Source organism: Halalkaliarchaeum sp. AArc-GB (genome assembly GCF_031432225.1).
GTDB lineage: Archaea > Halobacteriota > Halobacteria > Halobacteriales > Haloferacaceae > Halalkaliarchaeum.
The window spans coordinates 112,351-155,788 of sequence record NZ_JAVKGM010000006.1 but is presented as its reverse complement, the minus strand read 5'-3'; the positions used below and the strand labels follow the sequence as shown (position 1 = coordinate 155,788).

The following is a 43,438-nucleotide window of genomic DNA, read 5'->3' as shown; positions in this document are numbered from 1 at the left end:
TATAAGCCATCACATCAAGTGAATTATCGCCAAATCACCCCAGATAGCGGATGAAGAAATGTTGTTGTCTTAGATTGCTATGTGGATGGCAACCCGGTGAGTCGATGAGTGCCCCCCTCCCACGATAGATTATTAGGTCCGTGGATCCGATAACTATGTACGATGGCCTCTTCCAGTAGTGAGTCCTCCGACGAACTTGCGACCGCGGTGGGTCGGTACGTCCTCGGCGATCTCTCGCTCGGACGTGCTGCCGAAGCGGCCGGACTGTCCCGGTGGGAGTTCGAAGAAGTGCTGGAAGACGCTGGCTTCACGTCGCTCTACGGGCCACGAACTGACGACCAGTTACAGCGGGAGATCGACGTTGCACTCGATCTCGACGAATAGATGCCGGACGGATACCCGCAACCGGTTTTCCTCGACGCAACGGCCATCAGTAATTTCGCCAGTACGAGCTCGGTCGAATTTCTCGTTCACCTACTCGAAGCTCCAATCGTAGTACCCGCAGTCCGTGACGAAATTGAACGGGGAGTCGAACACGGTCACGAGTATCTGACCAGCGCCGTCGAGGCGTTCGACAGCGGACTGGCAGTCAGTGACGTTCCACCCGAAATAGGAAGAGTGAGCCTCCATGAGCGACTTGATCCGGGAGAAAGGGAAGCATTGCGGGGAGCCGTTGAACGCGACGGGACGATTGCCACTGATGACCTCGCAGCACGCCGTCTTGCGACGGAACTGGATGTGCCGGTCACTGGATCGATAGGCCTCCTCGTCCTCGGCATCAAACGCGAGCATATCGACAGCGAAACTGCGGACGAATGGCTAGAGGTCTGGCGGGACGAACGCGGCTACTACGCCCCCGTCGAGAGCGTCACGGAACTATTAGATGAATAGAGCCGCGAACGGACGAGAACAGGACCAACGAGTCCTCCCCAGTTATGGACCTCAACAACGCAAAAATTCGGGAGACCTGTGCTGACGCGGTGTTCGAGCGCGGGCGGGACTACCGTGACGAAGGACACATCCAGCGAATTGAACGGTTTGGCGACGTGGTTACAGCCGCGGTTCGAGGGACGAGTCTGTACGACGTGACCGTCGATCTAGGCGAATCCACCATCGATGCTCGGTGTACGTGTCCTTACGAAGGAGCAGGCGAGTGCAAGCACGTCGTCGCGGTGCTGCTGGACGTCGTCGCCGATCCGCCCCAAGACGAGAGCGAACACGTCGAAAGGGTTATCGAAGATGTCTCGTCTGACGACCTACGTGCGTTCGTGCGCGATGCACTCGCCGAAAATCCGGACCTGCGCGAGCAGTTCCTCGCACGGTTTGGCGACGGCGGCAAGTCGGTCGAAGCGTACCGTGACGAGATCGAGGAGCTGTTCAACCAGCACACACAGCACTATCCAGTCGTCACGGAAGCTATCGACTTTTCTCACTTCTTCGAAGTGGCCGAGCAGTACCGCGAGCGCGAGTGCTACCGGGCGGCCGCGACCGTCTACCGTGCGCTGTTCGAGGGAATCGACGACAACCATACCCGCATCGACGCCGCATACGATCACTACGCCAAGGCCTTGCGGTCTGCGCTCGAAGGGTACGTCGACTGTGTGCTCGCGGCCGACCCAAGCGACAACGAATTTGAACGATTCGCCGGCGCACTCGAAGCACAGGCGATGTCCGAACCGCGAATCAACGAGGAGCAGTTCCGACGTGCGCTCGGCACCCTCGAAGATCGACGATGACGTTTCCCAGCCGAGGTGAAAACGGACCGTTTACTGAGAAGGATTATTTTTGATATCGGTCCAAATACTCGATAGGACGACGCAACGCGCAGATTCTGTCCCTACGGCGGTACTGCGAGACACCCGTGAACGTCGCTTGTGGACCTTCGACGGATGTGCGTCCGAAACTTCTGTCGTATTCCCGAGATACCGCTTTCAAAAGCAAAAATATGCCAAGAGAATGTCGTCTTGGGCTTTAGGGTATCGTGTAAGAGCCAAGGGCCGGATTTGAACCGGAGTCGTCTCGCTCGCGTACGCTCGCTCCACGACAGGGTTCAAATCGCGGCCGAACGGCTCTTCGATCTCGCGTCGCTCGATCAGAAGAGCCAAGGGCCGGATTTGAACCGGCGTTGGGCGGCTCTGCAGGCCGCTGCGTCTGACCGAACTCTGCCACCTTGGCGCACCTGAACCTACCCGATTCGAACTCTTAAGGCTAGCGGTCTACCGCATCGCGCCCATCCGCCAGGGCACCGATCACGGCACCGGCGTCACGCGATCCACGTGTTCCAGTGCCGCGAGATCGTCGGCGATCGCCTCCTGGTCCACCCCGGCCTCGTAATAAAAGACGAGGTCGAACGATCCCTCCCGGAGGAGCTGTTGACACTCCCAGACGAACTCCTCGTCCTCGAGGGTCACCCCCTGGAACTGGTTCGAGGAGAAATCAGGGTCGTCGTTGCCGGCGTAGATGTACGCTTCGCCCTTGTCGGCGTGCTCGGAGAGCACGTCGTGGACATCGACAGTGAGCTCCTGCATCTCGAGGTCCGCCTGCCCGTCGAGATCCGTGTGGACGATGCAGCCGACGAGTTCGATCTCCCCCGGCTCGAGGAGCGCCTTCGTCCGCTCGTACAGCTCCTGATCGATCACGTCGTTCATCGCCGGACCTTCTCCGCCTGCCTACAAACGGCTGACGGTTCGCCCCTCGGGAACGGCGAGGTTTTTGTCTCCCCGGCGTGCAGCCTCCGACGTGACGTTCAGCATCTGCGTTCGGGAACCGTACACTGACGAGGACGGAACCAGACACCACCGGTTCGGCGTCGCCGTTACCACCCGACTTCCCTGCGTCGGAACGCTGTGTCCGTTCGCGTCCGAACACGGCGCCGTCGCGACCCAGAGCCTGGTCAACGTCGAACTCGGCCGAAAAGGGATCGACTACCTCGCGGACGGCCTCGCAGTCGAGGACGCCCTGGAAGCCCTTTTGAACGCCGACGAGGGGCGGCCCCAGCGACAGCTTCACGGCGTCGACACCGACGGGACGTTCGTCTTCTCCGGCGACGAGTGCCGGGACTGGTACGGCCACGCGGCCGGCGAGAACTACACCGTCGCGGGGAACCTCCTGACCGGCCCGGAGGTGATCGACGCCACTGCGGCAGCCTACGAGTCGAACGCGTTCGGGGACGACCCCCTCGCGGCTCGGCTGATCGAGGCGCTCGAGGCGGGCCACGAGGAGGGCGGCGACAAGCGGACGGATCTCCCGATCCAGTCGGCGGCGCTGTTGGTCGAGACCACCGAAGACGTCGAGGACGAGCCGACCTCGCCCGACTCGATCGACCTCCGGGTGGACGCGAGCGAGACGCCGGTCGCCGACCTCCGGGAGACCTACGAGCTGACGCTCAGCGGGTGGGCCGACGCGGCGGCGAAGTACGAAGACGACGCCGAATCGGAGTGAGCTACACGGAGAGTTCGAACAGCTCGTCGCCGACGTGGTGGATCGACTCCACGACCTTTCCGGAGTCGCCGATCATCTCGGCGCCGTCGACGAGCGCGCGACCGACGGCGAGCACCTTCCCGTGGGTCTCCTCGGCGACGACGACGAGATCCCCCTCCTCGATCGCCTCGTCGGCCTCGACGATCCCGGGGCGCATCACGTCGGCCCCGTTCGAGACGAACGACACCGCACCGGCGTCGACGGTGACGATCCGACGTTCCGGCGGGAACGCGTTCGCACCCCGAACCGTCAGGAACGGCTCGTCGTCGACGTAGACGACTGCCGGATCACCGTCGACGAGGACGACCTCCCGCGGGTCGTCCGTAAAGGAGACGCGTTCGAAACTCTCGCCGTCGATCTCGACGCCGAGCGCCTCCCGGACGCTCGACTGGACGGCGTCGACCTCGTCGCTCCGGAGGTGGTGTCGCGATTTGACGTTCATAGGTAACTGGTCGGCTCCCCGGCCGATAAATCGACTGTTCTCGCTCGGATTCTGCGGGCGCGCCTCTCTCGCCGGCGGGAAACGCAACCCACGACAAGCGCTAAGTATCGGGGGAGCGTGCGTGTTCGTATGTGGCGTTCGCGGACGAACCGGGACCGCAAAACCGTCGTATGCATCGCGTGCGGGACGTCGCTGCTCCGGACGGACGCCCGCGAGTACGACAAGGAGGGGGACCGGTGGGACCGCCACGGAAAGGAGTTCGAGCACCTCTGTAAGGAGTGTCACGACGGGCTGTGTCACCAGCCCCGCACCGAACTCGAGTCCCTGCTTTTGTCGGTCGAATCCGACGGGCTCTCACAGGAGGCGTTCCTGCGTCGCTACTTCGACGCCGTCGAAGAGGAGTACGGATCCGCGGACGCCGAAGAGCGCTCCTGACCCGGGATCCCGTCCAGTAGACAGTCTGCCGTTCCCGACGACACGTCTTTTTACCCCGGTCACCGTTGTACCCAGTATGTCGGACGAACAGGCCGCCGCCGGAACCGCCGAAGGCCAGGGTCCAGTGAAGATCACCGAGGAGATGGCAGCGCGGCTCGAGGACAAACGCGAGGAACTCTTCGAGGAGTTCGAGATCCGGGACGGGTTCCCGGTCGAGGTAAAACGGGAGGCCGAAGCGCGAAGCGAGGGCATCGAAGACGAAATCGAAGCGGAACTGGACGATCGGCAGGATCTCCGGGACCTCACGACGTGGACGACCGACCCGATCGACGCACAGGACTTCGACGACGCGATCAGCATCGAGAAAGACGAGGAGACGTACCACCTCTGGGTACACATCGCGGACGTCACCCACTACGTCACTCCGGAGACGACGATGTGGGAGGAGGCCGTCCAGCGGAGCAACACCGTCTATCTGCCGGCGTACACGATCCACATGCTCCCCTCGGTGCTCGCCGAGACCGTCTGTTCGCTCGTTCCCGAGGAGGACCGCCTCGCCCACACCGTCGAGATGGTGCTGGATCGGGAGACGCTCTCCTTCGAGTCGATCGACATCTACAAGTCGGTGATCCGAAGCGACGAACGGCTGACGTACACCCAGTGTGAGAACCGCCTCGACGATCCCGACGCACCGCTCCACGAGGAGAACGCCCTGGCGTACGAACTCGCCGAGCGGATGCACGAGCAGCGCAAGGAGGACGGCTCGCTGGTGTTGAACCCCCGGCGGGACCGGGCACACACGATCATCGAGGAGTGCATGCTGAAGGCGAACAAGGCCGTCACGCACGAGCTGATGTGGAACCGCGGCGTGGAGGCGATGTACCGAGTTCACCCGCAGCCGACCCCCGAGCAGTGGAACGACGCACTCAAGGAGATCCAGGAACTCGAGGGCGTCTCGATCCCGGGGGGCTCCTGGGACGACCCCCGAAAGGCCGTCAACGCCGCGCTCGAGGAAGCGCCCGACCGCCAGCTCAACAAGATCCAGCGGGCAGTCCTGAAGGTGATGCCCCGCGCGAAGTACATGAACGACCCGTTCGGCGGCCACCACGCGCTCAACTTCGACATCTACGGTCACTTCACCTCGCCGATCCGTCGCCTCTCGGACCTGGTGAATCACTGGATCGTCTACACGAACGACGTCCCGGAGGACCTCCTCGAGCTGTGCGACCGTGCCAGCGACAAACAGAAGGACGGCGAGACGTGCGAACGCATCTACAAACAGTTCCTGGAAGAGAACCACATCGACCCGTACGCGGTCAACAACCGGGGACTCGAAGTAGTCGAGGATCCCGAGGAAGCGACCCACGGCGTCTAGCTCCGATCCCCACCGTATCCCGCTCGCCGAAGGCGTTGCGAACTGCTTTTTACCGGGTGGGACGGAGTCACAGTCATGCTCGATTACGTGGACCTGGAGGCGGACCTCGGGGAAGAAGAGCGGATGATCCGCGACACCGCGCGACGGTTCGTCGACGAACAGGTCCGGCCGGAGATCGGCGAGCACTACGAGGCGGGGACGTTCCCGACGGAGCTGATCCTCGAGATGGGGGAGTTGGGGTTTTACGCACCGAACCTCGACGGATACGGGCTGGCGAACGTCAGCGAGACCGCCTACGGGCTGTTGATGCAGGAGCTGGAGGCCGGCGACTCGGGGTTGCGATCGATGGCGAGCGTGCAGGGCGCCCTGGTGATGTATCCCATCTACGCGTTCGGCAGCGAGGCACAGAAAGAGAAATGGCTGCCGAAGCTGGGAACGGGGGAAGCGGTCGGCTGTTTCGGGTTGACTGAACCGGAGCACGGCTCGAACCCGTCGGGAATGGAGACGCGCGCCAGAAAGGAGGGGGACAGCTACGTGCTCGACGGGAGCAAAACGTGGATCACCAACTCGCCGATTTCGGACGTTGCGGTCGTGTGGGCCCGGGAGACCACCGCCGAGGGGTCGCCGGTTCGGGGATTCCTCGTCGAGACCGATCGCGACGGGGTGACGACCAACGAGATCCACGAGAAGCTCTCGCTGCGGGCCTCGATCACCGGCGAAATCGGCCTCCAGGGCGTCGAGATCCCCGCGGAGAACCGGCTCCCGGAAGCCGACGGCATGAAGGCACCTCTCTCGTGTCTCACCCAGGCGCGGTACGGGATCGCGTGGGGGGCGGTGGGCGCAGCGCGGGACTGTTTTGAAACCGCCCGAGAGTACGCGATTGACCGCGAACAGTTCGGCGGCCCGATCGCCCGATTCCAGCTCCAGCAGGAGAAACTCGCGGAGATGGCGACCGAGATCACCACGAGCCAGTTGCTCGCCTATCGGCTCGCCGAACTGAAAGAGCGGGGCGACCTCCGCCCACAGCAGGTGTCGATGGCGAAGCGGAACAACGTCCGGATGGCCCGTGACCAGGCCCGAATCGCACGGGAAGTGCTGGGTGGTAACGGGATCACCACCGACTATCCGCCGATGCGACATATGCAGAACATGGAGACGGTGTACACCTACGAGGGAACCCACGACATCCACACGCTCATCCTCGGACACGATCTCACAGGGATCCCCGCCTTCGAGTAAGTCGTAACTCATTCCAAATGACATCGTGGACGGTAGTCAACACTCGTTTCCCACTGGATAGACGCCGGTAGAGTGTAACAGTCACAAGTTCTATGATACTACGAAGTAGAAATTTTCGTATGGATAACAGAAACGGCTTCTTTCTCAACTCGGCGATTGGATCGATCGCGCTGATTATCCTTTTTTACGTCCCACTGGCGCCGGTTCTCGGAGGTATAGTCGCGGGATTCCTCGAGAGACGTTCACTCCAGGCGGGCGCCCGTGCCGGTCTGTTAACCGGATTAATCGCGATCGTTCCACTGTACTTCGCGCTGGTCTTTCTCGTCCCGCTTTTTAGTATCGCTCCGTTCGGACGCCCGACCGTCCCGATCGATACTGTTTCGTTTTCGGCAGGACTTTTCGGTATCGTCGTTCTTTACGTGATCCCGTTTTCGACGATCGGCGGCGTGATCGGGTCCTATCTCCACAAGCGAGCGTTTCTTCGGGAATCGGGTTGTTCGACAGAACCTTCATCCAGTGCGGAATGACTATTTGGTGTATGTACTGCTCTACATTCGTCTTTAGTTAAGCCTAGTAGTAATATTCAATTTCCAATTATGCTCAACAGTATTAGGAACGAGAGAATTCACGGTTCAGACTCTTGTGCTGCTGATATCGAACAATAAGCATCCCTCGCAAACGCGATTTTCTCCCCATAGCCGGCGTGAGAGTGTCGAATCTGGACAGAAAATGGAGTTACTGAGTATTACTGAGAGTATTAACTAAAGACGAATGGTACTGCTCTATTTGCCATTACGAAAGACGCCGATAAGTATCCGAACCCCATATTCATAAACCTATAAGTATATGCTTATTAACATAGGTATCTATGGGGCGGAACTATCTGAAGAGCCTCGTCGTTGATCTGTTTGACGCCGTCTTTCGCCCCGAAGAGTTCGTGGCTGTACGCGGCGTTCTCGGTGGCGGAACAACTCATCAGAAGGTTAAACATACCGTAGCGTTGCTGGTGGTGTTCGTCGTTAATCTGTTCCTATACGCGGGTCCACTGACGCTTGCAGGATACGGCGTCGTGGAACAGGACACGACCCCCGACGCGGCAATTCTCCTGTTCAGCCCGTTCATGGACGTGGAGATGGCTACGTACCTCGTCGGAGGATTTATCCAGAACTCAGCGTTTATTACAGTTCTCACGTTGGTCACGTTCGTCACCTATCATGGGATGTTGATTCTCACCCTGAATTCCCAAGGAATTCTGCTTACGCTTCATACGATCGTATACAGCGTGAGCGCGTATCTGGCTGGGATATTCACCGTGTTAGTCGTCCTCACCGAGCAGGAACAGTTGGCAACGGCGCGCGACCTCGTGTTGGAAATCCAGATCCGGTTTCTCAACTACGCCTACGACCTGTTCGGCGTGCCAGTCGAACAGCGTGTCTTTGTCTCCAGCGGTGAGATCCAACTCACGGCGCTGAGCCGGACCGAGGTTGCCGTCCTCACCGTACTGGTAGTGTTGGTGTTGTATTTCGTCTATTCACTCTACCTGGGGGCGCGGATCAACCACCGTGGAAGTCGGTTCAGCGCGCTCCTCGCACTCGTCGCCGTTCTCCTTTCTCCATTACTCTACGTGGCGGGACTGATCGCCTGGTCACTTGGAACGTTACCAGTATAAACAATGAGCGAAGAAACCACAGCAGCTAACGTTACGAAACGGCAAGCACAGTCATCGGACACGGGGGGACATGGTTCGGAAACGCCGGAGGAGTCGGCTCAAGCACATCCTGCACCGACGGACAATCGGGACGCAATCCTGGAACTCACGCCGAGTCTCAAACCATCCCTCGTGTACTTCGGAACGGTCTTCCTAGTCGGCCTGGCCGTGCTCTTGTACATGTACGATAACCCGGAGTTACTGGGGGACCCGGAGACGACGGAGATCGCAGCCAACGTCGTCACGCTCCTCTGGCTTTTGGGACTCGGCCGGATCGTATTCCGAATATATGTGTTAACGCGAACTACATATACGGTCACCCCGAAGGCGGTCCGACGCGATTACGAACTGCTATATCAGACTTGGTCGCGAGAGTTACCCCTGTCGATGATCCGCGGTCACGATCGGATCCAAGGTCGACTCCAGCGACTGTTCGGGATCGGTACCGTCGCGTTCCTCACTGCCGGAAACAGGGGAACGCCGGGCCACCTCGAGTTCGAGCACATCACGGAAGACGGCGACGTGCGCGAGACTATTCGTCGACTCATAGAGAAACGTCAAGCACGTGTCGACGGATAATAGGCCCTCGTTAGAGATTTCGAATTCTCCAGTTCAGGTAGGATTCGTGTTCCAGACGTACTTCGAGGATTCCCTCGTACTGCTCGGGACTTTCCGTGGGAGGTGAATCCAGAGATATCCGGTCTTCGCCGTCAGCCGACCAGAAGTATGGGTATCGCCATCCGTCAATTCACGGCCGATAACCACGTCTCCTTCGTTGGCGGTGTTGTCTACCAGCGTCTCGGGAGGCAGGTTCTGTCCCCCTTCGTGTACGATCCGAACGTACGTCTGATCCTCGGACAGTGCTGCGGACAGTTCCGGTGCCCGTTCCTCAGCAGTCTCTGCCCACTCCGGTTCCAACACGGTGACGTTGCCGATGTTCCCCATCTCGTATCGTACTTCACCCAGCGTTTCGCTCTCGTCCTCGGTATAGATGACTTCGACGGCCAGCGAACGTACTATTCCCTTCTGAGTCACGTATCCTTCCGCCGACGCGTCGGTGGGGCGGTTGATGTACAACCCGTCTTCAAGACGTTCGGGATCCTCCAGCGTGTCACCGGCAATACGAAATACTTGTTCTCCATCCCGCTCTTCGACACTCACGTTGTCGTATGAGACTGTATCGAGAAGTACGCGTAGCGTCTTGTGATCTACGAGAGAACCAATGCCAATTCCGGACCATGACGGATCCCTGTTGGGCATTCCATAGTATTGCTCCCCTCCGTGATACTGTCGCCACAGTTCCTCGGTTCTCCCGTCTCGATAGTAGATCTCCGCCTCACCAGTGACAGTCACGTGTGCCCGCTCGGGATCGACCCGTACGAGTTTCAGTTCAGCTGCGTGGTGTGCGTGGTTGAGAAGTTCGAGTACGAACGACTCGTCCCTGAGGCTGCTGGCGTGGTTGTCCGCGAGGATAGGCGACACTCCGTCCTCGGAAAGCCCAGTCGGATACTCGAGTTCCCCTTCCGTCTCTCCTTCTGACTCCTCCGTGGGTGTTTTTTCAGTCAGATTCTCCTCGGTCTGCCCGGGAGCTACAGATTCAGTCGGTTCGGGCGTCGGCGTTTCTGCCGGTTCAGTTGTGCTCTCGTCGGTCTCGGTGAGCCGAAGACAACCCACGAGCGAGAACGGGAGAACCGTCCCGAGTATGCGTCGCCTTCTCATTCTGCATCGTAGTGCACACACATGTAATAAAAATTTAGTATCTCCCAATATTTCTTGGGGATAATACGACTGCTGGACCTGGATCGACGTATTCAACCTATTTTCAAGAAAAAGTATTCCATCACGTTTCTGCGTGCCCAGATGGCGAATTCTCCCTCGAACGGAACCGGGGACGCGTTTTCCGGAATCGTCTCTCGCGAGATACGACCCCTACCGTTATCATCGACGAACAGGTAGAGTGTGTCCCCGGGAGTAACGTCCTCAGAAAAATCACCGAACCCCTGATTTTCCTCATCATGTACGACGAGAGACGTTCCCGCGAGAATTGGATTCCCGTCCTGCATCGTGAGTTCGATGAACTGTCGATCACGAACGAACTCCGCGGTCATCTCAGGAGCCTGTTCACGTGCCGTATCGACCCAGTCCGGGGTCGTTACTGTCACGTCCTCGATGTCGTCGACCGTTAAGACGATTTGCTCGAGATAGAGATCCTGGCCCCACCGGTACTCAAACTCTACCTCGAGTTCCCGGATGATGCCGTCCGGAGTGACCTCGCCCGTCGCCGAAAACGATTCGATGGCGTCGGCACCGCGGTCCTCTGCCAGTTTCGACGGATCTTCGACTCCCTCGGCTTCGATCGAAAACATCCCCGTCCCCTCGTCGTACCCCGGTGGGTTCCAGTCCCCGGCGCGAATAAGCCGTGACAGTCGGTGACTCCGGACGATCCGGGAGATATCGTACCACGCCGACTGTCGTGTCCTGCCGTACGTCACGCCCCCGCCGATCTCCTCGCGCCAGTATCCGCTGTTTGGCGCGAAGTGGATCGTCATCGGGCCGTCGTTCATCGTCTCGGCGACTGCCTCACCGTCCCCGAGTCGGACCGCCCATCGCTCCTCCGCATAATGTGGCCCCGTGACTCCGCCGAGTGTCCATTCCATGGTCGCCGTCGTGCGCCGCAACGCGAATGTGTGTGAGTCCGCCAGTATCGGGGATACCCCCTCCTCGTCCAGCCCGGTCGGGTACTCGATTTCCTCGTTGGCGCTGTCCGTGCCTTCGGTGTCGGCTTCGTCGCCGCTATCGTTCCGACTCTCCGGCGTTTCCTCCCCCTGCGCTGATTCCGTGTTCGGGCCAGACCCTGGCGTGGTCTGTTCGGGTTCCTCCTCGTCGGTTAGACGAAGGCAGCCGGCAACGGACAGCGGGACGAGCGATCCAAGCAGTCCACGACGTTTCATATATATTTAACAGATATCATAAAGTGATAAAAAATTTTGGCACAACTGTCGTCCGATGAGGGCGTCACTCCGTCGATGGTGGATGTTATGCAGTTCACACCTCTCGCTGGATGTAGGCGTCTCCATCCAAATCTGCCCACAAAAGCGACGGAGTATCCAATTCTCGAGGAGTCACTTCGTCCGGGGGATCGTCACGGGAGAGGCGAAGCTGCCCGTCTTCGATCCAGGTAAACACCGTTTCCCCTGACGTCAGGGGGCTTCGTATCGATCGCTGCATCGACCCCTTCAACGGAAGGTGGATTCCGACGTCCGTTCCCGCAGAGATCGTCTGTCCAGCCTCGTTTTCTAGCCTCACAATCCGTCTCTCATCTGCGACTGACGCCTCCAGTTGAGTGCTCGGTTCCGAGCGGTAACTACCCACCCCGGCTCTTGGACGTCCGTGGTTCCGATCCCGTCGACGGGTAAACTGTGTCGATAGCCGAGGAGACTGCCGTTCCGAACGATCTCAAAGGTGGCCTCCAGATTCGTGACAACGCCGTCAGGAGCAGCGGTACCCTCTGCCTCAAAGAATGTGAGAGATTCGGCACCCAGTTGTTCGAGCAGTGGCTGTTCGTCATCGACCCCACTTGCGGATATCACCCAGCGGTGCTCACCGTTGTCAGTCTCTACGTGTTCAGGTGCGTCGAAGGCTCCCGTTTCTAACAACTGTCACATGGTATCCGAGTGTGTCGTAGAGACGTCACTTATTTCGAGAGTTTCGCCCGTACACGGGTTCCGCGCCTCTCTCCTGCCGCCACAGAAGGTAATTCGTAGTGACGTATTTCGCCCCGGGATCGGGAGCAGAACGTTCGATCAATACAGGTCCTCCAGTAGACACGTGATAGGTGGAATCGTCCAGAACAGTGCTTTCAGAGAGCTCTTCCGCCACGCATTCGCTCGTATAACTTTCCCGACTGAGGGTACTCTTGTGGGTGGTAGCGAGAAGTGGTTGCACACCATCCGGTTCAAGCTCCGTTGGATAGTCCACGTCGGTAGACACGTCGGATTCAGTAGACTGTTCCGTAGAAGCGTCGTTCTCGATTTCCGAATCGGTTGGTTGTTGCTCGGTCGAATCGTTCCGTGGAGATTCGCCTGGTTGTTCTATAGCGTTTCCAGGTTCTTCGGGCAATCGGAGACAACCTGTTGTCAGTAATTAACCGATACACGTGACCGCCCGTCGCCGATGCATGGAAGGCTATTCAAATAGATATATAATAAAAGTCCCCGGATTATATCCTACCGGATTAACCGATGAGTATGTCTGAGCGTTTGGCAATAACTACCGAACACAGAGGTAGGGGATTCGGGATGAACGCATGCAGTGCTCGCCGATCTATGGCGAAGGAATCCTGGTTGGGACGTAACCTACCGCATTAGTCGTTATCTCCTTAAAACCTATTATAAAACGTTAAGAGACATATGAGAGAGTAATGAACGATACTCTTTGTAGGATGAAACGATCCAAGTTTGGAAAACCGTCACGAAATGAGACGGAACGACGAAGAATCGAGCGAACCCGAGACAACGCTCTGGTGTTTATATAGGGATACAGGACAGTATATTCGATGACGAGGTAACCACAGATGTCCGGCAGCACCCAACCCTCCACCGGCCGATTTCCCGCTCCCGAGACTCCGGGAGCGATGGCGGGAGCCGTCCTCCGTCACCTCCGCGGAGCGGTTCGTTTCGCCGCCTTCTGGGGAGCGATACTGCTCCCCCTGGCGTACGTCCCCGTCCTGCACGAAACCGTCGCTGGCCAACGAGTCGACCTGTTCTTGCTCCTGCTTGCACTACACGTCGCGTGTATCTTGGTCGGCCACGAACGGTCCCACGACGGCACCCCGCAGATCGGATCGAGTGGTGCCGATTGAGTACCGCAGCCCGCGAGGGGATCCCCCTCAACTCCCCGAACGCCAGGCGACTCGCGCGGTACCTTCACGAGAGGACCGCGGAGGCGGGCCGGATGCTGTACGTCAAAGGCAAGTTCATCTCCGAGGACGTCGACCTCTCCCCGAAACAGATCGGCGCGTTGATGCTGCAGCTGCAGGGGGCGGTTCCGAACCTCGAGATCGAAAAGTGGTCCTACACCGGCGCGACGACCTCGCGCGTCGAAACGCGGTGACGATCGTCCAGTAAAAGTAAACCACTACAACTGTCATTATGATTGGACACTCCGGCCGACGCAACGGCTAACTTGTTACGGCGACGAGTGCAGGCTGTTACAATGCGAATCGAGTTCGATCGGAACACCTGCATCGGAATGTTCCAGTGTGTCGACGAGTGGGACGGGTTCGAAGAGAACGTCGACGACGGAAAAGCCGACCTTCCCGGTGCCGAGGAAACCGAGGAGGGGGTGTTCGTCCTGGAGGTTCCGGACGGCGAAGAGTTCGAAGCGGAATTTGCCGCACGCGTGTGTCCCGTCGACGCGATCGCGGTGTTCGACGACGACGGAGAACAGATAGTCTGATCCCCGCGTCAGGTAAAATCGCCGAAACTCAGCTGCCCGTCGTCCTCGTCGTCCGTATTTTCGACGGCCGCGTTTTCGCCGTCCCCGTTTTCGTTTCCCTCGGTTGCGTCGTCCGGCTCGTTCGCAGTAGAGAGCTCATCGAGCGTCGCGTTCTCGCCGCCGGACCCGGCGCTTTCGTCGGCCCCTTCCGTGGATCCGCGACCGTCGCGTTCGCCGTCGGACTCGGCGTCGCCGGCGTTCGGACGGGTTTCGAACGCGCCCCCGGCGTGGTCCTCCATCCGCTCTTCTCGCAAGCTCTCGGCGTCCTCGACGATCGACTGGACCTTGTTCGTCGACTCGCCGGAACCGGTGACAACGGAGACGTGTTTCTCCTCGAACTCGTAGGCGGCCGCCATCGCGACGGTGAGCTCTCGCGGCTTGCAGTGGTGCGTGACCGCCGAGAGGTACGGCAGGATCTCGCGGCGGGCCGTCGCCATGCTCGAGCCGTTCGCAGCCGCGAGCTTCCGGACGACCTCCTCGGCGGTCGCGTCCGAGGACCGCCAGAACTGCGGGCGTCCCCACCGCGTCCAGCCGCCTTTGGTCCCGTCGCGCGAGGCGGCGACGCCGGCGGCGACGTTGTCGGTGACGTACCGCCAGTAGGAGTAGTCCTGGCTCGCGCGAACCCGGCCGAGCCAGACGTCGGCGTTCGAGAGGAACTCGTAGGCGCGGGCGGCCTCATCGAAGTCGTACGCCTTCAGGACGTTCCCCTCGACCCACTTCGAGAGATCGTCGGGCGTCTCGTCGACGTCGTACCCCGACCGGAGCGCCTCCTCGGGCGTCTCCTCTTTCAACACCGCATCGAGGAACGGGAAGATTCCGATCGTCCGGTCCCGATCGCCCGTGACGACCATATCGAGTGTGATCCGGTCCCGGCCTTCGGCGATCGCCTGGAGGTCGTTTACCGCCCCTCGGAGGTCGCCGGCGTTGCGTTCGGCGATCCGCTGGAGCGCGTCGGGCTCGAACTCGACGCTCTCCTGGCGGCAGATGTTCCGCAACACGGGCACGATCGATCGAGGGGAGACGTCCCTGAACTCGATCTCCCGGCATGCGTTGCGCAGCCCACGGGACATCTCGTAGTAGTCGTTCGCGATCAGCACGATCGGCTGGCTGGCCTCCTTCACCAGCCGAGTGATCGCCCGGGCGCCCCCGCGGTCGTAGTTTCCGTGGATGTTGTCCGCCTCGTCGAGGATCACCAGTTGTCTGGAGGCGGTGTCGCCGCCGCGGGCGCCCCCGCCGGCCGCGCTGCCCGCGAGGGTTGCGTTTTTCGCCGCCCGTCCCGCGAACCGCTCGATGACGTCGGCGGTGCGCTGATCGGAGGCGTTCAGTTCGACGGTCTTCCACCCCATGTCGCTCGCGAGCGCGTGTGCCGCCGAGGTCTTGCCGACGCCGGGGCTGCCGTACAGGACGACTGCCTCCCGGTGGTCGTCCCAGTTTTCCGCCCACTCGCGGAGCTTCTCTCGGGCCTTGTCGTTGCCCCGAACCTCCGAGAGCGTGCGGGGACGATACGATTCAGTCCAGTCTGTCATGCGGCTTGAAGGGAGTTCGAGCGCGGGGCTCAAAAGACGAGCGGAAACGCCTACAGCCGATCGAGGAACGAATCGAACGCGCCGCTTTCGGGGTGAACGTGGGCATACGTCCCCAGCGTCCGGTGTTCGGTGAGCCCGTCGAGCCCGTCCGCGATGCCGTCACCCCGTTCGACCTCGAACGCGAAGCTAGCGTCACCCGCGACGTCGGCGCTGGAGTAGTGAAACTCGTGGCCACGGAGTCGCTCGCCGGGCGCGGCGGTCAGAGTTCCCGTCCGGGCGCGCAACTGGACGTGGTCGAGCGCCCGATATCGGTCGTGCATCCGGACCGCCGCCGGCAGGATCCCTGCCATGTCGTGTTCGGTCCCCTCGGCTGTTGTGAGCGTCTCGGAAAGCGCCATCAGCCCGCCACACTCCCCGAAGATGGGGAGCCCGTCGGCCGCTCGGTCGGCGAGCTGGTCGACCGCCGGACTTCCCGACAGCGCCTCGGCGTGGAGTTCCGGATACCCGCCAGGGAGATACACGCCGTCACAGTCGGGCACGTCGTCGCCCGCGACTGGCTGAAACGTGACGAGCACTCCGGCCTCCCGGAGCCGTTCGATCGTGGCCGGATAGACGAACCGAAACGCCGCGTCGCGGGCGACGGCGACGCTGGGGCCGTCCCCGGACGGCCGAGACGAGACGGGGGAGGCTGTGTCGGGCCGGGGTGGCTCCCGCGCGGTCTCGAGGAGCCGATCCGCCTCGAGGTGGTCTGCCGCGGCATCGAGTGCCGACTGCGGGAGTGGGGACTCCTCGCCCATGTGCAACCCCAGATGGCGGTCCGGGATCTCCAGGTCCTCCTGTGGCGGAATTCGACCGAAGTACGCCATCTCCTCGGGAAGCGCCTCGCGGATCCCCCGTTCGTGACGGCCGCCGTGGGCACGCTGTGCGATGATGCCCGCGACGTCGATCTCGAGACCGATCCGGTCGGCGTACTCCCGGAAGCCGAGCGCGGTCGCGGCGACGCTCTCCATGCCGGCGCTCGCGTTGACGACGAGAACGACCGGGAGAGACAGCGCCTCCGCGACCGCGGCCGTACTGGAGACGTCGCCGTCGTACAGTCCCATCACGCCCTCGACGACGCAGACGTCCCCCTCACCCCGGTGGTAGTTGCGCCGGAGCCCGTCCTCGCCTTGCATCCACAGATCCAGCGTCCGGGAGGGACGGCCGGCCACGCGTTCGTGGTGGCTCGGATCGATGAAATCCGGACCGGCCTTCGCGGGCTGAACCGCACGACCGGCGTTTTCCAGCGCCCGAATCACAGAAAGCGTCGCGACCGTCTTTCCGACCCCGGAGCGTGCCCCGCCGATGACGATTCCGTTCATGGCATGTGCCAGCTCTCCATTACCCTGTGGTTTGTACAAATGTACTTGAATCAGTCGATAACGTGTCTCACACCGCGGCAATCCTTTTTATACTCGAACGAGACCGGGAGGTATGTTCCCCGAACGGATCGAAACCGAGCGCCTCGGGCTCGAGTCCCGGACGCCGGAGAACGTCGACTACCTCGAACTGTACGAGTACTGTTCAGACGGCGACGCGATCGAAGAGGTGACCGAGCACGTCACCTGGGAGCCACACGCTCATCCGAAAGAGTCCCTCGATTTCCTGGAGGGCGGGGTCGACGGCCGCGAGGAGGGAACCGTCGCCGACTACGCGATCCGCCCCCGGGACGGGGAGCCCGGCGCGGGCGAACTCGCCGGCTTTTCCGGGCTCAGGATCGAGTGGGAACTCCGCCGGGCGGAGATGGGGATCTGGCTCCGCAAACGCTTCTGGGGTCGCGGTTACTCCCGCGAACGTGCGGGCGCACTACTGGACCTGGCACTGGGACAGTTGGATCTGGACGTCGTTCGGGTGACACATCACCCCGACAACGAGAACTCCCAAAAGGCAGTCGAACGGTACGTCGACCGCTTCGGTGGTCGGCGGGAGGGGCGGATCCGAAACGCTATCAGCTACGCCGACGGGAGCGTCCACGATCAGATCGCGTACTCGATCAGTCAACCCGAGTGGCGCGAGGCAGTCGACGCGATGGCGGAGCCACCGGCAATACGCTACGAGTGGGATCGGTAGCTTCCGGAAACCCGAACCCGGCTCATACTGAGTATTCTCGGCCGTACCCGGACGATCGGCGGGCCGGATGGCCGATCGACCGGTAAATCGCTACAATAATCAGTATCAGACGCCGTCGCCGCGCCGGTGCTCCCAGATCCGATAGGCGACGACCGCGAATCCGACGACAGTAAGCAGGATGTGTTCTCCGGTCTCTGCGAGATACGCCACGCGTTCGGGGTCCTCATCGGGACTGGGCGCCGGTGACGGGTCGACGGCGGTCGTGTAGTGGACGTCGCCTGAGCCGCCGCGCTGGGTGGTGCCGTCGTCCCCGAGGTCGATCACGTCCTGCACGAACCCTCGCTGGTCGGAAACGAGCAGTTCCCCGGAGAAATCGTACAGCTGGTCGTGGAGCGGCCAGAACAGGTTGACGCCGTTGTAGAAGGCGTCCAGCAGGATGTGACCGAACGTGACCGCGACGATCGTCACCCAGCCGACCCGCCAGCCGTACTCCCCCCATCGAGAGAGCACGAACGACTCCGACCGGAACTTCACGTCCCACGCGAGCAACGCGAACGCCCCGAGCGGGAGCCAGATGTTGTGCAATGCGGCCCGATGTGTCCCCGACCAGTAGACGGCCAGCAACGCATCGAGGTCGAGGGCGGCGCTGGCGACCAGCACGAGCAGGATCGCCTTCGTGTCGAAGTGGTGTTGCAGCAGGGCACAGGCGATCAACCCCGCGATCGCCACGTGTACCGTGGTCGGCGGCATGTCCGGGAATACGGCCGCAGGGATATCCGGGTTTCGGCCGGTTCGGGGCGTCGACACCGGAAACGAACCCCTCGATCGTCCGTACCACCCCACAGTTATTTGTAAATTCCCGTTGAATCGTCGAACATACCAGCGGGTAGTTCATTCATTTTTACGTATCTTAATACAACTTATTTTTGATCAGATTTATTTAAATATTATTTTAATATTTCCCGGAAAATGGGTTCATGTATGTCGGAAGCAAGCATCAGCGAATACCTGGCACAGCACCCCAAGATGATCGGCGTCCTGTTCACGATTACCCTGCTGTTGACGCAGGCCGGGAGCGTGGTGGGGAACAGTGGCGCAGTTCCTCAGCCAGGACCCTAGATATCAGAGGGACCGAGTTCGTTAGACCAGTAAAGTTTGCCGTTCACTTCTACCGGTATTGATTTCCCCGACAAGAATTCTGACAATTCCTGGCCCGGAAGTGTATAAGGCACACCCGTACCGGATCCGATGTGCATTATCTCATTTTCCTCATACATGAAAGTCAGCAGAGTACCAACATTGTAATTCGATGTGGGATACGAGATTGGCGTGATCTCGAAGTCGTCTTCCCCCATCCGTTCGACCCGATACAGCGTCGGTACCCCATCTGTATTGTAACACAGAGACGCCCGTCCGTCGCCGATGATGCCGTACATTCCGCCGCCGATGACGCTATCCCGCCCCGCCGCGAGCGCCCCGTATAGATCGAAGCCGGCGTCCAGCAGACGGGCGAGTCGTCGACCGAATCGGGTTGCAAGCGAGTTGTACACCTCCGCGAGGGTGACCACGCCACCGCGGCTGCCGGCGTCCACCAGTCCCCGACCCTGAGAGAACGACGTGCAGGCGTTGAGGAAGAACAACTCCACGCCGGTGTACTCGAGGTCGTGGAGGTCGAGCCAACCGTCGTGACACCGCATCCCCTGCTCGTCGACGTGACCGACGTAGTGAAAGAAGTCGAACTCTTCGTGCAGCGCTTCGCGGAGTTCGACCGTCGAGAGATCGTACCGAACGTCGATGTCGAACTCGAAGAAGTCACGGAACCCGTACAGGTCCTCGCTTTCCTCTCGCATCTCCGAATCGTTACAGACGACCAGTATCCGTATCCATTCCGGTTCTTCCTTTTCGCGCTTCGACTCGAAACGTCGCTCCAGTGATTCCAGCGTCGGTTTGCCTGCCCGAACCGGATACTGGTCGGCGATCCACACGTGTGTATCGGTGTCGACTTCCGGCGGCGACACTACTTCGTTCGGATTCCGTCTACGGCGTTCGGAAGTGTCGGCCGAACGAGATCCCATGGCGAGCGCCGGTCGCGGCCCGTCCGCGTCCGATTCCGTGACGTTTCGGTCGGTCGTCCGGAAGAAGTCCCCGGTGTTCGCGCTCGAGGCAGTCAGTTCCTCGTCGGCGCTGGACGGATCGTAACTCCGGATTTGCGAGAGTTCCGCCACTGCGTACGGCAGGTACTTCGCGTACCGGTACGAGGGTACGATGTCAGTAGTCGAGTGCCATTCGAGGAGGTCGTCGACGACGTGTCCGGGAACCTCGAAGTACGCGCCGATCCGATCCGGAAGCGGAAGATCGTACAGATGCTGGAGATCGACGTCGACGCGTTCGATCAATCGCTGTGTTTCCCTGAGATCCACGTCGTAAAGCCCCGCCGTCCGGACCACGCAGTCGAGGGCGAACTGCCGCTCCAGGGCCCCCGCGGCGCCGTCCATCAGCGCCCGGGCGTTCCGGGGGGCGTTCTCGCCCGTCAACGGGAACCGATCCCCGTTCGCGAGGATCGCCGGCTCCGAACCGGGAACGATCTTCGCGCCGAGATAGTACGAAAGCGAAGCGACCGTGTACACCGACTTGACGTCGGGTGGGACTGCGATCTCGACGCCGGTCTCCGGCGGTTCGATGCCCTGCGGAGCGGAGAACTCCTCGCCGACTTCGAGCCGCGGCGGGTGACCGCGGAGCGTGGGAAACGATCGCTCCGGCGAGAACGTTTTAATTGCAGAGCCGAACGAGGAGACCGCAGTCATCAGGTCCTCGACTGATTCGGTCGTGGTGATCGTTCCGGCCGGACTGGAGTGAAGTGACCGCGCGCCGATCCGAACACGCCGATTTCGATCGAACTCGAGCACCGTCTCCGGCTCGTTTCTATCCGCACGGTGGACGACGTCGAATGCGCCCTCGAAAGAGAGGTACATCTTCAGTGGAGCGCCGCCGATGTCGACATCGTACGCACCCTCCGACACGAACGCATCGGTAGCCGGCTTGATCGTTCGAACGAACGACCCCTCGTCCCGATCGAACACGAACAGCCCGAAGTACTCCGGCACGACGATCCGGCTCGCCTCTACCTCGATCCCGGCAGTTACTGGAAAGGCGAACCGATCCGCCGAGACTGGCCCGACCGCGCTTCCGTCGGGGAGATGCAACTCGAAGGTGCGGTCCTCGATGTCGTCGACCGCTTCGACCCCCCGATCCGTGTCAGCAAATCGTACTTTTTTCATTCTCGTTCGGACTTTCCACCGGCGTGGCCGGGCGTAGACGCCCCACGGTGTGTGAACCGTCGTTGCGGATTCTTCTGGGCGGAGTGTAAAGAATCAACCGGCGTCGGAACGAATAGTCATCTATATACCACTTTCGACGAGCGACGAACCCGGGGTTCGATACGCTTTTCGGCCCCGCTCGCGACGTCTCGTGTATGGACAACGGAGACCGGGAGGCGGCTCGGGCGGATCTAGCCCGCCGGATCGCGGGCGAGATCACTCTGAGCGAGGACCCCGGCGCGACGCTCCGGAAGTGGCGGACCGACTTCGACGTCTCCCAGACCGCCCTCGCAAACCAGCTCGAGGTCTCCTCGTCGGTCATCTCCGACTACGAGAGCGGGCGGCGAAGTTCCCCCGGAATCGGCGTCGTCTCGCGGATGGTCGAGGCGCTGCTCGACATCGACGAGCGGCGGGGCGGCGGACGGATCCGCCAGTACGCCAGGGTCATCTCGGCCGGCTTCGAGAGCGACGTCGTCTACGATCTCCGGGAGTACTCCACGGCACTGCCGCTGTCGACGTTTTACGAGGCGATGGGTGCGACTGAAATCGTCCGTGGGGACCAGGACACTGTAAACGGCCACACCGTCATCAACAGCATCGCGGCGATCACGCGGCTCTCCAGCGAGGAGTTCTACCGGCTGTACGGCCAGTCGACGAACCGGGCGCTCGTGTTCACGGGGGTCACCCGCGGGGAGTCGCCACTCGTGGCGATGCGGGTGGTGAATCCGACGCCGAACGCGGTGGTACTTCACGGGATCGACGAGGAGGATCTCTGGGAGTACGCGCCCGATCTGGCGCGTGTCGACGGCTTCTCGCTTGCCGTCTCGACGCGCGATATCGAGGAAATCCTCGAGAACCTCGAGGAGCTTTGAAAATCGACGAACGGACTACCCGACGATCGATCCCTCGAGGGTTGCGTTCGCCGGCAGGTTGCTCTCGACGAACGAGAGGATCGCCTCGGCCCCCTGGAACCCCTCCGACAGGGTGGCCAGCTGCTCTCCCTCGTAAAACAGCACGAGGGTGGGAACGCTCGTGATCGAAAACCGATCCACGAGGTCCATGTCCGTCTGCGGGTTGCAAACGCCGACGGTGACGTTCGTCTCGCGGTGGACGTGTCCCAAAACCGGTTCGATCGACTGACAGATCCCGCAGTTGTTCGTGTAAAACTCGAGCAGGACGAGCGGCTCGCGCGCGAGGAGGTCGTCGATGTCGTCGCCGTTTCGCAGCTCGATCGGTCGAGAGGGCGTGTCTTCGGTCATGGACGACGTAGGCGAGTCATAGATAAAAAGGCGACGCGGGACTGCACCGGTGCGAGGCTGCACCGGGACGGGAGAGAACTATTCCGAGAGGATCACTCGACGTACTCGTACTTGCGCTCGTTCATCCGTCCCCAGCCGGTGAAGGCGAACTCGCCGTCGGGCTGGGTGAACGCGTCCACCTCGACGTCCTTGTCGAAGTCGTGGACGTTGTGGATCTGTTCGTACTCCTCGAACGTCAGGTCGTAGCGGTTCTCGAGCTGCTGGTCGATGTCGAGCGCCTCGACTTCCTCCTTCCAGCCGGACTGTACGGTCTCCGCGTGGATCTCCGCCTGGGCGCCCGAGCCGTACGAAGCGATCAGCAGGTGCTCGCCCTCGAAGTCCCTGTCCGCGTCGGCGGCAGCCATCAGCGCGCTTGCACGGGCGATGTGAACCGATCCGGTGTACCAGTTGCCCACCTGCGAGGAGATCGTGAGGGTGGGTTCGATGACGTCAGCGTACCAGCTCCGGTATCGCTCGGTGCCTTTCAGCGCGTCCATGTACTCGCGAATGGCCTCCTCGTACTCCTCGCGGGAGTCGTACTCGTCCTCACGGGGTTGGCGACCGATCTCCTCGGCGAGCTGGTCTTCGATCTCCGTATCGCGAGTGATGTGACGGTACGCCAGCAGGCCGGCCTTGCGAACCATCCCCGGGAACGGAGTGTGGAACGGCGCGTAGGCGAAGTCCTCCTCGTAGACGCGTCCGGCGACGGACTCGTAGTCCTCTAGCGCCTCCCGCATCCGGGAGAGGTACACCTGGATCGACCGCTTGCCGTCGACGCTCGGGAACTGCTGGTTCGGCTTCAGGAAGTCGGTCTCGTCCATGCTACCGAACCCCTGCTCGTCGGAGAGCGCGAGGACGTCGGGGTTCTCGTCGATCAGCATCGCGACCGCGCCCGCACCCTGGGTCGCTTCGCCGGGATCGCCCCGCTCGTACAGCGCAGTGTCAGTGGCGACGACGAGCGCGGCACGGTCCCGGTTGCGGCCGGCCCGGATCCAGTTGTACGCGTCGTCGATCGCCTGGGTGCCCGAGACACACGCGAACTTCCGCTCGCCCTTGTTGGCGTGCCGGAAGTCGCCCTCGAACACCTGCTCGAGGCAACCGGCGATGTACGTCGACACCGGTTTGGAGTGGTCGAACGCCGACTCGGTCGCGACGTCGATCCGACCGATGTCCCCGGGTTCCAGACCCCTACGTTCCATCAGTCTCTTCGAGGCGTTCGCCCCCATCGTGACGATGTCTTCGTACACGTCGGGGAACGAGGAGGCTTCCAGCCCCAGTCCCTTGCGGTATTTGTCGGGGTCTTCCCCCTTCACCGACGCGAACGTCTCGGGCAAGTCGAGTTTGAGGTTGCCGCTCCAGATCTCGATGGCGTCGATGCCGACGGCTGTCATGTCCGAAGGTTCACCGAGCGTCCATAAGGGTGTGTCGATGTGGGTTACGCCGATCGTCGAACCGGACGGGAGGCCGAGAGACGCCAGTAAAGAGGAAACGCGAAAACGGAGGGTTCAGACCGTAAGGGAAAGGACCTGCACGAAGACGCCGAACAGGAGGGCGAAGGCGATCAGCGTCTTCGGATCGATCGTGATGGCGTTCCGGTCTTCGGCATCGAAGTACCGAACGAGACCGGCACTCGACATCAGTCCGCCTTGATTGCCGCTCATAAGGGTCGCTACTGTCCGTGCCCGCCTAAACGTTTCGTTCCGTGTCCCCCGCGGTTCGACGATCGAAATAGTATTGTTCTATATCCACAATACTTTTCACAACAGATGCCGTAGACCGGGATGGACATGTCCGACTCCGTGGCCGAGATCCTCAGAAACGAGCTGGAGTGTGAGGGGTTGCTCGAGTGTTTCCACGGGTTGAACTCACTGGACGAACGGTGTTTCCGGACGATCGCCGAAAGCGACGGGCCGCTTACGGTCGACGAGATCGCCGAGCGCGTCGACCGGGAGCGATCGACCGTGTATCGCTCCATCCAGCGGCTGTACGACGCCGGGTTCCTCAGCAAAGAGCAGATCAACTACGACCAGGGCGGCTACTATCACGTCTACGGGCCGGCCGAGCCCGACCGCATCGCTTCGAACCTCCGACGGATGCTCAACGACTGGTACGCCCGGATGGGTCGGCTGATACACGAGTTCGAAACGAAGTACGGGGAACGAGCAGAGAGCGAAGACGGGGACCGAGACGCGACAGGGAGCCGAGACGGAAACGTCGATTCCGACCGGGACGTTCGAGAACCGTACCAGAGGGGCTAACCCCACAGCTCCGCGAGAGGGACGTGTGTCGTGGAGTACTCCCCGGTCGCTCGCGGTGGCCGGGATCGTTCTGGCGCTGCTTTTCGGACTCGGAGCACTCGGACTGTTCGTCGTCGACGCCGGCGCGGCGGAGACCGAACCGGTTCCGTTCGACGAGACAGTCACTGTCGGACTGACGAGCGAAGCCACCGCCACCCTCGATGAAAACGTTTCCCTCCCCGAAGTCCAGGTGTTTTACTCGCAGTACCGGTACGTCACCGGCTACTACGGTGTCGGAACGTACGCCGACGTGAGTAGCCAGCCGGGACACGACGCTCAGTTCGGCTACCCGATGGCCGTCCACGTCACCGATTATGCAGGGACGGGGATCCGCCTCGACGAGGACGGCTATCCTGCGCCCATGCGAACGCCGGGATGGGTCGCCGCAGACGAGGCGGTCTACGTCGTCGAAAGCGACGCTCGAAGCCCGGACGGGGGGACGATCCTCCCGTTCTCGAACCGGGGCGAGGCAGAGGCGTTCGTCCACGATCACGGCGGCGACGTGGTCGACTGGGAAACCGCGCTCGAACGGAGCGACGAACGGACGGGTGCCGATGGCGTCCGCGAGTCGGTGAACGACCGCACAGCACAGGCCGACGCCGACGTCGACTCCCGGACCAAACTGCTCGAGGAGGAGACCCGTCCCGTCTCCGTCGTCGTCGGCAAGGACGCCGACACGATCCAGGCCGCCGTGGACGTCGCCGAACCGAACACGACGGTGGTCGTCCCGGCCGGAACGTACGAGGAGCACGTCGAGATCGACCGGCCGATCACCCTCGTCGGGGTCGAGGAGACCGACACGGGGGCAGGTTCGACACACCTCACGGAGAAGACGACGGAGACCACACAGCCAGTTCACGTCCGAGGCGACGGCAACGGAACGGTGATTCAGATCACCGCCGACCGGGTCGCCGTCGCCGGCGTGGCAGTCTCGGGAGTGGGCAACGAAACCCGGGATCCCGACGCCGTACCGACGGACGCCTGGGACGCCAACGTGGAACTCGGCTACGGCCACGGGGACGCCGGCATCGCTGCCGTGGACGCCGCGGGCGTGCTGATCGCAGGCGTCGACGTCGACACGCCCGCAAACGGGATTCTCCTGCGGGACAGCCCCGGTGCAGTCGTCCGGAACGTCGACGTCGGCGGCGCCGACGAGTGGCTCGACGGCTTCATGGGAGTGATGGTGATGCGATCGCCCGCAGTCGTCGAGAACTCGACGTTCGCCGGCGGCCGCGATGGGGTGTACACACACCGCTCTCACGGGACAGTCGTGCGGAACAACTCGATGGACGGAATGCGGTACGGCGTCCACCTGATGCACACCGACGACGCGCTGATCGCCGACAACGTCGTTCGCGGCGGCGCGTTCGGCGGCATCACGATCATGACCGATCCCGCCGGGAACGCGATCGTCGGCAACGACGTTCGAAACAGCACGACAGGGATCTCTCCCTCCGGCAGCGACGTTTACGTGGCCGAAAACGTGCTCGTCGACAACAACCGCGGGATGTCGACGGCGACCCGGACGTCGCTGTACGAACACAACGTCCTGGCGTACAACGACGTGGGAGCGCGGATGTCGAGTATCCTCCCGACGAACCGGATCGTCGCGAACGACTTCGTCGGGAACGACCGACACGTGTACGCGAGCGGGATCGGACCCCTCCGGATCTGGACCCACGACGGGAATGGGAACTACTGGGACGGCGCGCTCGGTGCCGTTGGAGAGACGGACGAACACAGAGACGGAGCGACGCTGTCACGCGAGTACGTCGCCACGGATCCGGTCGACGAACGGCTCGGGCGGACCGCCGGGGCAGCGACGCTTGCTCGGTCCCCCGCTGTGGCCGCGCTGCGATCGCTTTCCGACGCCGTTCCCGGCCTCAAAACCGGTGGCGTCGTCGACGTCGCTCCGCGTGCCTCCCCTGCCAACCCGGCGCTACTGGAGCGCGTGGGACTGCTCGAGGAACACGACAACGCGGAGACGACAGCCGGCAGCGACGTGGACGAAACGGAAGACGAAACCGAGGAGGAACGATGACGGAATCGGAACCCGATCTGACCGACGGACCCACCGGTGGTCGGACCGACGAACCCGCCGGTGGTCCGACCGATGAACCGGCCGTCGAACCAATCGACGAACCGACACTGGTCGCCGAAGATCTCACTCACAGCTACGGCGACGTCGCCGTCCTCGACGGCGTCTCGCTGGGAATTCGGAGGGGAGAATTCACCGCCCTGATCGGCCCCAACGGCGCGGGAAAAACTACCCTGTTGCGGCTGCTCGTGGGGCTTGAACCTCCCGAACGTGGACGGATACGCTACGACGGTCCGGATCGGCCGCGCCGGATCGGCTATCTCCCCCAGCGACCGGCGTTCCGGCCGGAGTTTACGGCCGCGGAGACGCTTCGTTTTTACGAGTCGGTGCTCGGTGTTCCCGAGCCCAAGCCGCGTGCGCATCTCGAACGCGTCGGGCTTTCGGCGGCCGCCGACCGACCCGTCGGCGCACTCTCGGGGGGGATGCGTCAGCTTCTCGGGATCGCACAGGCGGTGGTCGGGGATCCGCCGGTGGTCGTCCTCGACGAGCCCGCACACGGACTAGATCCGGGGATGCGATCCCGGATCTTCGGCGCCATCGAAGAACTCGCGGGGCGAGGGGTTGCAGTCGTGGCGACGACCCACGATCTGAACGCGGTCGATCGGCGTGCCGACCGTATCGGGGTGCTCGACCGCGGACAGGTCGTCCGCGCGGGAACCCCCGCAGCACTGCGGGACGAACTCGGGGCGGAAACGTTGGCCGAGGTGTACGACACGGCCGTCGCCGGCGCCGCCGGAACCGTGTACGTCGGCGGATCGGAAGGTGAAAAGCAATGACCGACGAGGCCGCAGAAACCCACGCTGAAGACGGTCTCCAGAGCCAGGGAGACGAGTCGCCGCCGACAGGTCGCCGGAGCCGAACGGCACCGATCGCGGCGGTCGCCGCACGCGAGCTCCGATCGGCGATGCGCAGCACCGGCGGCCTCCTGTTTGGCGCTGGGCTGACGATCGCGATCGTCGGCGTGGCGTACGCCGGCGGGGGATATCAGTCGAGCTATCTGGCGACAACCGCGGACCTCCTCGCGGCGCTTTCGGTGTTGGTACCGGTCGTGGCGGTGGCGTTCGGCTACCGGACGCTGCGTTCGGACGCGCGAAGCGGCGAACTGGACGTGCTGTCGACGTATCCGGTCGCCGCCTGGCAACACGTCCTCGGCGCGTATCTCGGACGGGCGATCCCGCTTTCGGCGATCGTACTCGTTCCGTTCATGGCCGTCGCCGGACTGGTGTCGGTGTCGACAGCGCCGGAGGCGTCCGTGTTCGCGACCCACGCGGGGGCCGATTCCCCGATCCTCTTCGCCCGGCTCGCCGCGTTGACCCTGCTGTACGCGTTGGTCGCCCTTGCCGTCGGCGTCGCGGTGTCGGCGGTGGCGACCTCAGCCCGGGTCGGAATCGCGCTTTCGGTCGGGGCCGTTGTCGGGATCGTACTGGTCGCCGACCTGGCGATCGTCGGCGGGCTCGCAAGCGGCGCCCTCGGCGGTGAATCGACCCACGGCGCGCTGGCGCTGTCCCCCGCGAGCGCCTTCCGCGGGCTGGTGTTCGAGACCGTGATCTCCGCCGCCGGCGGCGCGGGGCCGGAGACGGCCTCGGTCCCGGCGAGCCTCGCCGGGCTTTCCGCCTGGCTCCTCGGTTCCCTTGCCGTGGCGGTGGCTGCACTCCGGCTGCGATGAAAACGGACCCCTGCGACGACCGAATCGACCCGGACGTTTCGAACCAGCCGGAGGACTATCCGTCCCAGGTCGCAGCCAGCACCCGCCGCCAGTTACCGTAGGCGAGCAGTTCACACTCCCGGCGACTGTATCCCCGATCCTCGATCGCATCGAACAGCCCGGGGAGTCCGGCGACGTCATCGACGGCCGAAAGCACCGTCGCGCCGTCGAAGTCGGAGCCGAGGGCGACGTGTTCGACGCCGGCGACGTCGACGGCATGATCCAGGTGATCGAGGAGGACCGAAAGCGGGAGCTCCCGGTCGTCGTCGCCGTCCGGGTGGAGGAACCGGGTCGCGAACGTGAGCCCGACGATCCCGTCGCCATCGGCGATCGCCCGCAGCTGTTCGTCGGTCAGGTTGCGCGAGGAAGGGCAGATTTCGTGAACTCCAGTGTGGCTTACGACCGGTGGATCTTCCGTTTCGGCGAGGACGTCACGAACGCCTGCCGCGTTGAGATGTGCACAGTCGACGACCAGTCCCCGGTCGTTGCACGCCCGGACCAGCGACCGTCCGGCGTCCGTGAGGCCGGGACCGTGGTCGGGAGTCGATCCGTGGAGGAACGGCACGCCGTGGGCGAACGCGTTCGGTCGGCTCCAGGTGAGCCCGACCGACCGGAGCCCCGCGTCGACGAGAGCCTCGAGGTTCGACAGGTCGGGCGCGATCCCGCCTGCGCCTTCGACGTGCGGGATCGCCCCCAGGCAGTCGCCGGCCAGGCAGGCGTCGAGATCCGCGATCGACTCGACGATTCGGAACCGGTCGTGTGCGTCGGCCCACCGGGAAAGCAACGCGAGCTGGTCGTGTGTGGCGCGGGCCGCCACCGACGGATCGACCGGCGGCGGCACCTCGCCGTCCTCGAAGTCGATCGCGGACAGGTCCGGCGACTCCGGATCGAGATCGTTGGAGACGAACGCGGCGAAGAAGCCGGCGGCCAAGCCGCCGTCGAACGCGCGCGGGAGATCGACGTGTCCCTCACGACCCTCGAGGAACGATCCGACGCCGTCATCGCCCTCGAGGAACGACTTGACGTCGTCGGGAACCGTCGGAGAGTCGGCCGAACCGTCGAGCAGTTCCTCGTAAACGCGCAACAGTACGTCGTTGTGTCCGTCGACGACGCGGTATCCGGCGGTGTCCTCACCCATCGATGACGTTCGACTCGAGATCGCGGGGATAGTAGGTCAGCCATTCGGTCCCCGACTCGGTGATCGCGATGGTGTCGGAGTGGCGGTATCCCGCGTCGTCGGTGTACAGCCCCGGCTCGATCGTGTAGATCTGTCCCGGCGCGAGTTCGGTCGCACTGCCCTCGTACCGCTCGCTCCAGCCGCGGTCGAGGTAGGGCGGCTCGTGCCCTTCCATCCCGATGTTGTGGCCGACGTGATGCTGGGCCAGCTCCGTCACCCCCTGTTCTTCGAAGTACTCCCACACCTGTCTGTCGACGTACTCGACGGGGACGCCGGGAGAAAGCGCCTCGATCGCGATCGTCTGTGCCTCCAGCATCAGCTCGAAGTAGTGTGCGTCCTCTTCAGTGTAGTCCCCGACGAACATCGTCCGCTCCAGCTCCGAGTGGTAGCCGTCGACGTTCGCGGAGGCGCCGGTGATGAGCACGTCACCCCGGGAGAGCCGTTCGTTTGGGGTGTGGCCGTGGGGAAGCGCCGTCTCCTCGCCGGAGATGTAGCCGGCGTGGACCGGTCCGCTCCCGCGGACCCGCACGGCGTACCGCTCGCCGAGGGTGTCCAGCATCGCCCGCGAGGCGTCCATCGAGGCGCGCTGGCTCACCGTTGCTGGATGTGCGCCGACTTCGGTGTACTCTGCGAGGTAACGGTGTCCGAGGTTGGCCCACTTGGCCGACTCCCGGACCAGATCGACCTCCGCGTCCGTCTTCTCCCACCGCATCCGGGGGATCCACTCCTGGGTGTCGACCTCGAGGAACTCCGACAGCGCCGGCCCCTCGTATCCCATCACGCCGGGGGCGCCGTCGGAGTCGGCCGCGACGTGGTCGACGTCCAGTTCCCGAAGCATCCCGACTGCGGTCTCGATGGGTTTCCCGCCCGGATAGTCGAAGTAGTGATGCACCGCGTCGATGCGGGGATTCGGTTCGACGCGCTCGACTTCGAGCCGTGGGACCGTGATTTCGACGCGATCCGGCGTCACCGCCAGACAGACCGGGCGTTCGGTCTGGATGTGATGAAAGCCGGTGACGTACTCGATGCTCGTCGCGTTGAACCAGACGGCAGCATCCGCCTCGGCCTCGGACAGCCGGCCGCGGATCTCGGCCAGTCGAGCGCGGAACTCCTCGGGGGGAACGCGGGTCGCCATGCGCGTGGAATACGCCCCGGACGGCAAAAACTATCGGGACGCGGCCAGCTGGGACCGCTCGATGATCGGCGTTCCGGATCGTCGTGGCTCCGTTTTTCCAGATCGTCGGCCTATGCCTTCCGTGCGAACGCCAGCGTCCCGCTCACGCTTTCGACGTACGCCCGGACGGTCTCCCCCTCGCGCGCGCCGGAGACGAAAATCGTGTACTCGCCCCGTTCTGCGACGCCGTCGCCCTTTCGGCCGGTACTTATGATCTCGAGTTCGTACGTCTTGCCCTTCTCTACGGTTTCCCGCTCCCGGCGGTTGGGCTTGCTCACGTGCCCTTTCGCGACGGGACGGAACGCCCCACAGGCTTCACACCGGAGCATTTCCGTGCGGTCCTCGGTGACGAGCCGGGTGTCCGGGAGGCCACACTCAGAACAGGTGACGTATCGGGAGACGTATCCTTCGACGGCCTCGTCGAAGTCGGCCCCGCTGAAGTTTCCGTTGTATCGTGCGCGCCCGGATTCGTACTGTCCGGCCGTCCCCAGTTCCTGCTGGACGTGACTGTGGAGGTGTTCCGGATCGCGCGAGAGCGCGTCGGCCACGGCCGAAATGTTTGTAAAGCGCGTGAACGCACCGTCCGGTTCCGCCTCCGCGTCCGGTATTCGCAGCCGCGCCTCCTCCCCGCCGAGCTCCGGCATGGCATCGATCGCTCGATCCAGGCTCGCTTCGTAATCCATGCCTCGAGTGACGGGGAGGAGACTGAAAGCCCTTCCGCGAGTCTCGCTCACACGGCCGGGCACCTCTCGAAGAATCGGTAGCGACAGACAGTTGACTGACGCGTGACAGACGCCTGTCGGACGGGTGGGAAGATTAAAATACTGGGGAACGAATTGTGGAACGATGAGCAAGATTACCTTCCGCGCGGACGACGACCTCGTCGAGCGGCTGGAGGCGTACGACGCCTCCAAAAGCGAGGTCATGCGGGAGGCACTTCGAACGTTTCTCGACGCGTCCGACAGCAATGAAACCGGGGACGGGACCCGAACAGGGACAGTTTCCTCGAAATCATCGCCGGGGAGCTCGACGGCCGGGGACGGCCTCGAGGAAGACGGGATCGACGGGCTGATCGCCCAGCGGGTCGACGAACTCGTTTCGGAACGGCTCGACGCCCGTTTCGGGTCGTATACACCACCGTCATCGCCCGAAGTGACCGTAAACGTCAGTCTCGAGGGTGCTACCGCGGAAGGTGTAGATTCCACCGCCACACACGAAACGGAGAGTGACGCGAACGAGGACGTTCGTAAGACAGAAGTCGAAAACGCGGATGACGAAGCGAAAACACAACGTAAGACGTGCGCGCAATGTGGCGAAGACGTCCCGGAAGAACACGTCTACTGCCCGAATTGCGGCGAGAAGTCGTCCCGTAGAGTGTTCTGTGACTGCGGCGACGAGCTCCGTTCCGACTGGTCGTTCTGTCCGAGTTGCGGTCGTCGAACGCCGGCTGCGGACGTCCTCGACCCGAGATAGGCAGCGATAGAAAACGTGCAAACGCCGAAAACGAACGAATTAGCCCCGTTTACGGCCAGTTCACCGAAATGTCTTACGACAGCCGGTACTTTTAAGTGTATTCCATCGGTGGATACGATTGCGTAAGACGGCCGTCTTACAGCGTGACGCCGCTCCGGGGTGGGTCGCCCACGTCGGGCGGTTTTTGCGTGTAAGACGGTATCCGGCGTGGCCGGCCGTCTTACCGGGGGAACAAAAATATGGAGCGTGTGACACTTCGCATCCCGAAACAGCAGATCGAGGAGGTCGAACAGATGGTCGAGACCGGCCAGTTCCCGAACCGCTCGGAAGCGATCCGTTCGGCGGTCCGGGAGATGATAAACGAAAACGACGGCGAAGCCGACTCGCGTCGCCGGAACCACAACTGGGCGAAGGTGTAGACGATGCAGGATATCGTCAAAGACGCGATGGAGAACGCCCGGATCGAGCAGCGCGAGATGGACGACGCCATGGACGACGAGGAGTTCGGCGATCCGCGGATCGTGATCGTCGGCTGTGGCGGCGCCGGCAACAACACGGTCAACCGACTGTACAACATCGGCGTCGACGGCGCCGACACCGTGGCGATCAACACGGACAAGCAGCATCTCAAAATGGTCGAGGCCGACACGAAGATCCTCGTCGGCAAATCCCTGACGGCCGGGCTCGGCGCGGGCGGCGACCCCGACATGGGCGAGCGCGCGACCGAGATGGCCCAGGGAACGATCAAGGAGGTGCTCGGCGACGCGGACCTGGTGTTCGTCACCGCCGGCATGGGTGGCGGCACCGGAACCGGCGCCGCGCCGGTCGTCTCGAAGATCGCTAAAGACCAGGGCGCAATCGTCGTCGGCATGGTGTCGACGCCGTTCAACGTCGAGCGTGCCCGCACGGTGAAAGCCGAGGAGGGGCTCGAGCGGCTCCGCGGCGAGGCCGACTCGATTATCGTCCTCGACAACAATCGGCTCCTCGATTACGTGCCGAACCTGCCGATCGGGAAGGCCTTCTCGGTGATGGACCAGATCATCGCCGAGACGGTCAAAGGGATCTCCGAGACGATCACCCAGCCGTCCCTGATCAACCTGGACTACGCGGACATGTCCACTATCATGAATCAGGGCGGCGTCGCGGTGATGCTCGTCGGCGAGACCCAGGACAAAAACAAGACCCAGGAGGTCGTCAACGACGCGATGAACCACCCACTCCTGGACGTGGACTATCGCGGTGCCTCCGGCGGACTCGTCCACATCACGGGCGGTCCCGACCTCACGCTGAAGGAGGCCGAGGGCATCGCCGACAACATCACCGAACGCCTCGAGGCGAGCGCCAACGTGATCTGGGGCGCCCGGATCCAGGACGAGTACAAGGGCAAGGTCCGCGTGATGGCGATCATGACGGGCGTCCAGAGCGCGCAGGTGCTCGGCCCGTCCACCCAAAAGCAGGCCGACAAGTCCCGCGCGAGCATCGACGGCCAGTCGTTCGACGCCGCCGACCGCGCGAGCTGGGAGTCCGACGGCGGACGCGAACCCCAGGAAACGAACAACGGCCTGGACGTCATCCGATAACGTCCCGCGATCCGTCCGGTTTCGGTTTTTTCAGCCGTCCTCGACCGCATCGAGCAGCCGGCACTTCCGACAGACGTCGCCGCTAGTCGAGGAGCCGCATCGCTCGCACTCGGAGAGCTCCACCCGGTCGCCCCCGGCGCCGTCGTACCGCTTTGCTGCAAGCGAGGCGAGCTCCTCGTACCCCGAGAGGATCGAGTGACGGGTACCCGGATGGTTCTCCTCGAGATCCTGGAGCAGCGACTGGATCTCCCCGCGGTAGGCTTCACTCGCGTGCGGACACTCGGTAATGTGGGCCGGAAGCTCCCGCAGGTGGGCGTACAGTGCGACCTCCTTTTCGGGGACGTCCCGGAGCGGTTTCGCCCGCGGGACGAACGTCTCCTGCCGGGCGCTCGAGTCGTCGCCGCTGCGATCGGCGTCGTCATTGGATCCGTTCCCCGCCGGGATCGTCCGCTCGTCGAACGGCCCCAGCGAGGCGTCGAAGTGCTTGGCGATCTGTCGGACGTCCCCTTCGAGGACGTTCATCAGTGCCGTCTGTGCTTCGTCGTCGAGATTGTGCCCGGTGAGCAGTTTGTCCGCATCGAGCTCCGCAGCGTACTTCTCCAGCAGATCCCGGCGGAATACACCACAGTAGGCACACGGCGACATCCCCAGCGGATCCTTCTCGGCGACGTCGTCCATCCGGACGTCGAACTCCTCCTCGTAGTGGACGACCTCGTGGCGGATCCCGAGTTCCTCGGTGAGATCCAGGGAGGCCGACAGCGACTCGTCGCGATACTCTTCGATCCCCTCGTGGATCGTGAGTGCCAGCAGTTCGATCCGGGGATCCTCGCTGAACGTCTCCGCGAGGATCTGGGTGAGCACGACGCTGTCCTTGCCGCCCGAGAGCCCGATCAACCACCGGTCGGGATCTGCGGGCGTCGCGTGATCGGGAACGAGGCCGTCCTCCCGGATCCGACGCCGGACCCGCCGCTCGAGTGATCGGGTGAAATGTTCTTCACACAGGTGCGATCCGCTGTAGGCAGCGTGCATCACCGCCTCACGGTCACACTTCGAACACTCCATCACCGTCAGGTACGTGCGAGCACCGATACGGGTTTCGGGACGCGATCGAGTTTCGGTGTCCGGTCGAAAAGTCAGAACCGTTCGTCGGCAGTTGCGGTCGACGGCGGTTGCGGTCAGGCTGTGTCCGGCTTCACATCGCGCCGCCCATACCGCCCATGCCGCCCATACCGCCCATGCCGCCGGCACCGGGCCCAGCCTCGTCTTCCTCGCCTTCGGTGGAGAGGTCACCGGCGGCGATGATGTCGTCGATTTTCAACACGAGGTTGGCGGCTTCGGCGGCCGAAGAGATCGCCTGCTCCTTGGCGTGTGCAGGCTCGACGACGCCCGCATCGAAGGTGTCCTCGACGTCGCCGGTAAAGGCGTTCAGACCGGCGGATTCGTCGCCCGCCTCGTGGGCCGCACGCAGGTCCACGAGCAGATCGATGCTGTCGAGCCCGGCGTTCTCCGCGAGCACGCGGGGAACCAACTCGAGAGCGTCGGCGAACGACTCGACTGCGAGCTGTTCGCGCCCGGAGACGGAGTCGGCGTAATCGCGCAGCCGACGGGCGAGTTCGACTTCGATCGCGCCGCCGCCCGGCAGCACGCGGCCGTCCGAGACGGTGGTGGCGACGACGTCGATCGCGTCCTCGATCCCTCGCTCGAGCTCGTCGACGACGTGGTCCGTCGAGCCGCGCAGCAGGAGCGTGACGCCGTGGGAGTCGGGCCCTTCCACGTAGAACAGGTCGCCTTCCTCGTCGCGCCGGACCGACCCATCCGCGACGTCCGCCTCGCTTGCGGAGTCGAGGTCGGTGACGATCGTCGTCCCGAGAACGTTCTTGAGGAACTTCAGGTCGGACTTCTTCGTGCGGCGGACAGCGAGGATGCCCTCCTTCGCGAGGTAGTGCTGTGCGAGGTCGTCGATCCCCTTCTGACAGAAGACAACGTTCGCGCCCGTCTCCTTGATCTGGTCGACCTTCTCTCGGAGCTGCTGTTCCTCCTTGTCGAGGAACTTCTGGAGCTGGTCGGGCGACTCGATGCTGACCTGCGTGTCGACATCGGTCTCTTCGACCTCGATCGGCTCGTTCACGAGCAGGATCCGGGCGTCATCGAAGTCGGTGGGCATGTCGTCGTGGACCGGATCCTTGTCGATGACCGCACCCGTAAGCAGCTCGGACTCGCCCGCCGACCGGCCGGTCTGGGTCTCGATCTTGAGGTTCTCCAGATCGACGACGTGGGAGCCGTCGTCGGCCTCCACGGTGACCTGCCGGACCGCGCGGACGACCAGATCCGCGAGCACTTCCTTCTCGAGTTCGGCGCCCTTGCCGGTCATCGACGTTTCGGCGACCGATTGCAACAGTTCCTCGTCGTCGGGGTCGACCTCGGACGCGACGGCGTCGACTTCTTCGCGTGCGCGCTCGCTGGCGAGGTTGAATCCGCGGATGATCGCGGTCGGGTGGATGTCCTGCTCGAGGAGATCCTCTGCGTTCTTGAGCAGTTCACCCGCGATCGCGACCGCCGTGGTCGTGCCGTCGCCGGCCTCGTCCTCCTGGGTTTCGGCGACCTCGACGATCATTTCGGCGGTCGGGTTGTCGATGTCCATTTCGGTCAGGATGGTGACTCCGTCGTTTGTGACGGTGACGTCGCCGAGCGAGTCGACGAGCATCTTGTCCATCCCTTTCGGCCCGAGCGTCGAGCGTACGGCTTCCGCCACAGCGCGCGCGGCCGAAATGTTGTACTCCTGGGCGTCCTTGTCCTTGACGCGCTGGGAGTCCTCTCCGAGAATTATCATCGGCTGTCCCTGCATTCGCTGGCTCATAGTACAGCGGTTCGTTGTTTGTGATTCTATATAAATGTATTGCTAACGATTCGAGGCCCGGCGATCGGCGGAGAGTGCATAGTGGAGAGAAAACGCCGGACAGAAAGCCGGATGGTCGAGATTTATGGTATCCACTCACACGGATAATGACTCCGAATAGGCCGCCCTTTTGAGGAGTAACGTCCCCGGTTTATGAGGGGAAACCGAGGAACGGCCGAAATCTCCTTCCATTCGGATCGGATACCTTCGATACATGGGACACGGAATACTCGTCAGTCACCTCGTCGAGAAATTGCGGGGTAACGGCTCCGACGATGACGAGAACAGCGACGACGATAGCGAGACCGAGCGCGTCGAAGGCGTGAAAGGGAACGGTGAGGACCCGGAGCCCTGAACTGACGAAAGAGGCTCTCCGGACTATTTGTGAACGAAGACCCCACAGCCTTCGATCTCCGTTCTCCCATTTCTCGGAAGTCTGTGCGTCTGAGAACAGACGAAAACTATATACACATATCGAGAAAACTCGATATATATGAGAAAATCGTCCCTCATCAGTCGCCTGGCAAATGTGTTTAAAAGCAATGGTCCGGGCGACGACGACGGGTGTACCTGTGGTTTGAAAATCGAGAAAATTGAATCTGACTCCATCGAACGGGACGGCAAGTGAGGAGGAACACGGATGAGTACGCAGGAGGAACACAGATGAGCGGAAACGAACGTACGGAGTCAGTTAGTCACACCCTCGGTCGCCTCGGCGAGTGTGGCTGCGGGGACGAGTCGCTACTCGACGCCAGACGTACAGACGGGGAGACAACCGCCGATCAGCTCTCGGTGTTCAAGGCGCTCGCAAACGAAAATCGGATCAGGATCCTCGAGGCGCTGCGGGACGGGGAGCTTTGCGCCTGCGAACTCGAGGAAGTTCTCGATGCGCCCCAATCGACGGTGGCGTCTCACCTCTCGACGCTTCGGGACGCGGGACTCGTCTACACCCGAAAGGAGGGCAAATGGACCCACTACCGGATTGCAGACACTGCAAGCTTGCAGCTGTTAGATCTCGCCGCCGCGATGGGCGGGAACGACGAGGAAACGGAGCGGGACGAATGATCCCGACGGGATACGAAGCCGCACTGGCCGAGTCAGCCGACTATTTCGTCTACCTGGCAGTCAGGCTCGGCCCACTGTTCATCGGTGCCTCGTTCCTGGTCGGACTCGCCAAGGAGTATCTCCCGCCCGAGCGGGTCGAGGCGACCCTCCGATCACACGACGAGGGGACGGGAAACGTCGCAGCTGCGGGGTTCGGCGCGGTCACGCCCTTCTGTTCGTGTTCGACGGTTCCGATCCTCGCGGGACTTCTCGGGGCGGGGGCTCCGCTCGGGCTGGCGTTTTCGTTCCTGCTCGCGTCGCCGTTGGTCAACTGGATCGCAGTGGTGTTGCTGTTCGGGCTGTTCGGGCCGCTCATCACAGTCGCATACGTGGTCACGACGCTGGCCGCGGCGATCGTGGGCGGTGTCGTCATCGGTCGTCTCGGTCTGACAAACTACGTCAAGGACGTCCGGATCACTGCGGGCGGGCGTGAGGTCACGACCACAGCCGGGGCGGACGCCCCAGGCGAGACAGTCGAGGCGACGACTGACGGCGGAACGCCGAAGCCAACAGCCGACGGAACGTCAAGGACGGCTGCCGGCGGCGGCTGTGGCTGCAGTTCCGGCGTGAACGACACCCACCGAAAACGGTTCGCTACAGCCGGACGCGGAGCCCTCAGGTTTTTCTGGAGCACCCTCCCGTACCTCATCGCCGGGATCGCGATCGGGGCACTGATCCACGGAGCAGTACCGACGGACGTGCTCCACTGGATCGCAGGCCCCGAGAACCCGCTTGCCACACCGCTTGCCGCAGTCGCGGGCGCGCCGATTTACGTCGGGATGAGCGGGATGCTTCCGATCGCGGCGGCGCTTTTCGATCAGGGGATTCCGATCGGAACGGTGCTCGCGTTCGTCGTCGGCGGTGCCGGGATCAGCATTCCGAACCTGATTCTCCTGAACAAGCTGTTCGAACGACGGCTGCTGGCAATTTACGCCGGCACAGTCGTCGGAATCGGGATCACAGTAGGGTTGCTATTCAACATTCTGTTTATCTGAGACAACTGTTTCCCCTATTCGGCGTCCGCCCCTTCGATCGGTTCCTTCCAGTGAACGGTTACCGTCCCGACGGCGAAGGCGTCCACACTTTCGGTGTCGCGGGCGATCTCCAGCGTGTTGGTACCCTCGACGAGCGACGTTCCGGTGAGGGTGTCGACCCAGTACTGCCAGCCGTCGTTCGGTGGGATGTCGAACCCGGACATCGCCTCGCCGTTGACGATGATCTCGTGGCCGTACGCGTCGACGTCGAACGCCTGGATGCCGACGTACGCGTCGCGGGGATCTGCCGTCGGGACCTCGAACTCGTGGGCGTCGGTGCGATCACCCGCATCGGTCGTCCAGTCGAGATCCAGCTTCCGCTCGTCGGGCCCGAGCTGTGCGCCGACGTAGATCGTCGCGTAGTTGGCGCGGACTCTCACGACTCCCTGTTCGCGTCGGAGTACAAAAAGAACGACGTGTTCGGACCTCGTCCCTCAGCCGTCGATCCAGTCGAAGCTGTCGGTCCCGTCGAACTCTTCGAGGTCCGACGGGTCTACCAGATACTCCGAGTCGATTTCCTCGAGCCGCATCGCCGGCGGTTCCTCGTCGGCACGAAGCTCTCGTTCCGCCAGGCGCCGCTCGAGCTGTCTCCGCTTGTTACGACCTTTCCGTTCGCGGCCTGTCTTCGTATCTGGCATCGTCACCTGTGTTAACTATTCCCACAGTAATAAGCTTTCCCGAAAGACAGAGGTTCGATCGTCCGTGCCGACACCAGTCGAAAACAGCCTGCGCCGTCGTCACACGAAAAGAAGGACTTAACAGTCTCACCGGAGTAGAGTCGAACGGGCCGGGATGGCCGAGTGGAAAGGCGCACGCCTGGAAAGCGTGTTCCCTCACGGGATCGGGGGTTCGAATCCCTCTCCCGGCGTCTTCTCGCGGCGCTCACTCTTCGAGCGCCGCGTGTGGCGGTCCCTGGAGGGGATTCGAACGACGGCCAGCCCGACTTCCGGACAGGCGAACCACACGATATTTCCCCTCGCTCGTCGGAGTGACACGTGAATGGACGAGCCAGTCCTGTTGACGGGCGCAGGGGGCCGGGTCGGACAGGCCATCCTGAACGGGATCGGCGAGTCGTACGACTGGCGCCTGCTCGACCGCGAACCGCTGTCGCCAGAGAAGCGTCCACCCGGGGTAACCCACGAGGACGTCGTCGTCGCGGACGTCACCGACGAGTCGGCGGTCGCGGAGGCGGTCGACGGCTGCAAAGCGGTGATCCACCTCGCCGGCGACCCCCGGAAGACAGCCCCGTGGGACAGCGTCCTCCGCAACAACATTGACGGCACGCAGGTCGTGATGAACGCGGCGGTCGAAGCCGGCGTGGAGAAGGTCGCGTTCGCCTCCTCAAACCACGTCGTCGGCGCCTACGAGACCGACGACCGGACGCCCGGGATGTACCGCCCGGACGACGAGTTTCGACTGGACGGCACCGAACTCCCCCGTCCGGGGAACCTCTACGGCGTCTCGAAGGCGACCGGCGAGTTCCTCGGCCGGTATTACCACGACGAGCACGGGGTTTCGGTGGTGTGTGTTCGGATCGGCAACCTGACCGGGGAACATCCGCCGCCGGAGTACGAACGGGGCCACGCGATGTGGCTCTCCCACCGGGACTGTGCCCACCTGTTCGACCGGTGTCTCCGGGCCGACTACGGCTTCGAGATCGTCTACGGTATCTCCGACAACGACCGGAAGTACTACTCGATCGATCGGGCCCGAGAGGTGCTGGGGTACGATCCGCAGGACAACTCCGCGGAGTACCGGTTCGACGGAACGCCGAAAGACGACTGACGACCGGCCGGACCCAGCAAGTCGAGTGGCAAGGGATTTACTGGCCCAACCCCTTACCGCGGATATGTACGGCACGGTCCCCGGATCCGTCCCCGCGCCGACCAGCGTTCTCCAGGTCGGCCCGGACGGGCTGTTCGAGGTCGGCCCCGTTTCCGACGGGCTGGCGTGGCTCTCGATCGGCCTGTTCGTGCTTGCCGCCCTCCTCGAGTGGCGGGAGCGTCGGCGCGTCGGGGCAGCCACTGGACCGGAGAACGCTCCGATCGGGAAACCCGTCCGGGTAGTGGCGTTCGCGGCGTGGCTCGCGTTCGCCGCGTTCTGGCTCAACCTGGTGCCGCACTTCGCGTTCGTCCACCAGTCGTACGTCGAGGGGATCTTGAGCCTCGTCGCGGTGCCGACGTCGGCGTACGTCGGCTGGCTCGTCTACTCCGGCCGGGATTCGTTGTTCGTCCTCACGCGCGCGGTGGCAGTCATGGGCGTCGTCTACCTTCCGTTCGAGACGATCCCCGCGCTGTCTGTCGCCGGGATCGCGCTTCCCGCCCCGAGGCAGGTGTTGATCGAACACACCGCAGTGATGACTGCACTCGTGATGGAGGCGGTCGGATACACGCCGGAGATGATCGAAAGCAGCGAGGGGTACGACGCCACGTTCAGGTGGCTCTACGACGACGGTGGCGAGGAACACATCATCCACGTCAGCGTCGTGCTCGCGTGCACCGGGATCGGGAGCATGTCGATCTTCGCGGGCCTGATCGCTGCGGTCCGGGCACCGCTGGTTCGCAAACTCCGTGCGCTCGCGATCGCGATCGGCATCATCTACGTGCTCAACGTGCTGCGCACCTCGTTCATCACGATCGTCACGGGCAACCAGTACATGCACTGGTTCCCCGAGGCCGTGCTGTTCCTGTTCGGCGAGGCCAGCCCCTACCGCGTCTCGTTTCTGGTCTCCGATCGGATCATCAGCCAGGTGCTGGCAGTTGTCGCCTTGATCGGCGTTACCTACCTGGTCGTCCGTCAGCTCCCGGAGCTTTTGATCGTGCTCGAGGACGTTCTCTACGTCCTCACCGGAGAAGAACACGACCTCCAGGAGGTGATCGACCTCCCGCGAGAGCCGACGAATCTCGACGGTGCCGGGCGATCCGCGGCGACGGCGTCCGTGGACGCGGCCGGTTCCGAGGCGTCGGAGGGATCCGGTGCCGAAACGACGGAGGCCCCCGAGAGCGAGGTGGGCGAATCGAGCGACCCCGACGCGATGGACTGATCACTCGCCGAGAAGTTCCGCGGACGCGTCCGCCAGCCCACCCAGCGCGTCGGCCTCGATGTGGTGGAGGTCGCCGGGAATAACGAGCAGATGGAGCGGCTCGCCGAACGATCGATCGGCAAGGTTCGACAGCCGGTCGGCCGCGACGACCGGATCCGGACTCCCCGCTCGCGCGACCACGACACCCAGTTCGTCGTGCCACGCCGACGCGAGCAGGTCGGCGGCGACGTCGGCCGTCATGTACTCCTCGTGTTCCGGGTCCGGTCCCCGCGGGCCGGTGCCGACCTTGATGTCGAGATACACCAGCGTGTGGAGCCCGCGCTCCCGGTTGGTCTCGATCGTGTCGATCACGCTGTCGGGGACGTCCTCGCCGCCGTGCGCGTACGGGAACGGGAGCGTGACCGCCTTCCCGAACCGGTAGTTCTGCAGGCCGGTGAGCCCCGCGGCGGCCGACTCGGCGGTCACCCCGTGGATCACTCGGGTGTCGATCCCCCGTTCGAGAGCCCGCAGGCGAAGGTCGACGTGAGTCGTCGAAATCATCGTGTCGCCCGCCGTGAGAAACGCCACATTCCCCTCGGCTGACGCCTCCAGAATCGGCCCCGGATCCCGTTCGACACCCTCCCGGTCGCGAACCTCGATCTCGACGTCGTGATACGCCTCCAGCGTTTCGACGTCGGTCCCGATCAGCCGGCTAGTGTAAAACTCGGCGAAGACCCGGTCTGCCGACCGGAGCGTTTCCCGTCCCTCGACGGTGATGGATCGCTCGTCGTAGAGCCCGAGTCCGATGAACGTGAGCATACCTGCGGCAAGCGGGCCGGAGAGATAAGCACCCGGCATCCCGACCTGACAGAAACGCTCCCGCGAACGACCATCCGAAACCCGGGAACTACTGCACCGTGAAAACATGGCATGAAATATCATACCCCTGATGTTGGACACAATCCACAGATAGTATTGGGATATCTCCATCATTTTTCATCAACATTACAGCGAACTGATATGATATAGTCCCCCAACATAGCGGGAGTAAGTTGACCGAGACCGTGTTCCTACAGACTACTGGGAAACGCTCGTATGCAGGAAATCAGAATTCACGGTCGCGGCGGACAGGGGTCGGTGACGCTGGCCCAGCTCATCGCGGGAGCCGCGTTCGAGGGCTCCCGGTGGGCGCAGGCGTTCCCGGCCTTCGGCGTGGAGCGTCGCGGGGCGCCGGTCGAGGCGTACGTCCGGCTCGACGAGGATCGGATCCGGGACCGGAGCCAGGTTACCGCGCCCGACTACGTCATCGTCCAGGACACGTCGTTGCTGGACATCGTCGACGTGGCAGACGGAATGAGCGACGACGGGCTGTTGCTCGTCAACAGCACTGACGCCGTCGAGGAGCTTGAACTCGATGCGGGGATCGACGTGGAAGTCAGGACGGTCGACGCCA

Annotated in this window: 50 protein-coding genes and 2 tRNA genes (1 of these 52 cut by a window edge); 31 read left to right on the top strand and 21 right to left on the bottom strand. The window is 62.9% G+C overall.

From position 1 onward, the window contains the following. Nucleotides 1–162 precede the first annotated feature (162 nt). The 3 genes from RH858_RS08420 to RH858_RS08410 are packed head-to-tail and all read left to right on the top strand — an operon-like array spanning nucleotide 163 to nucleotide 1,736. Nucleotides 163–384 carry a UPF0175 family protein gene (locus RH858_RS08420; RefSeq protein WP_089769501.1) on the top strand — a complete coding sequence of 74 codons (222 nt, stop codon included), beginning with the start codon at nucleotides 163–165 and terminating at the stop codon, nucleotides 382–384. After that, nucleotides 385–891, top strand: a complete 507-nt coding sequence (locus RH858_RS08415) for a hypothetical protein (protein ID WP_310561578.1) — start codon at nucleotides 385–387, stop codon at nucleotides 889–891. It abuts the gene before it with no gap. Between the two features lie 44 nt (nucleotides 892–935). Then, nucleotides 936–1,736 carry an SWIM zinc finger family protein gene (locus tag RH858_RS08410; protein ID WP_310561577.1) on the top strand — a complete coding sequence of 267 codons (801 nt, stop codon included), beginning with the start codon at nucleotides 936–938 and terminating at the stop codon, nucleotides 1,734–1,736. Between the two features lie 363 nt (nucleotides 1,737–2,099). Here RH858_RS08410 and RH858_RS08405 read toward each other — a convergent pair. Then, nucleotides 2,100–2,175: transfer RNA gene (locus RH858_RS08405), tRNA-Cys, on the bottom strand. 74 nt (nucleotides 2,176–2,249) lie between these two features. After that, entirely contained in the window at nucleotides 2,250–2,648 is a 399-nt protein-coding gene (locus RH858_RS08400; protein WP_310561576.1) for a DUF5778 family protein, read from the bottom strand. A 91-nt stretch (nucleotides 2,649–2,739) separates the two neighbouring features. Between RH858_RS08400 and RH858_RS08395 the strand changes: the two genes are divergently transcribed. After that, nucleotides 2,740–3,441 (top strand): DUF1028 domain-containing protein, encoded by a 702-nt coding sequence (locus RH858_RS08395; RefSeq protein ID WP_310561575.1) that lies wholly within the window; start codon nucleotides 2,740–2,742, stop codon nucleotides 3,439–3,441. 1 nt (nucleotide 3,442) lies between these two features. Here RH858_RS08395 and RH858_RS08390 read toward each other — a convergent pair whose 3' ends face one another. After that, the gene (locus RH858_RS08390; protein ID WP_310561574.1) at nucleotides 3,443–3,922 is read right to left on the bottom strand and encodes an RNA-binding protein; all 480 of its coding nucleotides are present in this window, start codon (nucleotides 3,920–3,922) and stop codon (nucleotides 3,443–3,445) included. 129 nt (nucleotides 3,923–4,051) lie between these two features. On the opposite strand from RH858_RS08390, the gene RH858_RS08385 reads away from it, so the two are divergent. The 6 genes from RH858_RS08385 to RH858_RS08360 all read left to right on the top strand — a co-directional run bounded on the left by RH858_RS08385 (nucleotide 4,052) and on the right by RH858_RS08360 (nucleotide 9,258). Continuing rightward, nucleotides 4,052–4,357: a hypothetical protein gene (locus RH858_RS08385; protein WP_310561573.1), complete on the top strand. Its 306-nt coding sequence runs from the start codon at nucleotides 4,052–4,054 to the stop codon at nucleotides 4,355–4,357. A 76-nt stretch (nucleotides 4,358–4,433) separates the two neighbouring features. After that, nucleotides 4,434–5,732 carry a ribonuclease R gene (locus tag RH858_RS08380; protein ID WP_310561572.1) on the top strand — a complete coding sequence of 433 codons (1,299 nt, stop codon included), beginning with the start codon at nucleotides 4,434–4,436 and terminating at the stop codon, nucleotides 5,730–5,732. Nucleotides 5,733–5,807: 75 nt separating this feature from the next. Continuing rightward, nucleotides 5,808–6,971, top strand: coding sequence for an acyl-CoA dehydrogenase family protein (locus RH858_RS08375; protein ID WP_310561571.1), 1,164 nt, complete (start codon nucleotides 5,808–5,810; stop codon nucleotides 6,969–6,971). A 119-nt stretch (nucleotides 6,972–7,090) separates the two neighbouring features. After that, a complete protein-coding gene (locus tag RH858_RS08370; RefSeq protein ID WP_310561570.1) occupies nucleotides 7,091–7,498 on the top strand; it encodes a DUF5518 domain-containing protein in 408 nt (135 codons plus the stop codon). Nucleotides 7,499–7,839: 341 nt separating this feature from the next. After that, nucleotides 7,840–8,640, top strand: a complete 801-nt coding sequence (locus RH858_RS08365) for a hypothetical protein (RefSeq protein ID WP_310561569.1) — start codon at nucleotides 7,840–7,842, stop codon at nucleotides 8,638–8,640. Between the two features lie 219 nt (nucleotides 8,641–8,859). After that, nucleotides 8,860–9,258, top strand: coding sequence for a PH domain-containing protein (locus RH858_RS08360; protein WP_310561568.1), 399 nt, complete (start codon nucleotides 8,860–8,862; stop codon nucleotides 9,256–9,258). A 33-nt stretch (nucleotides 9,259–9,291) separates the two neighbouring features. On the opposite strand, the gene RH858_RS08355 is transcribed toward RH858_RS08360, so the two are convergent. From RH858_RS08355 to RH858_RS08345, 3 genes are all read right to left on the bottom strand, one after another. Then, a complete protein-coding gene (locus RH858_RS08355) occupies nucleotides 9,292–10,398 on the bottom strand; it encodes a hypothetical protein (protein WP_310561567.1) in 1,107 nt (368 codons plus the stop codon). 92 nt (nucleotides 10,399–10,490) lie between these two features. Beyond that, on the bottom strand, nucleotides 10,491–11,630 hold the full coding sequence (locus tag RH858_RS08350) for a hypothetical protein (RefSeq protein WP_310561566.1): 1,140 nt from the start codon (nucleotides 11,628–11,630) through the stop codon (nucleotides 10,491–10,493). Between the two features lie 94 nt (nucleotides 11,631–11,724). Further along, on the bottom strand, nucleotides 11,725–11,985 hold the full coding sequence (locus RH858_RS08345) for a hypothetical protein (RefSeq protein WP_310561565.1): 261 nt from the start codon (nucleotides 11,983–11,985) through the stop codon (nucleotides 11,725–11,727). Nucleotides 11,986–12,098: 113 nt separating this feature from the next. Here RH858_RS08345 and RH858_RS08340 point away from each other — a divergent pair, with 113 nt between their 5' ends. From RH858_RS08340 to RH858_RS08325, 4 genes are all read left to right on the top strand, one after another. Beyond that, on the top strand, nucleotides 12,099–12,332 hold the full coding sequence (locus RH858_RS08340; RefSeq protein WP_310561564.1) for a hypothetical protein: 234 nt from the start codon (nucleotides 12,099–12,101) through the stop codon (nucleotides 12,330–12,332). 980 nt (nucleotides 12,333–13,312) lie between these two features. Continuing rightward, on the top strand, nucleotides 13,313–13,540 hold the full coding sequence (locus RH858_RS08335; RefSeq protein WP_310561563.1) for a hypothetical protein: 228 nt from the start codon (nucleotides 13,313–13,315) through the stop codon (nucleotides 13,538–13,540). Further along, entirely contained in the window at nucleotides 13,537–13,791 is a 255-nt protein-coding gene (locus RH858_RS08330) for a hypothetical protein (RefSeq protein WP_310561562.1), read from the top strand. Before RH858_RS08335 ends, RH858_RS08330 begins: the two co-directional genes overlap by 4 nt. Before the next feature lie 102 nt (nucleotides 13,792–13,893). Continuing rightward, the gene (locus RH858_RS08325) at nucleotides 13,894–14,136 is read left to right on the top strand and encodes a ferredoxin (protein ID WP_310561561.1); all 243 of its coding nucleotides are present in this window, start codon (nucleotides 13,894–13,896) and stop codon (nucleotides 14,134–14,136) included. Nucleotides 14,137–14,144: 8 nt separating this feature from the next. Here RH858_RS08325 and RH858_RS08320 read toward each other — a convergent pair whose 3' ends face one another. Together RH858_RS08320 and RH858_RS08315 are read right to left on the bottom strand one after the other, a co-directional pair. Continuing rightward, nucleotides 14,145–15,701, bottom strand: a complete 1,557-nt coding sequence (locus RH858_RS08320) for a replication factor C large subunit (protein ID WP_310561560.1) — start codon at nucleotides 15,699–15,701, stop codon at nucleotides 14,145–14,147. A gap of 50 nt (nucleotides 15,702–15,751) precedes the next feature. Continuing rightward, nucleotides 15,752–17,062: a cobyrinic acid a,c-diamide synthase gene (locus RH858_RS08315; protein ID WP_259534750.1), complete on the bottom strand. Its 1,311-nt coding sequence runs from the start codon at nucleotides 17,060–17,062 to the stop codon at nucleotides 15,752–15,754. A 112-nt stretch (nucleotides 17,063–17,174) separates the two neighbouring features. On the opposite strand from RH858_RS08315, the gene RH858_RS08310 reads away from it, so the two are divergent. Then, nucleotides 17,175–17,810 (top strand): GNAT family N-acetyltransferase, encoded by a 636-nt coding sequence (locus RH858_RS08310; protein WP_259534749.1) that lies wholly within the window; start codon nucleotides 17,175–17,177, stop codon nucleotides 17,808–17,810. Nucleotides 17,811–17,915: 105 nt separating this feature from the next. Here RH858_RS08310 and RH858_RS08305 read toward each other — a convergent pair whose 3' ends face one another. Beyond that, nucleotides 17,916–18,560, bottom strand: coding sequence for a metal-dependent hydrolase (locus tag RH858_RS08305; RefSeq protein ID WP_310561559.1), 645 nt, complete (start codon nucleotides 18,558–18,560; stop codon nucleotides 17,916–17,918). Nucleotides 18,561–18,791: 231 nt separating this feature from the next. Between RH858_RS08305 and RH858_RS08300 the strand changes: the two genes are divergently transcribed. After that, complete coding sequence (locus tag RH858_RS08300; protein WP_310561558.1) at nucleotides 18,792–18,929, top strand: hypothetical protein; 138 nt, start codon at nucleotides 18,792–18,794, stop codon at nucleotides 18,927–18,929. Here RH858_RS08300 and RH858_RS08295 read toward each other — a convergent pair. Next, on the bottom strand, nucleotides 18,926–21,088 hold the full coding sequence (locus tag RH858_RS08295; RefSeq protein ID WP_310561557.1) for a caspase family protein: 2,163 nt from the start codon (nucleotides 21,086–21,088) through the stop codon (nucleotides 18,926–18,928). The two genes, RH858_RS08300 and RH858_RS08295, sit on opposite strands and share 4 nt — an antisense overlap. 194 nt (nucleotides 21,089–21,282) lie before the next feature. Here RH858_RS08295 and RH858_RS08290 point away from each other — a divergent pair, with 194 nt between their 5' ends. After that, the gene (locus RH858_RS08290) at nucleotides 21,283–21,999 is read left to right on the top strand and encodes a helix-turn-helix domain-containing protein (RefSeq protein ID WP_310561556.1); all 717 of its coding nucleotides are present in this window, start codon (nucleotides 21,283–21,285) and stop codon (nucleotides 21,997–21,999) included. Between the two features lie 15 nt (nucleotides 22,000–22,014). On the opposite strand, the gene RH858_RS08285 is transcribed toward RH858_RS08290, so the two are convergent. The 3 genes from RH858_RS08285 to RH858_RS08275 form a co-directional block, all read right to left on the bottom strand. Next, nucleotides 22,015–22,386, bottom strand: coding sequence for a thioredoxin family protein (locus RH858_RS08285; protein WP_310561555.1), 372 nt, complete (start codon nucleotides 22,384–22,386; stop codon nucleotides 22,015–22,017). A gap of 92 nt (nucleotides 22,387–22,478) precedes the next feature. Beyond that, a complete protein-coding gene (gene hmgB, locus RH858_RS08280; RefSeq protein ID WP_310561554.1) occupies nucleotides 22,479–23,816 on the bottom strand; it encodes a hydroxymethylglutaryl-CoA synthase in 1,338 nt (445 codons plus the stop codon). 114 nt (nucleotides 23,817–23,930) lie between these two features. Continuing rightward, on the bottom strand, nucleotides 23,931–24,086 hold the full coding sequence (locus RH858_RS08275; protein ID WP_119821616.1) for a preprotein translocase subunit Sec61beta: 156 nt from the start codon (nucleotides 24,084–24,086) through the stop codon (nucleotides 23,931–23,933). Between the two features lie 126 nt (nucleotides 24,087–24,212). Between RH858_RS08275 and RH858_RS08270 the strand changes: the two genes are divergently transcribed. From RH858_RS08270 to RH858_RS08255, 4 genes are read left to right on the top strand one after another with little or no spacing between them, the layout of a single operon-like run. Then, the gene (locus RH858_RS08270) at nucleotides 24,213–24,683 is read left to right on the top strand and encodes a helix-turn-helix domain-containing protein (protein ID WP_310561553.1); all 471 of its coding nucleotides are present in this window, start codon (nucleotides 24,213–24,215) and stop codon (nucleotides 24,681–24,683) included. A gap of 25 nt (nucleotides 24,684–24,708) precedes the next feature. Beyond that, complete coding sequence (locus tag RH858_RS08265; RefSeq protein WP_310561552.1) at nucleotides 24,709–26,763, top strand: NosD domain-containing protein; 2,055 nt, start codon at nucleotides 24,709–24,711, stop codon at nucleotides 26,761–26,763. Continuing rightward, entirely contained in the window at nucleotides 26,760–27,596 is an 837-nt protein-coding gene (locus tag RH858_RS08260; protein WP_259534736.1) for an ATP-binding cassette domain-containing protein, read from the top strand. Before RH858_RS08265 ends, RH858_RS08260 begins: the two co-directional genes overlap by 4 nt. After that, complete coding sequence (locus RH858_RS08255) at nucleotides 27,593–28,486, top strand: ABC transporter permease subunit (RefSeq protein ID WP_259534735.1); 894 nt, start codon at nucleotides 27,593–27,595, stop codon at nucleotides 28,484–28,486. Before RH858_RS08260 ends, RH858_RS08255 begins: the two co-directional genes overlap by 4 nt. 55 nt (nucleotides 28,487–28,541) lie before the next feature. Here RH858_RS08255 and RH858_RS08250 read toward each other — a convergent pair whose 3' ends face one another. The 3 genes from RH858_RS08250 to RH858_RS08240 all read right to left on the bottom strand — a co-directional run bounded on the left by RH858_RS08250 (nucleotide 28,542) and on the right by RH858_RS08240 (nucleotide 31,559). Further along, nucleotides 28,542–29,663 (bottom strand): dipeptidase, encoded by a 1,122-nt coding sequence (locus RH858_RS08250; protein ID WP_310561551.1) that lies wholly within the window; start codon nucleotides 29,661–29,663, stop codon nucleotides 28,542–28,544. Continuing rightward, a complete protein-coding gene (locus RH858_RS08245; protein ID WP_310561550.1) occupies nucleotides 29,656–30,837 on the bottom strand; it encodes a Xaa-Pro peptidase family protein in 1,182 nt (393 codons plus the stop codon). The genes RH858_RS08250 and RH858_RS08245 overlap by 8 nt, the downstream gene beginning before the upstream one ends. Before the next feature lie 110 nt (nucleotides 30,838–30,947). Next, nucleotides 30,948–31,559 carry a translation initiation factor IF-2 subunit beta gene (locus tag RH858_RS08240; RefSeq protein WP_310561549.1) on the bottom strand — a complete coding sequence of 204 codons (612 nt, stop codon included), beginning with the start codon at nucleotides 31,557–31,559 and terminating at the stop codon, nucleotides 30,948–30,950. 163 nt (nucleotides 31,560–31,722) lie between these two features. Between RH858_RS08240 and RH858_RS08235 the strand changes: the two genes are divergently transcribed. The 3 genes from RH858_RS08235 to ftsZ all read left to right on the top strand — a co-directional run bounded on the left by RH858_RS08235 (nucleotide 31,723) and on the right by ftsZ (nucleotide 33,929). Continuing rightward, a complete protein-coding gene (locus RH858_RS08235; protein WP_310561548.1) occupies nucleotides 31,723–32,349 on the top strand; it encodes a zinc ribbon domain-containing protein in 627 nt (208 codons plus the stop codon). Between the two features lie 239 nt (nucleotides 32,350–32,588). Next, nucleotides 32,589–32,768: a ribbon-helix-helix domain-containing protein gene (locus tag RH858_RS08230; protein WP_119813688.1), complete on the top strand. Its 180-nt coding sequence runs from the start codon at nucleotides 32,589–32,591 to the stop codon at nucleotides 32,766–32,768. A gap of 3 nt (nucleotides 32,769–32,771) precedes the next feature. Then, entirely contained in the window at nucleotides 32,772–33,929 is a 1,158-nt protein-coding gene (gene ftsZ / locus RH858_RS08225; RefSeq protein WP_259534728.1) for a cell division protein FtsZ, read from the top strand. 30 nt (nucleotides 33,930–33,959) lie between these two features. On the opposite strand, the gene RH858_RS08220 is transcribed toward ftsZ, so the two are convergent. Further along, entirely contained in the window at nucleotides 33,960–34,991 is a 1,032-nt protein-coding gene (locus RH858_RS08220; RefSeq protein ID WP_310561547.1) for a TIGR00269 family protein, read from the bottom strand. 130 nt (nucleotides 34,992–35,121) lie between these two features. Continuing rightward, entirely contained in the window at nucleotides 35,122–36,759 is a 1,638-nt protein-coding gene (gene thsB, locus RH858_RS08215) for a thermosome subunit beta (protein WP_310561580.1), read from the bottom strand. A gap of 280 nt (nucleotides 36,760–37,039) precedes the next feature. Here thsB and RH858_RS08210 point away from each other — a divergent pair, with 280 nt between their 5' ends. The 3 genes from RH858_RS08210 to RH858_RS08200 all read left to right on the top strand — a co-directional run bounded on the left by RH858_RS08210 (nucleotide 37,040) and on the right by RH858_RS08200 (nucleotide 38,924). Further along, the gene (locus tag RH858_RS08210) at nucleotides 37,040–37,180 is read left to right on the top strand and encodes a hypothetical protein (protein ID WP_259534726.1); all 141 of its coding nucleotides are present in this window, start codon (nucleotides 37,040–37,042) and stop codon (nucleotides 37,178–37,180) included. Between the two features lie 308 nt (nucleotides 37,181–37,488). Then, nucleotides 37,489–37,890, top strand: coding sequence for a metalloregulator ArsR/SmtB family transcription factor (locus RH858_RS08205; protein ID WP_259534725.1), 402 nt, complete (start codon nucleotides 37,489–37,491; stop codon nucleotides 37,888–37,890). Further along, nucleotides 37,887–38,924 (top strand): permease, encoded by a 1,038-nt coding sequence (locus tag RH858_RS08200; RefSeq protein WP_310561546.1) that lies wholly within the window; start codon nucleotides 37,887–37,889, stop codon nucleotides 38,922–38,924. Before RH858_RS08205 ends, RH858_RS08200 begins: the two co-directional genes overlap by 4 nt. 14 nt (nucleotides 38,925–38,938) lie before the next feature. On the opposite strand, the gene RH858_RS08195 is transcribed toward RH858_RS08200, so the two are convergent. Then, nucleotides 38,939–39,343, bottom strand: a complete 405-nt coding sequence (locus RH858_RS08195; RefSeq protein WP_259534722.1) for a hypothetical protein — start codon at nucleotides 39,341–39,343, stop codon at nucleotides 38,939–38,941. Nucleotides 39,344–39,397: 54 nt separating this feature from the next. After that, nucleotides 39,398–39,601, bottom strand: a complete 204-nt coding sequence (locus tag RH858_RS08190) for a hypothetical protein (RefSeq protein WP_259534721.1) — start codon at nucleotides 39,599–39,601, stop codon at nucleotides 39,398–39,400. Between the two features lie 148 nt (nucleotides 39,602–39,749). Here RH858_RS08190 and RH858_RS08185 point away from each other — a divergent pair. From RH858_RS08185 to artA, 3 genes are all read left to right on the top strand, one after another. After that, nucleotides 39,750–39,831, top strand: a tRNA-Ser gene (locus tag RH858_RS08185). 131 nt (nucleotides 39,832–39,962) lie between these two features. Next, nucleotides 39,963–40,748 carry an NAD-dependent glucose-6-phosphate dehydrogenase Azf gene (gene azf / locus RH858_RS08180; RefSeq protein ID WP_310561545.1) on the top strand — a complete coding sequence of 262 codons (786 nt, stop codon included), beginning with the start codon at nucleotides 39,963–39,965 and terminating at the stop codon, nucleotides 40,746–40,748. A 64-nt stretch (nucleotides 40,749–40,812) separates the two neighbouring features. Then, nucleotides 40,813–42,006, top strand: a complete 1,194-nt coding sequence (gene artA / locus RH858_RS08175) for an archaeosortase A (protein WP_310561544.1) — start codon at nucleotides 40,813–40,815, stop codon at nucleotides 42,004–42,006. Here artA and dph5 read toward each other — a convergent pair whose 3' ends face one another. After that, nucleotides 42,007–42,804 (bottom strand): diphthine synthase, encoded by a 798-nt coding sequence (dph5, locus tag RH858_RS08170; RefSeq protein WP_259534717.1) that lies wholly within the window; start codon nucleotides 42,802–42,804, stop codon nucleotides 42,007–42,009. Nucleotides 42,805–43,080: 276 nt separating this feature from the next. Between dph5 and RH858_RS08165 the strand changes: the two genes are divergently transcribed. Continuing rightward, a protein-coding gene (locus tag RH858_RS08165) for a pyruvate ferredoxin oxidoreductase subunit gamma (RefSeq protein ID WP_259534716.1) crosses the window boundary here: on the top strand, nucleotides 43,081–43,438 show its 5' portion. It continues 188 nt past the right edge of the window; the window shows 358 of its 546 coding nt (coding positions 1–358); it begins with the start codon at nucleotides 43,081–43,083; the stop codon falls past the right edge of the window.

Bases quoted from the DNA above. Each gene is read 5' to 3' on its own strand.
- RH858_RS08410 (WP_310561577.1), top strand. From the start codon at position 936: ATGGACCTCAACAACGCAAAAATTCGGGAGACCTGTGCTGACGCGGTG.
- azf (WP_310561545.1), top strand. From the start codon at position 39,963: ATGGACGAGCCAGTCCTGTTGACGGGCGCAGGGGGCCGGGTCGGACAG.
- RH858_RS08190 (WP_259534721.1), bottom strand. From the start codon at position 39,601: ATGCCAGATACGAAGACAGGCCGCGAACGGAAAGGTCGTAACAAGCGG.
- RH858_RS08275 (WP_119821616.1), bottom strand. From the start codon at position 24,086: ATGAGCGGCAATCAAGGCGGACTGATGTCGAGTGCCGGTCTCGTTCGG.
- RH858_RS08255 (WP_259534735.1), top strand. From the start codon at position 27,593: ATGACCGACGAGGCCGCAGAAACCCACGCTGAAGACGGTCTCCAGAGC.
- RH858_RS08205 (WP_259534725.1), top strand. From the start codon at position 37,489: ATGAGCGGAAACGAACGTACGGAGTCAGTTAGTCACACCCTCGGTCGC.
- hmgB (WP_310561554.1), bottom strand. From the start codon at position 23,816: ATGACAGCCGTCGGCATCGACGCCATCGAGATCTGGAGCGGCAACCTC.
- RH858_RS08300 (WP_310561558.1), top strand. From the start codon at position 18,792: ATGTCGGAAGCAAGCATCAGCGAATACCTGGCACAGCACCCCAAGATG.
- RH858_RS08355 (WP_310561567.1), bottom strand. From the start codon at position 10,398: ATGAGAAGGCGACGCATACTCGGGACGGTTCTCCCGTTCTCGCTCGTG.
- RH858_RS08380 (WP_310561572.1), top strand. From the start codon at position 4,434: ATGTCGGACGAACAGGCCGCCGCCGGAACCGCCGAAGGCCAGGGTCCA.
- RH858_RS08325 (WP_310561561.1), top strand. From the start codon at position 13,894: ATGCGAATCGAGTTCGATCGGAACACCTGCATCGGAATGTTCCAGTGT.
- RH858_RS08335 (WP_310561563.1), top strand. From the start codon at position 13,313: ATGGCGGGAGCCGTCCTCCGTCACCTCCGCGGAGCGGTTCGTTTCGCC.
- RH858_RS08295 (WP_310561557.1), bottom strand. From the start codon at position 21,088: ATGAAAAAAGTACGATTTGCTGACACGGATCGGGGGGTCGAAGCGGTC.
- RH858_RS08370 (WP_310561570.1), top strand. From the start codon at position 7,091: ATGGATAACAGAAACGGCTTCTTTCTCAACTCGGCGATTGGATCGATC.
- RH858_RS08315 (WP_259534750.1), bottom strand. From the start codon at position 17,062: ATGAACGGAATCGTCATCGGCGGGGCACGCTCCGGGGTCGGAAAGACG.
- RH858_RS08375 (WP_310561571.1), top strand. From the start codon at position 5,808: ATGCTCGATTACGTGGACCTGGAGGCGGACCTCGGGGAAGAAGAGCGG.
- RH858_RS08230 (WP_119813688.1), top strand. From the start codon at position 32,589: ATGGAGCGTGTGACACTTCGCATCCCGAAACAGCAGATCGAGGAGGTC.
- RH858_RS08220 (WP_310561547.1), bottom strand. From the start codon at position 34,991: ATGGAGTGTTCGAAGTGTGACCGTGAGGCGGTGATGCACGCTGCCTAC.
- RH858_RS08310 (WP_259534749.1), top strand. From the start codon at position 17,175: ATGTTCCCCGAACGGATCGAAACCGAGCGCCTCGGGCTCGAGTCCCGG.
- thsB (WP_310561580.1), bottom strand. From the start codon at position 36,759: ATGATAATTCTCGGAGAGGACTCCCAGCGCGTCAAGGACAAGGACGCC.
- RH858_RS08400 (WP_310561576.1), bottom strand. From the start codon at position 2,648: ATGAACGACGTGATCGATCAGGAGCTGTACGAGCGGACGAAGGCGCTC.
- RH858_RS08415 (WP_310561578.1), top strand. From the start codon at position 385: ATGCCGGACGGATACCCGCAACCGGTTTTCCTCGACGCAACGGCCATC.
- RH858_RS08290 (WP_310561556.1), top strand. From the start codon at position 21,283: ATGGACAACGGAGACCGGGAGGCGGCTCGGGCGGATCTAGCCCGCCGG.
- RH858_RS08200 (WP_310561546.1), top strand. From the start codon at position 37,887: ATGATCCCGACGGGATACGAAGCCGCACTGGCCGAGTCAGCCGACTAT.
- RH858_RS08240 (WP_310561549.1), bottom strand. From the start codon at position 31,559: ATGGATTACGAAGCGAGCCTGGATCGAGCGATCGATGCCATGCCGGAG.
- RH858_RS08360 (WP_310561568.1), top strand. From the start codon at position 8,860: ATGTACGATAACCCGGAGTTACTGGGGGACCCGGAGACGACGGAGATC.
- dph5 (WP_259534717.1), bottom strand. From the start codon at position 42,804: ATGCTCACGTTCATCGGACTCGGGCTCTACGACGAGCGATCCATCACC.
- RH858_RS08390 (WP_310561574.1), bottom strand. From the start codon at position 3,922: ATGAACGTCAAATCGCGACACCACCTCCGGAGCGACGAGGTCGACGCC.
- RH858_RS08260 (WP_259534736.1), top strand. From the start codon at position 26,760: ATGACGGAATCGGAACCCGATCTGACCGACGGACCCACCGGTGGTCGG.
- RH858_RS08245 (WP_310561550.1), bottom strand. From the start codon at position 30,837: ATGGCGACCCGCGTTCCCCCCGAGGAGTTCCGCGCTCGACTGGCCGAG.
- artA (WP_310561544.1), top strand. From the start codon at position 40,813: ATGTACGGCACGGTCCCCGGATCCGTCCCCGCGCCGACCAGCGTTCTC.
- RH858_RS08305 (WP_310561559.1), bottom strand. From the start codon at position 18,560: ATGCCGCCGACCACGGTACACGTGGCGATCGCGGGGTTGATCGCCTGT.
- RH858_RS08365 (WP_310561569.1), top strand. From the start codon at position 7,840: ATGGGGCGGAACTATCTGAAGAGCCTCGTCGTTGATCTGTTTGACGCC.
- RH858_RS08210 (WP_259534726.1), top strand. From the start codon at position 37,040: ATGGGACACGGAATACTCGTCAGTCACCTCGTCGAGAAATTGCGGGGT.
- RH858_RS08385 (WP_310561573.1), top strand. From the start codon at position 4,052: ATGTGGCGTTCGCGGACGAACCGGGACCGCAAAACCGTCGTATGCATC.
- RH858_RS08235 (WP_310561548.1), top strand. From the start codon at position 31,723: ATGAGCAAGATTACCTTCCGCGCGGACGACGACCTCGTCGAGCGGCTG.
- RH858_RS08350 (WP_310561566.1), bottom strand. From the start codon at position 11,630: ATGAAACGTCGTGGACTGCTTGGATCGCTCGTCCCGCTGTCCGTTGCC.
- RH858_RS08285 (WP_310561555.1), bottom strand. From the start codon at position 22,386: ATGACCGAAGACACGCCCTCTCGACCGATCGAGCTGCGAAACGGCGAC.
- RH858_RS08250 (WP_310561551.1), bottom strand. From the start codon at position 29,663: ATGGGTGAGGACACCGCCGGATACCGCGTCGTCGACGGACACAACGAC.
- RH858_RS08420 (WP_089769501.1), top strand. From the start codon at position 163: ATGGCCTCTTCCAGTAGTGAGTCCTCCGACGAACTTGCGACCGCGGTG.
- RH858_RS08320 (WP_310561560.1), bottom strand. From the start codon at position 15,701: ATGACAGACTGGACTGAATCGTATCGTCCCCGCACGCTCTCGGAGGTT.
- RH858_RS08270 (WP_310561553.1), top strand. From the start codon at position 24,213: ATGTCCGACTCCGTGGCCGAGATCCTCAGAAACGAGCTGGAGTGTGAG.
- ftsZ (WP_259534728.1), top strand. From the start codon at position 32,772: ATGCAGGATATCGTCAAAGACGCGATGGAGAACGCCCGGATCGAGCAG.